General features: G+C 49.3%; 54 protein-coding genes, 1 pseudogene and 1 riboswitch. Of the genes and pseudogenes, 39 read left to right on the top strand and 16 right to left on the bottom strand.

Features of this window, described 5'->3' with window-relative positions; genetic code table 11:
- Positions 1-53 precede the first annotated feature (53 nt).
- Positions 54-683, bottom strand: coding sequence for an HdeD family acid-resistance protein (locus DW769_RS01960; protein WP_022462612.1), 630 nt, complete (start codon positions 681-683; stop codon positions 54-56).
- A 140-nt stretch (positions 684-823) separates the two neighbouring features.
- Between DW769_RS01960 and DW769_RS01955 the strand changes: the two genes are divergently transcribed.
- Both DW769_RS01955 and DW769_RS01950 read left to right on the top strand, forming a co-directional pair.
- The gene (locus DW769_RS01955) at positions 824-1,570 is read left to right on the top strand and encodes an RNA polymerase sigma factor region1.1 domain-containing protein (RefSeq protein WP_147326102.1); all 747 of its coding nucleotides are present in this window, start codon (positions 824-826) and stop codon (positions 1,568-1,570) included.
- Between the two features lie 69 nt (positions 1,571-1,639).
- Positions 1,640-1,942: a Dabb family protein gene (locus DW769_RS01950; RefSeq protein ID WP_022462610.1), complete on the top strand. Its 303-nt coding sequence runs from the start codon at positions 1,640-1,642 to the stop codon at positions 1,940-1,942.
- Between the two features lie 123 nt (positions 1,943-2,065).
- On the opposite strand, the gene DW769_RS01945 is transcribed toward DW769_RS01950, so the two are convergent.
- Entirely contained in the window at positions 2,066-3,700 is a 1,635-nt protein-coding gene (locus DW769_RS01945) for an InlB B-repeat-containing protein (protein WP_117509633.1), read from the bottom strand.
- 241 nt (positions 3,701-3,941) lie between these two features.
- Here DW769_RS01945 and DW769_RS01940 point away from each other — a divergent pair, with 241 nt between their 5' ends.
- From DW769_RS01940 to glpK, 4 genes are all read left to right on the top strand, one after another.
- Complete coding sequence (locus tag DW769_RS01940) at positions 3,942-4,958, top strand: LacI family DNA-binding transcriptional regulator (protein WP_117509632.1); 1,017 nt, start codon at positions 3,942-3,944, stop codon at positions 4,956-4,958.
- A gap of 154 nt (positions 4,959-5,112) precedes the next feature.
- Complete coding sequence (locus DW769_RS01935; protein WP_117509631.1) at positions 5,113-6,783, top strand: glycoside hydrolase family 13 protein; 1,671 nt, start codon at positions 5,113-5,115, stop codon at positions 6,781-6,783.
- Between the two features lie 100 nt (positions 6,784-6,883).
- Positions 6,884-9,271, top strand: a complete 2,388-nt coding sequence (locus DW769_RS01930; RefSeq protein ID WP_117509630.1) for a glycoside hydrolase family 31 protein — start codon at positions 6,884-6,886, stop codon at positions 9,269-9,271.
- A gap of 137 nt (positions 9,272-9,408) precedes the next feature.
- Complete coding sequence (gene glpK / locus DW769_RS01925; RefSeq protein ID WP_117509629.1) at positions 9,409-10,899, top strand: glycerol kinase GlpK; 1,491 nt, start codon at positions 9,409-9,411, stop codon at positions 10,897-10,899.
- Between the two features lie 86 nt (positions 10,900-10,985).
- On the opposite strand, the gene thiC is transcribed toward glpK, so the two are convergent.
- The 6 genes from thiC to DW769_RS01895 all read right to left on the bottom strand — a co-directional run bounded on the left by thiC (position 10,986) and on the right by DW769_RS01895 (position 17,237).
- Entirely contained in the window at positions 10,986-12,293 is a 1,308-nt protein-coding gene (thiC, locus tag DW769_RS01920; RefSeq protein ID WP_022461338.1) for a phosphomethylpyrimidine synthase ThiC, read from the bottom strand.
- A 25-nt stretch (positions 12,294-12,318) separates the two neighbouring features.
- Positions 12,319-13,098 (bottom strand): bifunctional hydroxymethylpyrimidine kinase/phosphomethylpyrimidine kinase, encoded by a 780-nt coding sequence (gene thiD / locus DW769_RS01915; protein WP_117509752.1) that lies wholly within the window; start codon positions 13,096-13,098, stop codon positions 12,319-12,321.
- 115 nt (positions 13,099-13,213) lie between these two features.
- Positions 13,214-13,858 carry a thiamine phosphate synthase gene (thiE, locus tag DW769_RS01910; RefSeq protein WP_055226936.1) on the bottom strand — a complete coding sequence of 215 codons (645 nt, stop codon included), beginning with the start codon at positions 13,856-13,858 and terminating at the stop codon, positions 13,214-13,216.
- Positions 13,845-14,666 (bottom strand): hydroxyethylthiazole kinase, encoded by an 822-nt coding sequence (gene thiM, locus DW769_RS01905; RefSeq protein ID WP_022461341.1) that lies wholly within the window; start codon positions 14,664-14,666, stop codon positions 13,845-13,847. The genes thiE and thiM overlap by 14 nt, the downstream gene beginning before the upstream one ends.
- 126 nt (positions 14,667-14,792) lie before the next feature.
- Positions 14,793-14,904, bottom strand: a riboswitch (TPP riboswitch).
- A gap of 377 nt (positions 14,905-15,281) precedes the next feature.
- Positions 15,282-16,259 carry a Gfo/Idh/MocA family protein gene (locus DW769_RS01900; RefSeq protein WP_055219831.1) on the bottom strand — a complete coding sequence of 326 codons (978 nt, stop codon included), beginning with the start codon at positions 16,257-16,259 and terminating at the stop codon, positions 15,282-15,284.
- Between the two features lie 21 nt (positions 16,260-16,280).
- Positions 16,281-17,237, bottom strand: a complete 957-nt coding sequence (locus tag DW769_RS01895) for a ketopantoate reductase family protein (protein ID WP_117509627.1) — start codon at positions 17,235-17,237, stop codon at positions 16,281-16,283.
- A gap of 322 nt (positions 17,238-17,559) precedes the next feature.
- Here DW769_RS01895 and DW769_RS01890 point away from each other — a divergent pair, with 322 nt between their 5' ends.
- Entirely contained in the window at positions 17,560-18,567 is a 1,008-nt protein-coding gene (locus tag DW769_RS01890) for an ABC transporter substrate-binding protein (protein WP_117509626.1), read from the top strand.
- Positions 18,568-18,778: 211 nt separating this feature from the next.
- On the top strand, positions 18,779-19,576 hold the full coding sequence (proC, locus tag DW769_RS01885; protein ID WP_118749893.1) for a pyrroline-5-carboxylate reductase: 798 nt from the start codon (positions 18,779-18,781) through the stop codon (positions 19,574-19,576).
- A 180-nt stretch (positions 19,577-19,756) separates the two neighbouring features.
- Here proC and DW769_RS01880 read toward each other — a convergent pair whose 3' ends face one another.
- The gene (locus DW769_RS01880) at positions 19,757-20,212 is read right to left on the bottom strand and encodes a CYTH domain-containing protein (protein WP_022461346.1); all 456 of its coding nucleotides are present in this window, start codon (positions 20,210-20,212) and stop codon (positions 19,757-19,759) included.
- Between the two features lie 235 nt (positions 20,213-20,447).
- Between DW769_RS01880 and DW769_RS01875 the strand changes: the two genes are divergently transcribed.
- The 12 genes from DW769_RS01875 to rpsI all read left to right on the top strand — a co-directional run bounded on the left by DW769_RS01875 (position 20,448) and on the right by rpsI (position 31,778).
- Positions 20,448-20,999, top strand: a complete 552-nt coding sequence (locus tag DW769_RS01875; RefSeq protein ID WP_055219893.1) for a DJ-1 family glyoxalase III — start codon at positions 20,448-20,450, stop codon at positions 20,997-20,999.
- 144 nt (positions 21,000-21,143) lie between these two features.
- Positions 21,144-22,430, top strand: coding sequence for a trigger factor (gene tig / locus DW769_RS01870; protein ID WP_022461348.1), 1,287 nt, complete (start codon positions 21,144-21,146; stop codon positions 22,428-22,430).
- 24 nt (positions 22,431-22,454) lie between these two features.
- Entirely contained in the window at positions 22,455-23,036 is a 582-nt protein-coding gene (gene clpP / locus DW769_RS01865) for an ATP-dependent Clp endopeptidase proteolytic subunit ClpP (RefSeq protein ID WP_022461349.1), read from the top strand.
- A 108-nt stretch (positions 23,037-23,144) separates the two neighbouring features.
- A complete protein-coding gene (gene clpX, locus DW769_RS01860; RefSeq protein WP_117509624.1) occupies positions 23,145-24,440 on the top strand; it encodes an ATP-dependent Clp protease ATP-binding subunit ClpX in 1,296 nt (431 codons plus the stop codon).
- 21 nt (positions 24,441-24,461) lie between these two features.
- Positions 24,462-26,789: an endopeptidase La gene (lon, locus tag DW769_RS01855; RefSeq protein ID WP_055265745.1), complete on the top strand. Its 2,328-nt coding sequence runs from the start codon at positions 24,462-24,464 to the stop codon at positions 26,787-26,789.
- 34 nt (positions 26,790-26,823) lie between these two features.
- Entirely contained in the window at positions 26,824-27,429 is a 606-nt protein-coding gene (gene yihA, locus DW769_RS01850) for a ribosome biogenesis GTP-binding protein YihA/YsxC (RefSeq protein ID WP_055219842.1), read from the top strand.
- A gap of 4 nt (positions 27,430-27,433) precedes the next feature.
- Positions 27,434-28,279: an energy-coupling factor transporter ATPase gene (locus DW769_RS01845; protein WP_055219895.1), complete on the top strand. Its 846-nt coding sequence runs from the start codon at positions 27,434-27,436 to the stop codon at positions 28,277-28,279.
- Positions 28,270-29,154 carry an energy-coupling factor transporter ATPase gene (locus DW769_RS01840; protein ID WP_117801969.1) on the top strand — a complete coding sequence of 295 codons (885 nt, stop codon included), beginning with the start codon at positions 28,270-28,272 and terminating at the stop codon, positions 29,152-29,154. The genes DW769_RS01845 and DW769_RS01840 overlap by 10 nt, the downstream gene beginning before the upstream one ends.
- The gene (locus DW769_RS01835; protein ID WP_055265741.1) at positions 29,148-29,948 is read left to right on the top strand and encodes an energy-coupling factor transporter transmembrane component T family protein; all 801 of its coding nucleotides are present in this window, start codon (positions 29,148-29,150) and stop codon (positions 29,946-29,948) included. Before DW769_RS01840 ends, DW769_RS01835 begins: the two co-directional genes overlap by 7 nt.
- A gap of 24 nt (positions 29,949-29,972) precedes the next feature.
- On the top strand, positions 29,973-30,725 hold the full coding sequence (truA, locus tag DW769_RS01830; protein WP_118749892.1) for a tRNA pseudouridine(38-40) synthase TruA: 753 nt from the start codon (positions 29,973-29,975) through the stop codon (positions 30,723-30,725).
- 214 nt (positions 30,726-30,939) lie between these two features.
- Positions 30,940-31,368 (top strand): 50S ribosomal protein L13, encoded by a 429-nt coding sequence (gene rplM, locus DW769_RS01825; RefSeq protein WP_055219851.1) that lies wholly within the window; start codon positions 30,940-30,942, stop codon positions 31,366-31,368.
- 17 nt (positions 31,369-31,385) lie between these two features.
- A complete protein-coding gene (rpsI, locus tag DW769_RS01820; RefSeq protein ID WP_055219853.1) occupies positions 31,386-31,778 on the top strand; it encodes a 30S ribosomal protein S9 in 393 nt (130 codons plus the stop codon).
- A 103-nt stretch (positions 31,779-31,881) separates the two neighbouring features.
- On the opposite strand, the gene DW769_RS01815 is transcribed toward rpsI, so the two are convergent.
- The 6 genes from DW769_RS01815 to DW769_RS01780 form a co-directional block, all read right to left on the bottom strand.
- The gene (locus DW769_RS01815) at positions 31,882-33,528 is read right to left on the bottom strand and encodes a recombinase family protein (protein ID WP_330407241.1); all 1,647 of its coding nucleotides are present in this window, start codon (positions 33,526-33,528) and stop codon (positions 31,882-31,884) included.
- An 80-nt stretch (positions 33,529-33,608) separates the two neighbouring features.
- Positions 33,609-33,911 carry a hypothetical protein gene (locus tag DW769_RS01810; protein ID WP_085531218.1) on the bottom strand — a complete coding sequence of 101 codons (303 nt, stop codon included), beginning with the start codon at positions 33,909-33,911 and terminating at the stop codon, positions 33,609-33,611.
- 18 nt (positions 33,912-33,929) lie between these two features.
- The gene (locus DW769_RS01805) at positions 33,930-35,219 is read right to left on the bottom strand and encodes a plasmid recombination protein (RefSeq protein ID WP_117788320.1); all 1,290 of its coding nucleotides are present in this window, start codon (positions 35,217-35,219) and stop codon (positions 33,930-33,932) included.
- A gap of 326 nt (positions 35,220-35,545) precedes the next feature.
- Complete coding sequence (locus DW769_RS01795) at positions 35,546-35,761, bottom strand: phosphoribosylglycinamide formyltransferase (RefSeq protein ID WP_109258817.1); 216 nt, start codon at positions 35,759-35,761, stop codon at positions 35,546-35,548.
- 399 nt (positions 35,762-36,160) lie between these two features.
- Positions 36,161-37,534: a DNA primase family protein gene (locus DW769_RS01785; protein WP_243105407.1), complete on the bottom strand. Its 1,374-nt coding sequence runs from the start codon at positions 37,532-37,534 to the stop codon at positions 36,161-36,163.
- Positions 37,518-38,129, bottom strand: coding sequence for a CHC2 zinc finger domain-containing protein (locus tag DW769_RS01780; RefSeq protein ID WP_118749890.1), 612 nt, complete (start codon positions 38,127-38,129; stop codon positions 37,518-37,520). The genes DW769_RS01785 and DW769_RS01780 overlap by 17 nt, the downstream gene beginning before the upstream one ends.
- A gap of 220 nt (positions 38,130-38,349) precedes the next feature.
- Between DW769_RS01780 and DW769_RS01775 the strand changes: the two genes are divergently transcribed.
- The 7 genes from DW769_RS01775 to DW769_RS01745 all read left to right on the top strand — a co-directional run bounded on the left by DW769_RS01775 (position 38,350) and on the right by DW769_RS01745 (position 46,602).
- Positions 38,350-39,453 carry a DUF6076 domain-containing protein gene (locus DW769_RS01775; protein WP_117522886.1) on the top strand — a complete coding sequence of 368 codons (1,104 nt, stop codon included), beginning with the start codon at positions 38,350-38,352 and terminating at the stop codon, positions 39,451-39,453.
- A 14-nt stretch (positions 39,454-39,467) separates the two neighbouring features.
- Positions 39,468-40,757 (top strand): protein kinase family protein, encoded by a 1,290-nt coding sequence (locus tag DW769_RS01770; protein WP_117522846.1) that lies wholly within the window; start codon positions 39,468-39,470, stop codon positions 40,755-40,757.
- Positions 40,758-40,788: 31 nt separating this feature from the next.
- Complete coding sequence (locus DW769_RS01765) at positions 40,789-41,976, top strand: hypothetical protein (RefSeq protein WP_118749889.1); 1,188 nt, start codon at positions 40,789-40,791, stop codon at positions 41,974-41,976.
- A 77-nt stretch (positions 41,977-42,053) separates the two neighbouring features.
- Complete coding sequence (locus DW769_RS01760) at positions 42,054-42,821, top strand: ABC transporter ATP-binding protein (RefSeq protein WP_033121505.1); 768 nt, start codon at positions 42,054-42,056, stop codon at positions 42,819-42,821.
- Positions 42,811-44,883: an ABC transporter permease gene (locus DW769_RS01755; RefSeq protein ID WP_055228677.1), complete on the top strand. Its 2,073-nt coding sequence runs from the start codon at positions 42,811-42,813 to the stop codon at positions 44,881-44,883. Before DW769_RS01760 ends, DW769_RS01755 begins: the two co-directional genes overlap by 11 nt.
- Before the next feature lie 19 nt (positions 44,884-44,902).
- Positions 44,903-45,580 carry a response regulator transcription factor gene (locus tag DW769_RS01750; RefSeq protein ID WP_033121503.1) on the top strand — a complete coding sequence of 226 codons (678 nt, stop codon included), beginning with the start codon at positions 44,903-44,905 and terminating at the stop codon, positions 45,578-45,580.
- On the top strand, positions 45,577-46,602 hold the full coding sequence (locus DW769_RS01745; RefSeq protein WP_118749888.1) for a sensor histidine kinase: 1,026 nt from the start codon (positions 45,577-45,579) through the stop codon (positions 46,600-46,602). Before DW769_RS01750 ends, DW769_RS01745 begins: the two co-directional genes overlap by 4 nt.
- 52 nt (positions 46,603-46,654) lie before the next feature.
- Here the strand turns inward: DW769_RS01745 and DW769_RS01740 are convergent, their stop codons facing one another.
- A complete protein-coding gene (locus tag DW769_RS01740) occupies positions 46,655-46,903 on the bottom strand; it encodes a DUF6061 family protein (RefSeq protein ID WP_085531192.1) in 249 nt (82 codons plus the stop codon).
- A 560-nt stretch (positions 46,904-47,463) separates the two neighbouring features.
- Here DW769_RS01740 and DW769_RS01730 point away from each other — a divergent pair.
- The 12 genes and pseudogenes from DW769_RS01730 to DW769_RS01670 form a co-directional block, all read left to right on the top strand.
- A complete protein-coding gene (locus tag DW769_RS01730; protein ID WP_118479759.1) occupies positions 47,464-48,285 on the top strand; it encodes a ParA family protein in 822 nt (273 codons plus the stop codon).
- A complete protein-coding gene (locus DW769_RS01725; protein WP_118749887.1) occupies positions 48,242-49,177 on the top strand; it encodes a ParB/RepB/Spo0J family partition protein in 936 nt (311 codons plus the stop codon). The genes DW769_RS01730 and DW769_RS01725 overlap by 44 nt, the downstream gene beginning before the upstream one ends.
- Before the next feature lie 12 nt (positions 49,178-49,189).
- The gene (locus tag DW769_RS01720; protein ID WP_118749886.1) at positions 49,190-49,465 is read left to right on the top strand and encodes a DUF5720 family protein; all 276 of its coding nucleotides are present in this window, start codon (positions 49,190-49,192) and stop codon (positions 49,463-49,465) included.
- Positions 49,466-49,488: 23 nt separating this feature from the next.
- Positions 49,489-49,680 carry a hypothetical protein gene (locus DW769_RS01715; protein WP_007886609.1) on the top strand — a complete coding sequence of 64 codons (192 nt, stop codon included), beginning with the start codon at positions 49,489-49,491 and terminating at the stop codon, positions 49,678-49,680.
- Between the two features lie 189 nt (positions 49,681-49,869).
- On the top strand, positions 49,870-51,720 hold the full coding sequence (locus tag DW769_RS01705) for a recombinase family protein (protein ID WP_330425645.1): 1,851 nt from the start codon (positions 49,870-49,872) through the stop codon (positions 51,718-51,720).
- A gap of 79 nt (positions 51,721-51,799) precedes the next feature.
- Positions 51,800-51,991, top strand: coding sequence for a transposon-encoded TnpW family protein (locus DW769_RS01700; RefSeq protein WP_112091126.1), 192 nt, complete (start codon positions 51,800-51,802; stop codon positions 51,989-51,991).
- 133 nt (positions 51,992-52,124) lie between these two features.
- Positions 52,125-52,421 (top strand): hypothetical protein, encoded by a 297-nt coding sequence (locus DW769_RS01695; RefSeq protein ID WP_118749884.1) that lies wholly within the window; start codon positions 52,125-52,127, stop codon positions 52,419-52,421.
- A gap of 79 nt (positions 52,422-52,500) precedes the next feature.
- Positions 52,501-53,037 carry a VanZ family protein gene (locus tag DW769_RS01690; protein ID WP_158579784.1) on the top strand — a complete coding sequence of 179 codons (537 nt, stop codon included), beginning with the start codon at positions 52,501-52,503 and terminating at the stop codon, positions 53,035-53,037.
- Between the two features lie 125 nt (positions 53,038-53,162).
- Positions 53,163-53,456, top strand: a complete 294-nt coding sequence (locus DW769_RS01685) for a DUF3847 domain-containing protein (RefSeq protein ID WP_118749882.1) — start codon at positions 53,163-53,165, stop codon at positions 53,454-53,456.
- Between the two features lie 134 nt (positions 53,457-53,590).
- Positions 53,591-55,204, top strand: a complete 1,614-nt coding sequence (gene mobQ / locus DW769_RS01680) for a MobQ family relaxase (protein WP_330425644.1) — start codon at positions 53,591-53,593, stop codon at positions 55,202-55,204.
- 37 nt (positions 55,205-55,241) lie between these two features.
- Positions 55,242-57,122, top strand: a complete 1,881-nt coding sequence (locus DW769_RS01675) for an AAA family ATPase (RefSeq protein ID WP_118749881.1) — start codon at positions 55,242-55,244, stop codon at positions 57,120-57,122.
- Between the two features lie 85 nt (positions 57,123-57,207).
- Positions 57,208-57,630, top strand: a pseudogene (locus tag DW769_RS01670) (type IV secretory system conjugative DNA transfer family protein); the annotation flags it as partial.
- Between the last annotated feature and the right edge of the window lie 41 nt (positions 57,631-57,671).

Here is a 57,671-nt window from a genome sequence, read left to right as displayed (position 1 = left end):
GCCGGGTTCCGGTTTTTCGTATGAAAGAAGATTTTTATGGAAGAAGCTGTTTTTTAGTGAAGCTCGTCCTCATCCACATCAATCACATTGTCATCGTGCAGGATTTTCTGCTGGTTGATCTCGGTCTGGATGACGTTTTTGATCCGGCGTTTTGCGCGGCCCATGTAGTAGGTGGTGACAAGATCGGAAATGCCGCTGTAGACAAGGCAGATACCGATGAAAATGTTTGTGGTTGCAACGGCATCAAACGGATTGGTACAGATGATGATGCCGAGAACGCTGGTTAAAAGAGCCAGCAGGAACTCAAGCCACCATTTTTCCAGCCCTGTTTTTTTGAGGTTGAACGCCTTCTGAATGCTGAGCAGTCCGTTTGCCAGAAGGATGATACCGATGACAACCGGGATGAATGCGATTACAAGGTCACTTTCAAAGATAACGAAGCAGCCGAACAGAATCAGTACCAGGGCAACGAACAGATCGTAGCGGAAGAAAAACGGCTCGCCGCGGCTTGCAATGTAGCGGATCAACGCAACAACGCCGCCAAACAGGAGCAGTGCTCCGGCGATATAACAGATCAGCAAACTCGTTTTTACGGGGTAGACGATCAGCACGATACCTAGTATAATAGAGACAGCGGCTGAAAGCAGGAAACTGTTTTTCACATCCTGAAAAAATTGTTTCATAAGGATTCTCCTTTCCACTTGAATGTGGTTTTTCGTTTGCTTTTATAGTAGCTTTTCAAAGCAGAAAAAGCAATGGACAAATTGAAAAAAATGTACGAAGAAATGGAATCGTGAAACGGAAGAAAGAGAGGGTAAAAAAGATGCAGGACGAACAGAAAAAGTTCCAGGAGAAGCTCTCCGAATTGCTGTCCTACGCCAGAGACCATGAAAATAAAGTAACGATGAAAGAAGTCAGAGACTTTTTTGAAGACTTTGCACTGGATGAGCAGAAAGTCACCTTTGTCTGCGAATATCTGACGATGGAGCAGGTCGATGTGGCAGATTATGAGCCGGGCGTCGTGCCGGAGGAGACCGAAAAAGAAAAGAAAAAACCGGAGTTTTCCGAGGAGGAGCTGCGTGCCTTACAGCAGTATCTTGACGAACTGCCGGAGACAGGAACACCGTCGGAGGAAGAAACGGCAGAGCTTTACCGGAAAGCGGCAGAGGGCGATTCCCTTGCAAAGAGCATGCTCGTGCAGCTCTGGCTTCCGAAAGTTATTGAGACCGCAAAAGAAATGCACACCCGCGATTTCTTCCTGATGGATCTGGTGCAGGAGGGAAATGTCGGACTTTTAGTAGCGCTGGAGTCCGTTGTAAAAGCTGAGACGGCGGAGCAGGCGATTGATGCGGCTGTGCGTGAGACGATCAGCGATTTCATGGAAGAACACAGAGTTCAGAAACATAAGGACAATACTGTAGTCAATAAAGTAAACCGCTTAAAAGACGCCATCGAGGAACTCTCCGACGGCGATGACATGGATTTCAGTGTGGCAGAGCTTTCCGCGTATCTTGACATGTCCGTGGAAGAGATTGAGGATATTCTGCGGATTGCAGGCGAAGAGCCGTAACAAAAGGCTGGTATTTGCACAGAAACTGTGTGAATTGGCAATAAAACAAAAGCAAAGGAGAAAAATACAATGGTACATCATATTGTTATGTGGAAATTCAAACCGGAAGTAGAGGATGCAAAGAAACCGGAGCTGAAAAAAGCGATGGCAGAGAACCTGAAAAGCCTGGTCGGCAAAGTGCCGGGACTGTTGACGGTTGACTTTGTAGAAGCACCGCTTGCATCTTCCACCCATGATATGGCACTTGTCACAACACTGGAAAAAGCAGAGGATGTAGCTGTATATGCAAAACATCCGGAGCACGTAAAAGTAGCAGACACCTATGTACGTCCGTACACAACGGAGCGTGCGGCACTCGATTACGAAGAGTAAAAACAAATACGGACTTTAGCTCGTTGCCCGTGTAAATAAAAAAGTATCCCGCTTCCCCAAAAGGAACGGGATACTTTTTTTGTGCCGAGAAGATCAATTCCTGATCTGGTGAATACGTTTCATTTAAGTGTTTTTCTGTTCTTCCTTCTGCAGTTCGTCAATTGTAAGCAGCAGCTCATCGATGGAAACCTCTTCGTCCTTCGGATCTTCCGTAATTTCTCTGACCAGTTCTTCGTACGTTCTTCTTCTGCGTTCCAGCGCTTTCCGCGACCGCTCCCGCCGGATGCGGCGGACATACCGCAGGCGGAGGACAAAGAGCAGAATCAGAACGAGAAGGACAAACGGCATCGCCAGAAAAACAGGATCTGCCTTCCGGATACGGGCAAAAAGGGATGCACCGGCCGAGGCAAGATGGCGGAACCAGGAAGCGGCATGCACAGTGCTTTTCCAGAACGCTGCGAAATGGGAAGCCACAGATGAGAAGGAAACCGTGGATGATGCCGGTGCTTTGGAAACGGCCGGTTCCGGTGTCTGGGTTATGGCCGGTGTTTCGGTCGGCGTCGCAGTCGGCGTCGGTGTCGCCGTCGGAACCGGTTCAAACGTTACGGCAAGGGTATGATCCTTCTGGATATCGGAAAATGTGTAGCTGTCCGGATATTCCGTCACCGGCAGATACAAGCCGTCCACCGAGAGTTTCGCGAGCCGGAAGCCTTCGTCTGCCGTGTAGGAAACGGTTTTTTCCTCTCCGCGGGAAACTTCCCCGCCCTCGGACACCGAGCCATGCTCCGCCGCGGAAGTGGAAACCGTGAACAGATACGGCACCCGGGTGCGGTAGAACTGCACATACCGTCCACCATCTGCCTTTTTTACGTTTACAATCGCAATAAATTCCCCAGGATTTGTCTCGCAGAGGTCCTCTGGTTCATCGATGGTGATATCGTCGGAAAAGCCAAAATCAACCGTGTCGTCCGCAAGCAGTGTTTTCTGCGAGAGTGAGTATGTCTGGATAAAGTTTCCGATTCCGAGATGCATCGTCAGTGGAAAAATAAAAAAGAGATCGCCGGAAACACAGAGATCCTGAAAATTTTCCATGTAAAAATCGAAGGGATACGTGCCCCAGTCATCCACCACCTGAAGTGAGGCATCGAGAAGTTTAAAGCCGTAGCCGCCGTCCGCATCGGTCTGGATCAGATAGCCGCCCGTAGAGGGAAGATAATCGATGCCGAGAATATTGTAGCTCGTCGAGAGCTGAATCCGCTCTTTTTGCTCCAGGGTATCCGGGTCGAGGCGGAAGATACATCCGTAATTGGAAGCATCCGGGCTGCTGTAGCCGCTCACGAGGATTTCATGTGTGACGGGATTGTATGCCATACCGTTTGCGTGAGCAAAGTCTGCGTCCCTTACCTGATGCGCGAGGGAATACTGCGTAACGGGATTTCCGTCTGCGTCTGTATCATTTTTATAGTAGGCAGAGACTACGTCCGGCTCTGTCGTCAGATCATTAAAATTTTCGATGCAGATGATATAATCTTCCGTCGCACAGACGGACTGCACCGCGCCGTTGCTGCCGAGAATCGGATATTCCCCGACCAATTCCCAGGAGGCGCCGGTAAACGGCGTACTGGAGGCAAAACCAGCCTGACAGAGCATGGGATGAGCGAGGAAGAGAAAAATGCCCAGAAAAAGGGCAAGAAAAAACCGGCCGGATTTCTTGCCGGTGGGAGATTTTATCGAAAAATTTGTAAATGCAAGCCGCATATGATGTGTAGGTCCTTTCTTACAGAAAAAAGGTGAACTTTTTCTGTCATCCTATCTTACCACGGAACCGGCGGAAAGTAAATGAAGGAGGGATGGAGATTTTCTTACATATCGTTTAAGAAAATGTAATAATTTTGTAGTGTTTGCCGATGCAAAGTAGTTGTAAACATTTTACCGTCCTGGTAAAATAAACATAACAGAATTCAGAAAATTGTGAAGAAAAAGGAAAGGCAGAGAACCGATGATTAGAATCAAAGATATTGCAGACCGCGCAGGAGTCAGCCCGACGACGGTTTCGAATGTAATACACGGAAAGACAGGGCGCGTCTCAAAGGCGACGGTCGAGAAAATCAACCGGATTTTAAAGGAGATGGAGTACGTGCCGAGTATCAGCGCGCGCATGCTGGCGAACAACAGCTCCGGTCTTATTGGTGTGGCGCTTGGTTTCATGAAGAAAGGAAATGCATCGTCCTTTGAGGATCCCTTTGTGTCGGCAATGCTTGGAAACCTGGAATATCAGATCCGGGAACACGGCTATTATATGATGCTGGTTGCGCGCCATGAGCAGGACGATCTTATGCAGCAGGCGCTCGGCTGGAATTTTGATGGCATGATTGCAATGGCTCTGAAGGAAAAGGAGATTGCAGAACTCTCGGAACGTCTCGGAAAACCGCTGGTAACCATTGATCAGTATCTCCCGCCGGAACTTGGAGTCCGCTCCATTACGATGGATGACCGCGGCGGTGCGTACCAGATGAGTCAGTACCTGATTGGAAAGGGACATAAAAAATTTCTCTTTTTATCCGACTGCGATCTCGGGGTTGACCACTATCGGTGGCTCGGTGTGCGTCAGGCGATGGAGGAGGCGGGAATTGAGGACATTGAGAGCCGCCATATTGTGATCCCGTGGAATCCGGAGCAGAGAGAGAAGGCATATGAGGAGATGCTTCCGTTCTTCAAAAAACAGACAGCGCTCTTTTTTTCATCGGATTACTATGCACTTGAAGCATCCAACTTTCTGCAGAACAGGGGAATAAAGGTTCCAGAGGAAATTTCAATTGCGGGCTTTGATGATGTTACCTATGCGACACTTGCGCGGCCGAAGCTGACTACCGTACATCAGATGGTGGATGGAAAAGCACGCCGTGCCGTAGAGGTACTGATGCACCTGATCCAGGATGAACCGGTACAAAAAGATATTCCGCCATTGCCGACAACACTGGTGGAACGGGAGTCGGTAAGAGATCTGACGAAGTAAATAGTTACCAAAATCACAGAAAAACTCTTGTAGAAACTGCTGGTTTTACGCAAAACTATTGAAAAATCACCGTGAAGTATGGTAAACTGTGCTTGCAAACGACAGAATCAAAGAACCAGACACGTTCTGGGGATGAAATAAAGGAGGTAAAAAAATGGACAAAAAATGGTGGAAAGAAGCCGTAGTGTATCAGATTTATCCACGCAGCTTCATGGACAGCAACGGAGACGGTATCGGCGATTTAAATGGTATCACATCCCGTCTGGATTATCTGAAGGATCTTGGCGTGGATGTTATCTGGCTGTCTCCGGTGTACCAGTCACCAAACGATGACAATGGATACGATATCAGCGATTACCAGGCAATCATGCAGGAATTCGGAACAATGGAGGATTTTGACCGCATGCTTTCGGAGATGCATAAAAGAGGCATCAAGCTGGTCATGGACCTTGTTGTCAATCATACTTCAGATGAACACAAATGGTTCGTGGAGAGCCGCAAATCGAAAGACAATCCATACCGCGATTATTATATCTGGCGTGATGCAAAAGAGGGAAAAGAGCCAAACAACTGGGGAAGCTGCTTCTCCGGCTCCGCATGGAAATACGATCCGCAGACCGAGATGTATTACCTGCATCTGTTTTCCACGAAGCAGCCTGACCTGAACTGGGAAAACCCGACCGTAAGAAAAGAAGTTTTCGATATGATGAACTGGTGGTGCGAGAAAGGCATCGACGGCTTCCGTATGGATGTCATCAGCATGATCTCCAAACCGGAAGGACTGCCGGATGGAAAGATTCCGGAAGGCGGACTCTACGGTGACTCCGGCTGCGTAAACGGACCGCATGTTCATGAGTATCTGCAGGAGATGAACAAGGAAGTCCTTTCCAAATATGATCTGATGACGGTCGGTGAGTGTGCCGGTGTCACGATCGAGGAGGCAGAAAAATATGCATCCGCAGACGGCAAAGAGCTCAGCATGGTATTCCAGTTCGAGCTGGTTGAGCTGGCAAGCGGAAAATACGGCAAATGGACGGACAAACGCGTACCGCTCAAAGATTTCAAACGCGTCATGACAGCATGGCAGACGGAGCTTGAGGGCAAGGCATGGAACAGCCTCTTCCTTGGAAACCACGACCAGCCGCGCTGCCTGTCCCGTTTCGGCGATGATTCACCGGAATACCGTGTGGTAAGCGCCAAAATGCTGGCTACCTGCCTTCATATGATGCAGGGTACCCCGTACGTATACCAGGGCGATGAGCTCGGCATGAAGAACGTTCCGTTCCACGATCTGTCCGAATTCCGCGATATTGAGAGCATCAACGCGTTTCACGAGCTGACCGGAGCCGGAAAAGTAGCGCCGGACGATATGATGCGCTACCTGAACCTGCGCGGAAGAGACAATGCAAGAACTCCGATGCAGTGGGATGATACCGCTTCGGCAGGATTTACCACAGGAACCCCGTGGATCAAAGTCGGACCGGATTACGAGACCGTCAATGCAAAAAATGAGATGGCGGATCCGGATTCTGTATACAATTATTACAAGAAACTGATTCATCTCCGGAAAGAGAAGGATATCATGGTTTACGGAACGTACGAGCTGCTCGATCCGGAAGACGAGGCACTGTATGTATATACCAGAACCTTAGGCGATCAGAAACTCCTCGTGATGTGCAATTTTACAAAAGAGGAGCAGGAGTACACGGTTCCGGAAACCTTTGCAGGAGCAGAGGTACTGATCAGCAACTATCCGCAGGACGGCGCGGCAGCAGGGACACGAAAACTGCGTGCGTATGAGGCAGTTGTTCTGGAAACCAAATAAAAAATGCAGAGGAACCTGTGGCAGAACGGATTTTTGCCACAGGTTCCCGTTCTCAAAATACGGCAAAAACCGGTAAGAGTAAGAAAGGGGAAAATAAAACATGAAATCATATCTGAAAATGGAGACACATCCGCTTGCAGATCCGAAGAATGTAGTAAAGGGCGATAAATATCGTATCACGGTGCTGACGGAGCATCTTCTTCGGCTGGAATACAGTGAGGACGGTGAATTTATCGATGCGGCATCCCAGACGGTTGTAAACCGTGATTTTCCAGCAGTGGAATTTTCCGTCAAAGACACAGGCGATGAGCTGGAGCTGCGTACAAAGTATCTGCAGCTGAATTACAACAAAAAGGCATTCTCTGCAAACGGACTTTCCTGCAAAACAACGGCAGTCGGCATCAGTTCTGTACCGGCATGGCATTACGGAGATCCGACACAGGATCTTGGAGGAACGGCCCGTACGCTTGATCAGGTCAACGGAGCATGCGAACTGGAACCTGGTATCATGTCCTGGTTTGGTTCCGCTGTTCTGGATGATTCGAAGTCGCTTCTGATGACAGAGGACGGTTGGGTGACCCCGAGAAAGAAAGGAGTGCAGGATCTGTACTTCTTCGGCTATGGCTGGAATTTCCGTTTGGCATTAAAGGATTTCTACCACCTTTGTGGCAAGACACCGATGCTTCCGAGGTTTGCGCTTGGAAACTGGTGGAGCCGTTACTGGCGTTACAGTGAAACATCCTATATGAAACTGATGGAAGACTTTGACAAAGAGAACGTTCCCTTCTCGGTTGCTGTTATCGATATGGACTGGCACCGTGTAGACGATGTGGATCCGAAATACGGCAGCGGCTGGACCGGCTACAGCTGGAATAAAAAACTCTTCCCGGATCCGGAGCGTTTTCTTGGAAAACTCCATGCACGCGGCATGAAGACAACACTGAATGTCCATCCGGCAGACGGAATTCGTGCGTATGAGGACTGCTATCCGGAAGTAGCAGAGGCTATGGGAGTGGATGCAAAAAAAGAAGAGCCGGTCAATTTTGACATTGCGGATCCGAAATTTGTTGATGTATATTTTGAAAAAGTTCATCATCCGATGGAAAAAGAGGGCGTCGATTTCTGGTGGATTGACTGGCAGCAGGGACAAAGTACCAAGATCGAGGGTCTTGATCCGCTGTGGATGCTGAATCACTATCATTTTCTTGACAGTGGAAGAGACGGAAAACGTCCGATGACCTTCTCCCGCTATGCAGGACCGGGCTCCCACCGCTATCCGGTCGGATTTTCCGGAGACACCCACATCACCTGGGAATCCCTGGATTTCCAGCCATACTTTACCAGCACAGCCTCCAACATCGGCTACGGATGGTGGAGTCATGATATCGGCGGCCATATGCTTGGCTACCGTGACGATGAGCTTGAAGCAAGATGGTATCAGTACGGAGTCTTTTCTCCGATCAACCGTCTGCACAGCTCTAACAGTGCCTTCAGTGGAAAAGAGCCTTGGAACTTCAGTATGGAAGTGCGCAGCACAATGGATGATTTCCTCCGTCTGCGTCATAAACTGGTGCCGTATCTGTATACGATGAACTACCGTGCATGGAAAGAGGACACACCGATCGTTGTTCCGATGTATTATGATTACCCGGAGACGGTTTTCTGGGGCAAAAATCAGGCACCGAATCAGTACTTCTTCGGAAGCGAGCTGATGGTAACACCGGTGACAACGAAATGCATTCCGGAGCTGAAGCGTGCAAAAACAAAGGTGTGGCTGCCGGAAGGTACGTGGTTTGATTTCTTCAACGGAATGATTTACGAGGGCGGCAGAAGTATGGATCTGTACCGTACGCTCGAGGAGATCCCGGTTCTTGCGAAAGCAGGTGCGATTATCCCGATGACAGAGAAGATCAGTGCGCTGGATGTAGAATCCAACCCGGATGAGCTGACGGTACGCGTTTACGCGGGCGCGGACAATACATTTGTCCTGTACGAGGATGACAATACTACCATGGCATATGAGAAGGATGACTGTGCAAAAACATCGATGACGCTCGACTGGGGTGCGCGGAAATTTACGATTGCACCGGTTGAAGGCAATCAGAGCTTCGTTCCGGAAAGCAGAATGTACTGCGTAGAATTCGGCGGAAGTACGGCAAAAGAAGCGAAGGTCTTTGTAAACGGCGTGGAAGCGGATGCAGAAGTCAAAGAGAAAGACGGACTTCTTACGATCGCGGTAACAGATGTAAAACCGCAGGATACCGTGACAATCTGTCTGCCGGAAGATACGGAGATTGCAAAGAACGATGTCATGACACGTGCGATGGATCTGCTGCTGCACGCCGAAATCAGCTACATCACCAAAGAGCAGATCGCAAATCTTCTTCGCAAAGCAGACGGAAAGGTAGCAATTCTGGCTGCAGAGCTGCAGAGCATGGAACTTTCAAATGATCTGCGCGGTGCGCTGCTGGAGATCATTACGGCATAAATTGCTGCAGAAAAACACGATTTGATTTACAGAAAAAGAATTCTGTGATACGATACATACAAAGAAAAGGAAGAGAGCGTGGCAGTGGATTCTGTCAGGCTCTCTTCTTGAAATGTGAGACAGGAGGATTTTTAAACGTGGGAAAATACATCATGGCACTTGATGCCGGCACAACGAGCAACCGCTGTATTCTGTTTGATCAGAAAGGACAGATCGTAAGCCTTGCGCAGAAGGAGTTTACCCAGCGTTTCCCGAAACCGGGCTGGGTGGAGCACGATGCCAATGAAATCTGGTCCACGATGCTCGGTGTAGCCGTGGAGGCAATGCAGAAAGCGGGCGCGTCCTACGAGGATATCGCGGCAATCGGCATTACAAACCAGAGAGAGACGACGATCGTCTGGGACAAAAAGACGGGAGAGCCGGTCTACAATGCAATTGTATGGCAGTGCCGCAGAACATCGGAATACTGCGATTCCCTGATGGAGCGCGGACTGGTTGACCGTTTCCGGGAGAAAACAGGTCTTGTGATCGATGCGTATTTTTCAGCCACGAAGCTGAAATGGATTCTAGATGAAGTTCCGGGCGTGCGCGAGCGGGCGGAGCGAGGCGATCTCTATTTCGGAACAGTGGAGACGTGGCTGATCTGGAAGATGACAAAGGGAAAGATACATGTCACCGATTACACCAACGCGTCCCGTACAATGCTGTTCAATATCCATACCCTGAAATGGGATGAGGATATCTTAAAAGAGCTGAACATTCCGCTCTGTATGCTGCCGGAAGTCCGCCCGTCGAGCTGTGTCTACGGGGAGACGGCATCCACATATTTCGGCGGCCCGATTCCGATTGCGGGAGCAGCGGGAGACCAGCAGGCGGCGCTGTTCGGCCAGACCTGCTATGCGCCGGGCGAAGCGAAAAATACATACGGAACAGGCTGCTTCCTGCTGATGAACACGGGAGAAAAGCCGGTTTCTTCGACACACGGTCTTGTTACCACGATTGCATGGGGCATCGGGGACAAGATTACGTATGCGCTCGAGGGATCCATTTTCGTCGGCGGAGCCGCAATCCAGTGGCTGCGCGATGAGATGAAGCTGATCGAGTCCTCGGCGGATTCCGAGTACATGGCGCAGAAGGTGAACGACACGAACGGCTGCTACGTCGTGCCGGCGTTTACCGGCCTTGGCGCACCGTACTGGGATCAGTATGCGAGAGGAACCATTCTCGGCCTGACCCGCGGCGTCAACAAATACCATGTGATCCGCGCAACGCTGGAGTCGATCACGTATCAGGTGGATGATGTCTTAAAAGCGATGGAGGCAGATTCCGGCATGAAGCTCTCTGCGCTGCGTGTGGACGGCGGAGCAAGCGCCAACAACTTCCTGATGCAGTGCCAGGCGGACATCAGCCAGGCGCCGGTGGAGCGGCCGTACTGCATCGAGACGACCGCGATGGGAGCAGCTTATCTTGCGGGACTCGCCGTCGGCTACTGGCCGGATCAGGAGACGGTAAAACAGAACGGAGCCATTGACCGTACGTTTGAGCCGGAGCTCTCGAAAGAGGAGCGCGATGAGAAGATGAACGGATGGCACAAAGCAGTCCGTTACGCCGAAGGATGGGCAAAATAGAAAAAGATTTTGGAAATGCAGAAAAGGAACGGTTTCGTAATGAAAACCGTTCCTTTTCGCGTACTGTGACTTCTTGTCTACTGACGTTAAAGAATGTCGATATGTTCGCCGTTTAAAGCTTTGTTCATGCTTCGCACGGCACAGAATTTACCGCACATCGAGCAGGTATCTTCCTGTTCCGGCGAGCGGTCGGCGCGGATGGCTTTTGCGGTCTCCGGGTCCAGTGCACAGTCCCACTGTGCTTCCCAGTCGAGCACGCGGCGGGCGTCTCCCATCTTGTCGTCAATATCACGCGCATGCGGCACGCCTTTGGCAATGTCGGCAGCGTGTGCGGCGATTTTGCTTGCGATGATGCCCTGTTTTACATCATCCAGGTTCGGAAGAGCCAGATGCTCTGCCGGCGTTACGTAGCACAGGAAAGCAGCGCCGTTCATGGCCGCAATCGCGCCTCCGATGGCAGCGGTGATGTGGTCGTAGCCCGGTGCAATATCGGTCACAAGAGGGCCGAGGACATAGAACGGAGCGCCCATGCAGATGGTCTGCTGTACTTTCATATTGGCCGCAATCTGATCCATCGGAACGTGGCCCGGTCCCTCAACCATAACCTGAACGTCTTTTTCCCAGGCACGTTTGGTGAGTTCGCCGAGGCGCACCAGCTCCTCAATCTGGCAGACATCCGTTGCGTCGGCAAGGCAGCCAGGACGGCAGGCGTCGCCGAGAGAAATGGTCACATCGTATTCACGGCAGATATCGAGAATCTCATCGTAATACTCGTAGAACGGATTCTCCTCGCCGGTCATGCACATCCAGGCGAACACGAGGGAGCCGCCGCGGGAAACGATATTCATTTTCCGTTTGTGTTTGCGGATCTGATCGATGGTTTTTCTGGTGATGCCGCAGTGCAGGGTGACGAAATCGACACCGTCCTCGGCATGGAGGCGGATGACGTCAATAAAATCTTTGGCGGTCAGCGTATCCAGGTCTCTCTGGTAATGGATCACACTGTCATATACCGGCACGGTGCCGATCATGGCCGGACATTCGGAGGTCAGTTTCCGCCGGAACGGCTGCGTATTGCCGTGGCTCGACAGGTCCATGATGGCTTCTGCGCCCATATTGACCGCGGAGAGTACCTTCTGCATCTCCACATCGTAATCTTTACAGTCTTTCGAAACACCGAGATTTACATTGATTTTCGTGCGCAGCATCGAGCCGATGCCCTCCGGATCGATGCAGGTGTGCAGCTTATTGGCCGGAATGGCAACCTTTCCGCTGGCAACGAGCGGCATCAGGTCTTCCACGGCCATATACTCTTTTTCTGCGACTTTTTTCAGCTCCGGTGTTACAATGCCGCGGCGTGCGGCGTCCATCTGTGTTGCGTAATTGCGTTCCATCTGTTGTTCTCCTTTATTTTCAAAATCAGATCCGGTAAGCGTGGTTCAGCGGTCCCGAGGCGTGGCCGAGATCCATCATGCTCGCGAGTGCGCCCGAAATATACTCTTTTGCGGCGGAAATGGCATCCGGAAGGGAAAGCCCCTTTGCGAGCCCCGATGCGATGGCGCTGGAGAGTGTACAGCCGGTGCCGTGTGTGTTCGGATTGTCGATGCGTTTTCCGGTGAACCAGGTAAATGTGCCGTTGTGATATAAAAGATCGTTGGCATCATTGATACTGTGGCCGCCCTTTAACAGAACGGCACAGCCGCAGGAATCCCCGATCTCTTTTGCGGCGCGTTCCATATCACTTTCCGACTGGATTTTGATGCCGGAGAGAACTTCTCCCTCTGGGATATTCGGTGTGATGACTTCGGCCAGAGGAAAGAGCAGTTTTTTCATCAGGTCAGGCACGCCGCCCGAAGCGAGCGCGGAGCCGCTTGTAGCGACGAGGACCGGGTCCACAACGATGTGTTTGGCCTGGTAGAAGCGAAGCCGTTCGGAGATGACTTCGATCAGTGCCGGGGAGGATACCATACCGATTTTGACGGCGTCCGGGAAGATGTCCGTAAAGACGGCGTCAAGCTGTGCGGCCAGAAACTCCGGTGTTACATCGAAAATACCGGAAACTCCGGTGGTGTTCTGGGCGGTGAGTGCGGTAATTGCCGACATGGCGTAAACTCCGTTTGTGATCATGGTTTTGATGTCTGCCTGAATGCCGGCGCCTCCGCTGGAATCACTTCCCGCGATTGTTAATGCTGTTTTCATGTTTTTCGCGTCCATGAGAATTACTCCTTTGCATTACTTTTCTTTTTGGACAGGCGACAAAGAAAGTGGTGCCCCCAGTCTGCCGCCTGGTGTGAGGATGAATGGTTACGTAAAATTATTTGTTTTCCAGCATGCGCAGAGTCTGTTCTTTCAGATCCTTCGTTGCGGAAACAATGTCTTTCTGTGCAAAAATGGCACTGATGACGGCGATGCCGCAGATGCCGCTGCCGGAAAGCTCCGTCACGTTATCGCGTGTGATGCCGCCGATGGCGATGACAGGGATTTTAACGGCATTGCAGATAGCAGTCAGCGTTTCGTGGCTGACATCCTCCGCATCCGCCTTGGAACCGGTGTGGAAGACCGCGCCGACGCCGAGGTAATCTGCCCCGCGCTGCTCGGCGAGAATGGCCTGTTCCACGGTCTGTGCCGAAACGCCGATGATCTTGTCCGGGCCAAGCTTTGCACGGACATCGCCGGCCTCCATATCGCTCTGGCCGACATGAACGCCGTCCGCATCCATCTTAGCTGCGATTTCCACGTTATCGTTGATGACGAAAGGAACATGGTATGCGGCACAGAGTTTTTTCAGTTCCAGTGCCTCTTCCATAAAGTGATCCTGGTCAAGATTTTTTTCGCGGAGCTGGATAAACGTTGCGCCGCCCTGCAGAGCCTTTTCCACCTGGCTGTACAGTGTCTCGCCGTTCAGCCAGCTGCGGTCTGTCACAGCATATAAAAGCAGGCCTTTTTTATCGCACTTCATACTTTGCACCTTTCTCCAGCGTCTCGCCGTCCATGTGGTAGATGGCGTCGATGATGCGGTTCCGGTAGGTGGAGTTGCCGTCTTCCGGTTTCATATGGCTCCAGCCGATCTCGCCGGCAAGTCCCATCGCGCAGACAGCGGCAGCAGCGGCTTTTAACGGCTCGTCCGGGTTGGCAACGAGGTAAGCGGTCATCATGCCGGAGAGCTGGCAGCCTGTTCCGGTGATGCTTCCCATCTCGGCGCGTCCGTTGCGGATCACGTAGCAGGTGTCAGCATCGGCAACGAGGTCGATCGCTCCTGTGATGGCGACAACACAGTTGTGGTCTTTCGCAAAGTTTTTTGCAAAAGCAACGGCGCTGTCGAGGTTTTCGTCTGTTACTTTATCGGCAACGTCTGCGTCAACACCCTTTGTCGTTCCGCTTCCAAGTGCCAGTGTTTTGATTTCGGAAATATTTCCGCGGATGACGGTGAACGGGATTTTTTCCATCAGTCCGACTGCGGTCGAAGTACGTAAGTGGCTTGCGCCTGCGCCGACTGGATCGAGCAGGATTTTGTGGCCGAGCGAAGCTGCTTTTGCACCGGCACGGTACATGCCGTCGATGCTCGTTCTGTGCAGCGTTCCAATGTTGATGTTCAGACCGCCGCAGATGGAGGTGATATCCTCGACATCCTCCGGTTCATCGGACATGATCGGGCTTGCGCCGCATGCCAGCAGAATATTGGCGACATCGTTTACCGTAACGTAATTTGTGATGTTGTGTACGAGAGGGGTTGTTTTTCTGACATTGTCAAGACAAGTGCCTAACATAATTTTTTGTTCCTCCTGTGTGAGTATTTTTGCAGAAGCAAATTCCCTTGTGGTACTGGAAGAACCTGTTGATGATGTGTTCATAGAGATTAAAAAAGCAGATATACGTGGAGGTATATCTGCAGAAAATGTGCATATCGTATCTCCCTACGTTGGCATTACCCAAATCAGGTTCAGGGTCTAGGAGATGCATCCTACTCTCAGCCCGCTTCGCACGCGAGCTCCCCTTTGCTTTCTGCAGACAATTATATACGCATAAAAACAATTGTGCAAGAGAAAAACGGAAAATTTAAAAAAATTTCAGAAAAATAAAAAAGACATGCAAAATATTGGAAATGTAATGTTATTTGGGTTGAAAGAGAAAATAATATCAGCGTAAAATGAAGTATAAAATATGCGTGGAAGACGGGTGAAACGATGGAAGAACAAAGAAGCTTGAACTCTACCAGGACAGCCCGGAATACACCTTCGACCTGATCCTCGTGGACGTGCATATCGCAAAGCCGATTGATGCGGAATTACTGAAAAAGAAAATTGCAGAGTATTGCAGGTGAAAAGAAGTGCCCCTGCCCGGCATCTGATGTGTGCCGGGCAGGGGCTTTTGATGTGCGAATCTTATTTTTCTTCCTCCGGGTACGTATAGCCCCAGGTTCTGCGGAAGGAGGTCATCAGATCCATGACGTCCTTCGTGTAGTCGAGGTGCATGGCAGATGCATCTCCATTGATGGCGCGTTCCATGTCGGCGAGCTCATAGGCGAGTGCATCGGCGTTGTCACCGGCTTTGATGATTTCGGATTCGCCGGTGGAAGCGTCTGTGATTTTTGCTTCCCAGGCACGCGGGTACTCCATGATCTCGATAAATCCGTTCTCACAGGAAACCATGCCGCGTTTCGGCTGTTTGGAGTGGAGAGAGAGCATCACACTTGCCATCTGTCCTTCCTGATTGGTGAGAAGGAGGCCGGCCTGCTCGTCCACACCGGTCGGAGCGGGCTTTACCTGGGAAAGGAGCTGATCCGGCTTGGAGTCGAAGAACCAGCGGAGGAAGGAGAGTGCGTATACGCCGATATCAAGCATCGCGCCGCCTGCGAGATTCCGGTTGAAGAAGCGGTTCTTCATGTTGTACTCTTTGAAACTGCCGAAGTTCATCGTGATCAGATTGACTCTGCCGAGACGGCCGGAGTCGAGAATTTTTTTCAGCTCTTTGTAGATCGGCATATGGTAAATCGTCATTGCCTCTCCGATGATGACACCTTTTTCTTTTGCAAGCGCTATGGCCTCGTCGAGCTCGTCGCTGTTCAGCGTAATCGATTTCTCAACGAGAATGTGTTTTCCATTGGCAATCGCCTCTTTCATAAAGCCAAGATGCGTGTTGTGCGGCGTCGTGATATAAATGACATCGACCTCCGGATCGGTAAACATCTCATGGAAATCATCGTAAACTTTTCCAATTCCATATTTCTCCGCAAAAGCAGCCGCCTTCTCATGGGTCCGGTTGCCGACCGCGTAAATATTCTTTCCGTTTTTCTGCAGTGCGACCGCCATTTCATTTGCAATCACACCGCATCCGAGTACAGCCCATTTGATTTCTTTCATCGTGAGATTCTCCTATCGTATCTATTTCGCCCAGAGCGGTTCTTCGCTTCCGCTGTAGTCAAACCGTCCGTCGTTTTTCTCTTCCAGTGCTTTGATCATATGGTACGTAAATTCATTGTAAGGCGTTGGAATTCCAAGCTCTTTTCCCATGCGGATCAGCGCACCCGAGAACATATCAATTTCCGTATGGCGTCCCGCATCGAGATCCTGGAGCGTCGAGTAGCGCGCCGTCGGCGGAACCGCACTTCCGCGTCCCGAGGAGACATCCGCCTTGCTGATATCAATTCCCTTTGCCTCCGCAATCGCTATCAGTTCTGCGCGGAGTCCGTCGCTGATCGCCTTCATATGCACACTGTCGCGGTAGCAGCCGACCCCGGCACCGAGAATAGCCTGCGGCAGGTTATTGCAGACATTCAGCCGGAATTTGCTCCATATTTCCTCTAAAATACAATCGGTTGCCCGGTAATGCAGCCCTGTGCCGGAGAACAGATCCAGAACAGCCTGCACACGCTCACTGTCGTACGGAGCCGAAACTTCGCCGAAAATGATGCCGAGCGTCGCCTCAGGGTTGAAAACGTAGCCGTCATTCTCTTTATGAGAAGCTACTTTGATAACAGCATGAAGCAGATGCTCCGCACCGACTTTTTGCGCGATGATCTCCTCACTGTCCACGCCGTTCATCAGACTCATGATCACAGTATTCTCGCCGGTAACGGCAGTAATATTGTCAAGAGCCCCCGGCAGTGCGCCGTATTTGAGCGAGACGATCAGAAAATCCACGCCGTGTGCCTCTTCCGGTGTCCATACCTCCGGGTGATAAACCGTATCGTTAATTTTGCATCCTTTGTTTTTCAGACGCTTCGCCCGTTCCCCGGACGCGATAACGCCAAGCCGGATGTCCTTTTTCTCCGAAAGCCCCCAGATCACATAAGACCCAACCGCTCCGGCGCCCAGAACAGCAACTGATTTTATTTTCATAATAGCCTCCTTTGTAACTGTTTGAATTACCCTTACTATAACAAATTTTGCGGAGATCCTCAATTTGTTTTTCAAAATAGAAAATTTCGGAAAAGGAAGCCTAAATGTGTTGATGGAGCGATAAGGTAGATTGTAGAATGAAAAGAAAATGTACGAAGACAAAATCCGGACGAAAGAAGAACAGAAGGCAAAAGAAAAACAAGAGAAGAAATAAGAAACGAAGGAGAAACGAAATTCGAACATTTCTCCTTCGTTTTTTGCACGCATTTTTACCGGGAAATCATATTCTAAGGTTAGAATGAAAAAACAGGAGAATCTGTTGATGAAAGGAAAATGGCTGACAGGTGCGCTTGTACTGGCAATGGCGGCAGTGACGCTGGCGGGATGCGGGGCAAAAGATGAGACAAAAGAAAAAGTGGAGCAGGTGACATTAAATGAGGTTGCCCACTCCATTTTTTACGCCCCGCAGTATGTGGCAATTGAGGAGGGGTATTTCGCGGATGAGGGCATTGATCTGACGCTGATGACAGGATTTGGTGCAGATAAAGTGCTGACGGCGATGATTTCCGGCGAGGCGGATATCGGGTTTATGGGGGCGGAGGCAACCGTCTACGCGTACCTCGAGGGAACCGCAGACCCGGTTGTGAACTTCGCGCAGCTGACGCAGCGGGCGGGAAACTTTGTTGTGGGAAGAGAGAAAGACAATTCGTTTACCTGGGAGAAATTGAAAAACAAAGAGGTATTAGGGGGAAGAAAAGGCGGTATGCCGGAAATGGTCTTTGAGTATGTTCTGGCGCAGAAAGGGATTGATAAAAAAGACGTAAACATCAACCAGAGCATCGATTTTGGTTCCACAGCTGCCGCGTTCTCCGGCGGGCAGGGGGATTATACGATTGAATTTGAACCGTCCGCGACACTGCTCGAGCAGAAGGGCGACGGCTATGTCGTGGCATCGGTCGGAACGGAATCCGGGTATGTGCCATATACGTCGTACAGTGTCAAACAGAGTTATCTGAAAACGCACGGCGCAACCGTAGAAAAATTCACGAAGGCGCTGCAGAAGGGAATGGACTTCGTGCAGACGCACACACCGGAGGAGATTGCAGAAGTGATTGCGCCGCAGTTTGCAGAAACCGAGCTGGAAACCATCACCGCGATCGTGCGCCGCTACTATGAGCAGGATACGTGGAAAGAAAATCTGATCTTTGAGGAAGAAAGTTTTGATCTTCTGCAGGAGATTCTGGAGCAGGCGGGAGAGCTGGAGAAAAAGGCATCGTACAAGACACTCGTGACAACAAAATACGCCGAAGAGGCCGCCGCCAAAGGCTGATTCCGGCGGAATAGAAAAGCGAAAAAAGACAGAAAAAGACACTTTTCGACATTCGTCGATAAACAGCGACATTTTATTCGAAAAAAATAAAGAAAATTGTAAAAGAAAAGCAGAAAAATAGAGAAAAAGTATTGCAAAAAAGTAAATTTTGTTGCATACTATGGGTGTCGCATATGTTTTTTACAACACAGGTATACGGAGGCGAACAGACATGAAAGTAGGTTTTATAGGCGGCGGCAACATGGCGAGTGCCATGATTGGCGGAATGATCCAAAAAGGAGTTGTATCTGCAGATGACATTCTGGTATCGGTCCGCACGGAGAAAAGTGTGGAACGCTTGACCAACCAGTTTGGAGTCCAGGCGACTATGGAGAACGAAGCGGTCGTAGCCGGATCCGATCTTGTATTCCTGGCAGTAAAGCCAAACCAAATAAAAAATATAATAAACCTCGTCAAAAACTTCATCTCACCCGAGAAGATTATCGTATCGATTCTTCCCGGTAAGTCTTTACAATGGCTGGGTACAGAAATCGGAAAACCAACAAAGTTAATTCGCACCATGCCAAACACACCAGCACTCGTCGGAGAAGGAATGACCGGCGTCTGTGCCAATGATCTCGTGACGGAGGAAGAGCTGCAGCTCGTTTTAACCCTCCTGAAAAGCTTTGGCCGCGCAGAAGTTGTTCCGGAGTATCTGATGGATACCGTCACAGGTGTCAGCGGAAGCTCGCCGGCGTACGTATTTCTTTTCCTGGAGGCTCTTGCAGATGCGGCCGTAGCTGAAGGAATGCCGAGAAAACAGGCATATGAATTTGCTGCACAGTCTGTCCTTGGAAGCGCCAAAATGCTTCTCGAGACAGGAATGCACCCGGGAGAATTAAAAGACATGGTCTGCTCGCCAGGCGGAACCACCATCGAAGCGGTTGCCGTACTGGAGCGGGAGAAACTGAGAAGTGCTGTTATTGATGCAACACGAGCCTGCATCCGGAAATCAAAGGGAGTGGATTAGAAGGAGCAGCACCGCCGCTTTGACAGAATGACGCTAATGTGAAAGCAGCAAAATAAAGAATGTATGCACAAAAAAACAAACCAAAACAAGCAAAAAGCAAGCACAAAAAAGAGTAAAAAAACAAACGAGCGGAAAAATCCCGGCAGCCGTGGAAAAGGCACCGGGATTTTTTCTGGTAATTTATAGTTTTTTTCCTTTACTGAGCGTACTGTTGTGATAATCGGAAGAATAGGTTACATCCTTTCCAAACCATACCGGAGGAACAAAGGCGTTTGCGGATGCTTCGTCCGGAAACTCCACCTCTGCGAGGTAAAGGCCTTCATACGGCGCATCAAAGACATCGAGCTCGATCGTCAGATCCGTTCCGGTAAGCGGCAGCAGATAGCGTGTTTTTGAGATGAGAACGCCGTCTGCCTTTTCCCGCAGATGCAGGTAGGATTCCTTTGTGAGCGGAAGATTATACTCTTCACGCACCATCAGCCCTTTTGACTTGTAGGTCAGATAATATTCGTCGTCAGAGCGGCGGATGCGGACAACCGGTTCGGTGGAAAGATAGCCCTGCTCGATTTTTTTACATGGATAGCTTGTAAGATTTTCCGGAAGCTGATCCAGAAGGTATTTGCGTTCGATTTCCATAAAAGAGACTCCTTCTCGTGATTGCATCACTGCTTTTTTCAAGAGTTTACCATGCTTTTCCCGTGATGTTAAGCGAAATCCGGCTTTTTGCGAAAAAAGTCCTGAAATTTTTATGAAATGCAAGCATTCTGCGGAAAAATGTGGTATAATAGCGGCGGTTTGTTACAAAGAAAAGCAGAGAATATCACGTGACAAAACACACGAGACTGATCATACAACACAGGAGGACAAAACCATGGCAAAGATTTATGTATTTCTGGCAGACGGATGTGAAGAGATTGAGGCACTGACCCCGGTGGATCTGCTGCGCAGAGCCGGAGAAGACGTATGCACCGTTTCTATTATGGGAAGAAAAGAAGTAACAGGATCCCACAAAATCACCATTCTTGCAGATGAAACCATCGAAGAGGGAGAGTTTGATGACGGAGACATGCTGGTACTTCCGGGCGGAATGCCGGGTACATTAAATCTGGCCGGAAACGAGACGCTCGCAGCGCTGATCCGTTCCTATGACGATCAGGGAAAGAAACTGGCAGCCATCTGCGCAGCGCCGAGCATCCTTGGTGTGATGGGCATCTTAAAAGATAAAAACGCTGTCTGCTTCCCGGGATTTGAAGAAAAGCTGGCAGGCGCAAACGTACTCGATGTACCGGCAGTCACCGACAAAAATGTGACCACCGGCCGCGGCATGGGAGCAGCCACTGACTTCGCACTGGAGCTGATCCGTGTTCTGCAGGGAGAGGACAAAGCAAAAGAAATGGCGGAAAAAATCGTATTTCATTGCTAAAAAAAAGCCTAAAAACCACAGAAATATAAAAAAATCACTGGCGTTTTTGAAAAGAGTATGCTATACTCGATAAATGACTGTAGAATGGAGAGGTGTGCAGGTTTTCTGCCGCTTTTCAGATAAATCAAGGAGGAAATTGATAAAATGAGTGTACAGGTCGAAAATTTAGAAAAGAATATGGCCAAACTTACCATTGAGGTTCCGGCTGAAGAATTAGAGAAAGCACTGGAGAAAGCTTACCAGAAACAGAAAAAGAACATCAGCGTTCCGGGCTTCCGTAAAGGAAAAGTTCCGAGAGCTATGGTAGAAAAAATGTATGGCCCGGCAGTATTCTATGAGGATGCTGTAAACAGCCTTGTTCCGGAAGAGTATTCCAAAGCAGCAGAAGAGAGCAAACTGGACATCGTATCCCGTCCGGAGATCAACGTAGAGCAGATCGAAAAAGGCAAAGCTTTCATCTTTACCGCAACTGTAGCAGTAAAACCGGAAGTTACCCTTGGCGAGTACAAAGGTCTGGAAGTAGCAAAAGCTGACACAACCGTTACAGATGAAGAAGTAGAAGCTGAGCTGAAAAAAGAGCAGGAGAAAAATGCAAGAACCATCAATGTAGAGGATCGTCCGGCAGCAGACGGAGATACCGTTACACTTGACTTCGAAGGTTCTGTAGACGGCGTTCCGTTCGACGGCGGCGCTGGAAAAGATTATCCGCTGACCCTTGGCTCCCATTCCTTCATTCCGGGATTCGAAGAGCAGCTCGTTGGCGCAGCTCTGGAAGAGGAGAAGGAAGTAAACGTTACTTTCCCAGAGGATTATCAGGCAGAAGAGCTTGCTGGAAAAGCAGCAGTATTCAAATGCACCATCCACAAAATCGAAGCAAAAGAGCTTCCGGCACTTGATGACGACTTCGCAAAAGACGTTTCCGAGTTCGATACTCTGGATGAGTACAAAAAAGAAATCAAAGACAACCTGACCAAGAAAAAAGAAGAGCAGGCTAAGACAGAAAAAGAGAACGCTGTCGTAGATAAAGCAGTAGAGAACGCAACAATGGAGATTCCGGAAGCTATGATCGATACGCAGGTAGAGAACATGGTTGACGATTTCGCAAGAAGAATCCAGTCCCAGGGTCTGTCCATGGAGCAGTACATGCAGTTTACAGGCGCTACCGTTGATTCCTTAAAAGAGCAGATGAAACCGCAGGCTGTTAAGAGAATCGAGAGCAGACTGGTACTTGAGAAAGTTGCAGAAGCAGAGAACATCCAGATCAGCGATGAGAAGCTGGACGAAGAGCTGGCTAAAATGGCTGAAATGTACAAAATGGAGCTGGATAAATTCAAAGAGCTCGTTGGCGAATATGAGAAAGAGCAGATGAAGAAAGATCTCGCTGTTCAGGAAGCAGTAACTCTCATGGCCGACAGCGCAAAAGAGGCGTAAGACCTCGGAAAGAGAGGCAATTGAATGAGTTTTGTACCTTATGTCATCGAGCAGACAAGCAGGGGAGAGAGAAGTTACGATATTTATTCAAGACTGCTGAACGACCGTATTATTTTTCTGGGAGAGGAAGTCACTGACGTATCGGCAAACCTGATCGTTGCACAGCTTCTGTTCCTGGAGTCTGAAGATCCGGGAAAAGATATCCACATGTATATCAACAGCCCGGGAGGTTCTGTAAGCGCAGGACTTGCTATCTATGATACGATGCAGTACATCAAATGTGATGTATCCACGATCTGTATCGGTATGGCTGCCAGCATGGGAGCATTCCTTCTTGCCGGCGGTACCAAAGGAAAGAGAATGGCTCTGCCAAACTCTGAAATCATGATTCATCAGCCATCCGGCGGTGCACAGGGTCAGGCAACCGAGATCAAAATCGTTGCAGAACAGATTCTGAAAACCAAACGGAAATTAAATGAAATTCTGGCGGCAAATACAGGAAAACCGCTGGAACAGATTGAGATCGATACCGAGCGTGACAACTATATGTCCGCAGAGGAAGCAAAAGCATACGGTCTGATTGATAATGTAATTACGAACCGATAAGAGAGGAAAGGTGTCCAAAAGCGTAGTTCCGGCAATGAGGCTTTTGTGGCACCTTTTGCCTTATCCGGCGATAAGGTTTAGTTGTAATATGTTGAAAGGAAGAAAACGATGGCTATAAAAGGGAATGATACCAAGATCCGCTGCTCTTTCTGCGGAAAGACAGAAGACCAGGTACGCAAGCTGATCGCAGGCCCGGACGGGGCATACATCTGTGATGACTGCGTGGCAATCTGCTCGGAGATCATTCAGGAGGAATTTGAGGATCTGTACGGCGAGCAGGATACCGACGAGATCAACCTGATCAAACCAAAGGAAATCAAAGCATTTCTGGATGACTACGTAATCGGACAGGATGAGGCGAAAAAAGTGCTCTCCGTTGCTGTTTACAATCATTACAAACGAGTGCTTTCCGGTGCATCCTCCGACATCGAACTGCAGAAGAGCAACATTCTGATGCTCGGACCGACCGGTTCCGGAAAAACGTATCTGGCACAGACACTGGCCAAACTGATCAACGTTCCGTTTGCAATTGCAGACGCAACGGCACTCACCGAGGCAGGTTATGTCGGCGAGGACGTAGAAAACATTCTGCTCCGCCTCATTCAGGCAGCAGACTATGATATCGAGCGCGCTGAGCACGGCATCATCTACATCGATGAGATCGATAAAATCACAAGAAAATCCGAAAACGCTTCGATCACACGAGATGTTTCCGGCGAGGGTGTACAGCAGGCACTGCTGAAAATCCTGGAGGGAACTGTAGCTTCCGTTCCGCCGCAGGGCGGAAGAAAGCATCCGCATCAGGAGTTTATTCAGATTGATACGACGAATATCCTCTTTATCTGCGGCGGTGCATTCGAAGGACTCGAGAAGATCATCGAGACGAGACAGGATACGAAATCCATCGGATTCAACAATCCGATCGGCCATGCAAAAGATGAGAATGTCGGAGATCTGCTCCGTCAGGTCATGCCGCAGGATCTGACCAAGTTCGGCCTGATTCCGGAGTTTGTCGGACGTGTGCCGATTGTCGTTACGTTAAATTCTCTGGATGAGACGGCCCTGATGAAGATTCTGGTTGAGCCGAAGAATTCTCTGGTCAAACAGTACAAGAAGCTGTTTGAGCTGGACGGCGTACAGCTTGACTTTAAAGAAGATGCACTCGAAGCGATTGCAAAGAAATCCCTGGAGCGGAAAACAGGCGCCAGAGGTCTCCGCGCAATCATGGAAGATACGATGATGGATCTGATGTATGAGATCCCGTCGGACAATACGACAAAAGAATGCGTCATCACCAAGGACGCTGTAGAAAAGAAGGCGGAGCCGGAGATTATTCACGGCGAACCGGCCCCTGTTCCACGGCGGAATATGGGAAGAAGATCCGGAAGACCGGAAACCGCCTGAAAAACGCAGGAGGAAACTTAAATGGAAGAAGTGACAAAAGTATTACCGGCGATTGCGCTGCGTGGAACAACGATTTTGCCGGATATGATTGTACATTTTGATATCAGCAGACCTAAATCGGTTCGTGCGGTCGAGGAGGCGATGCTGGGAGACCAGAAAATTTTCCTGATTACACAGAAAGACCCGGATACGGAAGTACCGGGTCTGCTTGATGTGTATAAAATTGGAACAATTGCGGTCATCAAACAGGTTGTGAGAATGCCAAAGGATGTTCTTCGGATTCTCGTAGAAGCAGAAAGACGCGCAGAACTGCTGAACTTCGAGGAAGAGGAGAGCGAGTATCTCCGCGCCGAGGTGGCGCTGTTTACCGGCTCGGACGAAATGCAGTTTTCCGATATCGAGCAGGAGGCAATGCTGCGCAACTTAAAAGAGCTGTTTGCCGTCTACTGCGAGCAGACGCAGAAAGTCAGCAAGGAACTGGCAGGCCAGATCCTCGGAACCGAAGAAGTCGGAAAGCTGGTGGACCAGATCTGCATGAATCTGCCCCTCGACTACGTAAACCGCCAGAAACTGCTGGAGGCTGTGGAGCTTTCCGAGCGGTATGATACGCTCTGCGTCATGATCGCCAACGAGATTCAGATTCAGGAGATCCGTTCGGAGATTCAGGGAAAAATCAAAGAGCGGATCGATAAGAACCAGCGTGATTATATTCTGCGCGAGCAGCTTAAAGTCATCCGCGAGGAACTCGGCGAGGACAATTCCCGGACCGAGATTGAAAATTATAAGAAGCAGCTTGAGAAGCTCAAAGCCTCCAAAGAGGTAAAAGAGCGGATTTCCGAGGAGATTCACCGTCTGGAAAATTCGGCCAACAATCCGTCCGAGGCAGGCGTGATTCGCGGCTATATCGAGACACTGCTGGGGCTTCCGTGGGATAAGGCATCCCGTGACAATCAAGATCTGGCAAGAGCACGCGAGATTCTGGAGGAAGATCACTACGGTCTTTCGAAAGTAAAAGAGAGAATCCTCGAATTCCTGGCCGTACGCACCCTGACGAAGAAAGGCGAGAGCCCGATTCTCTGCCTGGCAGGCCCTCCGGGAACCGGTAAGACCTCGATTGCGAGAAGCGTGGCGCGAGCCCTGAATAAAAAATACGTCCGCATCTGTCTCGGCGGTGTGCGGGATGAGGCGGAGATCCGCGGCCACAGAAGAACCTACATCGGCGCGATGCCGGGACGCATTGCGGCGGGACTCCATCAGGCGAAGGTGAAAAATCCGTTGATGCTGCTCGACGAGATCGACAAAGTAAGTGCAGATTACAAGGGAGATACCTCTTCCGCACTTCTTGAGGTCCTCGATTCCGAGCAGAATAATAAATTTGCCGATCATTACGTAGAGCTTCCGATCGACCTTTCGGAGGTGCTCTTTATTGCAACCGCAAATGATATTCAGAACATTCCGCGTCCGTTGCTGGACCGTATGGAAGTGATTGAAATTTCAAGCTATACGGAAAACGAGAAGTTCCATATCGCAAAAGAACATCTCGTTCCGAAGCAGAAGAAGGCGAACGGTCTGAAAGAAGCACAGCTTGTGATCGAGGATGAGGCGCTGATGGAAGTGATCAGCGGCTACACCAGAGAGGCCGGTGTCCGCTCCCTGGAGCGCCAGATCGGCAGAATCTGCAGAAAGAGTGCGAGAAAGATTCTCGAGGAACAGGTAAAAGAGGTTGTTGTGACGAAAGAAAACCTGGAAGAGTTCCTCGGAAAAGAGAGGTATGAGTTCCAGCCGGCCAACGAAAAACCGGAGATTGGTATTGTGCGCGGTCTTGCCTGGACGGCAGTCGGCGGCGATACGCTGCAGATCGAGGTCAATGTGATGCCGGGAAAAGGAGAGTTTCTGCTGACCGGCCAGCTCGGCGATGTGATGAAGGAGTCTGCGCAGGCGGGCATCAGCTTTATTCGTTCCGTGGCAGAGCAGTATAAGATTCCGAAAGAATTTTTCGAGAAACACGACATCCACATTCATATTCCGGAGGGAGCCGTTCCAAAAGATGGCCCGTCTGCCGGTATTACGATGGCGACGGCGATGGTTTCCGCGATCACAAAGGTTCCGGTAAAAGCAGACGTTGCGATGACCGGAGAGATTACGCTCCGCGGCCGTGTGCTTCCGATCGGCGGCTTAAAAGAGAAGCTGCTGGCGGCAAAGAAAGCCGGTATCCATATGGTTCTCGTTCCGGAGAAAAATGAGCCGGATGTAAGAGAACTGGATGCGGAGATCACAGACGGACTGCAGATCGAATTTGTCGGCAGCATGGAACAGGTATTAAAACTGGCACTTGTGGAAAAGAAGTAAGGCCAGAAGATGCAAAAAACAGGAGAAGAAAAGTATGGTAATTAAACAGGTAGAGCTGCAGCATGTCTGCGGAATCACCAGTAAACTGCCGGATACCGGTCAGGTGGAAGTGGCATTTGCGGGAAAATCCAATGTTGGAAAATCTTCTCTCATCAATGCCCTGATGAATCGGAAATCACTGGCGCGTACCAGTGCGCAGCCGGGAAAAACACAGACGATCAACTACTACCACATCAATGAGGAAATGTATCTGGTGGATTTGCCGGGATACGGTTTTGCGAGAGCCTCCGAGGAGGTTAAAGCAAAATGGGGCAAGCTGATCGAGGATTATCTGCATCAGTCAAAAATGCTGCACGCAGTATTTCTTCTGATTGATATCCGTCATGCACCGTCCAACAACGATCGCATCATGTACAACTGGATTCTTCGAAACGGCTATCAGCCGATCATCATTGCGACGAAGCTGGACAAGATCAAGCGCAGCCAGCTTCAGAAGCAGATCAAGCTGATCCGCGAGACGCTGGAGGTTGAGAAAGATACGATTGTGATTCCGTTTTCTGCAGAGACAAAACAGGGACGCGAGGAGATCTGGAATCTGATTGATGAAATCCGCTCGGATGCAGAAGAAAGCGGGGAATAATGTCATGGGTATGATACGTGCGGCAGGCCTTGGGTATGAATACCTCCGTTATGAGGAGGAAGGACAGGAGCCGGAAGTAACAAAAGCGATCGAGGACGTCAGTCTGGAAATCCAGAAGGGACAGTTTATCGCGGTGCTCGGGCATAACGGAAGCGGAAAATCAACGCTTGCGAAACATATCAACGCTCTGCTGGTGCCTACAGAAGGCACCATGTGGGTGGACGATATGAAGACGACAGATGAGGAGGATGTCTGGAAGATCCGCCAGAAAGCCGGTATGGTATTCCAGAACCCGGATAACCAGATCATCGGAAATGTGGTGGAAGAGGATGTCGGCTTTGGACCGGAAAATCTGGGTGTCCCGACCGATGAAATCTGGAAACGGGTGGAGGAGAGCCTTACGGCGACCGGGATGATTTCATACCGGGCCCACTCTCCGAATAAGCTCTCGGGAGGTCAGAAACAGAGGGTTGCAATTGCAGGAGTGATGGCCATGCAGCCGGAATGTATTGTTCTTGATGAACCAACCGCGATGCTGGATCCGAACGGACGAAAAGAGGTTCTTCGCGCTGTGCGTAAGCTGAATGAAGAAAAGGGCGTTACGGTTATTCTGATTACGCATTACATGGAAGAGGTTGTTTTTGCGGACCGTGTGTTCGTTATGGACAACGGTAAGCTGGTAATGCAGGGGACGCCAAGGGAGATTTTTTCCGAAGTTGAGAAATTAAAAGAACTCCGTCTTGATGTACCCCAAGTGACACTGTTGGCTTATGAATTGAGAAAAAATGGTGTAGATCTCCCGGAGGGAATTTTGACCATTGAAGAACTGGTGAATGCATTATGTCATTGAAACTTGAAGATGTAACGTACACATACAGCCCGGGAACGGCATATGAAATGCACGCCCTGGAGCATATCAATCTTGAAATTCCGAATGGCCAGTTTGTTGGGATTATCGGCCATACGGGAAGCGGAAAATCGACGCTTGTGCAGCATTTGAACGGTCTGATCCGACCGACTGCCGGACGGGTGCTGTATAACGGAGAGGATATCTGGAAAGAAGGATATCCGCTAAGAGAGCTTCGAAGCCATGTGGGACTGGTTTTCCAGTACCCGGAGCATCAGCTTTTTGAGACGGATGTGATCACAGATGTCTGCTTCGGACCGAAAAACCAGGGACTTTCACCGGAGGAATGCAGAAAACGGGCGGAAGAGGCACTGGATCATGTCGGATTTCCAAAGGAAATGTATGAAAAATCGCCGTTTGAACTCTCCGGAGGTCAGAAACGTCGTGTTGCGATTGCCGGTGTGCTTGCCATGAACCCGGATTTTCTGGTGCTTGACGAGCCGACTGCAGGCCTTGATCCGAAGGGACGCGATGAAATCCTCGATCAGCTTGCATTGCTGCATAAGACGCGCGGCATTTCGGTCGTGCTCGTATCGCACAGCATGGAGGATATTGCAAAATATGTAGAGCGGATTATTGTCATGAACCACGGTCATGTGGCGTTTGACGATACACCGAAGAAAGTCTTCGCTCACTATAAAGAGCTCGAGAAAATCGGTCTTGCGGCGCCGCAGATGACGTATATTATGCATGCGCTAAAGGAACACGGCATGGACGTGGATGTAACGGCGACGACGGTTGAGGAGGCACGCGATACGATTCTTGCGGCACTGGAAAGTCAGAAGAAAAACGGGAAAAAAGGAGCAGAAGTATGTTAAGAGATATTACTCTGGGACAGTATTACCCGGCAGATTCTATTCTGCACCGGCTTGACCCGCGTGTGAAATTTGTAGGAACGATCGTTTATGTCGTTTCCCTCTTTTTGTTCCACAACTGGGGCTACCTGCTTGGAACCGTATTCCTTGCGGTGATGATTAAATTGTCGAAGGTACCGTTCAAATTTATCACGAAGGGTCTGAAATCAATTTTTGTGCTGCTTGCGATTACGATGGTGTTTAACATCTTATTTACGCCGGGTGAGGTGCTCGTCCGTATCTGGAAAATTACGATCACCCGTGAGGGTGTGGCTATGGCATGCCGTATGTCGGTGCGTCTGATTTTCCTGATGATCGGCTCTTCGCTGATGACGCTGACGACAACACCGAACCAGCTGACGGATGCACTCGAAAGCCTGCTCGGACCATTGAAAAAAATCCATGTGCCGGTGCATGAGATTTCCATGATGATGTCAATCGCGCTCCGTTTTATCCCGATTCTCCTGGAAGAGACAGACAAGATTATGAAAGCGCAGATGGCGCGCGGCGCGGATTTTGAGAGCGGAAATATTATCCAGAGAGTAAAGAACATGGTGCCGCTTCTGGTGCCGCTGTTTATTTCAGCCTTCCGCCGTGCAAATGATCTGGCGCTGGCGATGGAAGCACGCTGCTACCATGGAGGAGAGGGAAGAACACAGATGAAACCGCTTCGGTATCAGACGCGCGATTATGCAGCGTATGGCGTTCTTATGGCATACCTTGTGTGCAGTATCGGCCTTCGCGTGTGCGGACTCTGACTTTGACGAAAACGGAGGAGAAGAATGCGCAGAATTAAGCTGATTGTAGCGTATGACGGCACAAATTACTGTGGATGGCAGGTGCAGCCAAACGGCATTACAGTACAGGAAGTATTAAATCAGGCTCTTTCCGATCTTTTTGCGAAGAAAACGGCCTGCATCGGCGCAAGCCGCACCGACGCCGGGGTACATGCTCTCGGCAATGTTGCGGTATTTGATACGGATGCGAGAATGCCGGCGGACCGTATCGCATTTGCACTCAACACACGGCTTCCGGCAGATATCCGTATTCAGGGATCATCCGAAGTGCCGCCGGACTTTCACCCGCGTTTTACCGCAACAGTTAAAACGTATGAATATCGGATTTTGAACCGCACCTTTGCAGATCCGACGCGGAGACTGAATTCCTATTTCTGGTACGGCCCGCTGGATGTGGATGCGATGCGGCAGGCAGCATCGTATCTGGTTGGCATGCATGATTTTAAAAGCTTTGCAACAGCAAAACCGGAGGTGACCGACACGGTCCGTACCATCTATGAAACGAGTTTGGAAAAAGAAGACGATCTGATCCGCTTCCGGATCACCGGAAACGGTTTTCTCTACAATATGGTGCGGATTATCACCGGAACACTGCTTGAGGTTGGAAAGGGCGATTATCCGCCGGAGAAAGTAAAAGAAATCCTTGCGGCGAAGGATCGAAAAATGGCGGGAGCAACGGCCAGACCGGAGGGCCTGACACTGGTGCGGATCCAGTATCCGGAATGGAATTTCGAGTAAAGACATAAGTGGTCTGTATTTTCCGCAAAACGGGACTCGCAGTTTGCGAAAAAATGCAAAATATGGGTAAAAAACAGTTGACATTCCAAAATCCGTATAATATAATTACTAAATGTGTGACGTAGTTTGAAAACGCCGATGCCATAAGCCCCGGTAAGGCGGTTTCCTATATACATGAAACAGTAAATTGAATTTTTCACAGGAGGTTATATCCATGAACACCTTTATGGCAAATCCAGATAAGATTGAAAGAAAATGGTATGTTGTTGATGCAGAAGGATGTACATTAGGACGTCTGGCATCTGAAGTAGCAAAAGTATTACGTGGAAAAAACAAACCGGAGTACACTCCGCACGTAGATACTGGTGATTACGTAATCGTAATCAACGCTGATAAAGTAGCAGTAACCGGTAAAAAACTGGATCAGAAGATCTATTACAGCCACTCCGATTATGTAGGCGGAATGAAAGAAGCTACTCTTCGTGAGATGATGGCTAAGAAACCGGAGAAGGTTGTTGAACTTGCAGTGAAAGGCATGCTTCCAAAAGGACCTCTTGGAAGACAGATGTTCACAAAACTTCACGTATACGCTGGTGCAGAGCACGCTCATGCAGCTCAGAAACCAGAAGTATTAACATTTTAATAGGGAGGTAAAGAACATTGGCTAGCGCAAAATATTACGGAACCGGAAGAAGAAAAAAATCTATCGCAAGAGTATATCTTGTACCGGGAACTGGTAAAGTTACCATCAATAAAAGAGACATCGATGAGTATTTTGGTCTGGAGACCCTGAAAGTTATCGTTCGTCAGCCTCTGGCAGCTACAGAGACCGCTGATAAATTTGACGTGATCGTAAACGTTCACGGCGGCGGATACACAGGACAGGCAGGAGCAATCCGTCACGGTGTTGCACGCGCCCTTCTGACTGTAGACAACGACTACAGACCAGTTCTGAAAAAAGCAGGATTCCTGACTCGTGATCCTAGAATGAAAGAGCGTAAGAAATACGGTCTCAAAGCAGCACGTCGCGCTCCGCAGTTCAGCAAGCGATAATCGACTGCTCAGACTATATCAAAATGGTTCAAAAACCCCGGAAAATCAAGGCTTAATAGTGACAAGTAACTATTTTGTCGCAGAGAACGGTGTGACCCGAAGGTCACGCCGTTTTTCTGCGTTCATAGGTTGTTTGTGTGACAATAGGCTCGGAAATAACGGGAATATCCACATCGTCCACAAAGTTGAAAAAAATCTTCACTTTCTGCTTGCGCTTGCCGCTGGACTTGTCCGGGGCATAGACAACGATCTTCTTGATATACTCGTTCACGATGGTCTGTGTCAGTTCCTCCACATCCACATATTTCTGTGTCAGGGCGATAAAGGCATCCAGACCGTCATTCATTTCTTCCCGCTGTTCCACCCATTCTTCGATAACTTCAATTTCGAGCTTTAACCGTTCCTGTTCGGCTTCATAGTCCGCAGACATCTTTCTGTATCTGTCCTGATTGAGATTTCCAAGAACATAGTCCTCGTACAGCCGGGAGATGATGACATCCAGATCGGCAAGGCGTTTCTTTGCCTGTTCCAGCTTCTTTTTGTCATCCCGGATGCTGCGCTCCTGGTCAGTCCTGCGGCATTGCAGCCATTCCTCCTGAAAACCGTCCACATCGCTTCGGATATACTCATTGACTGCCCGGATGCGTTCCAGAACGATTTCACGAAGCACATCTTCCCGGATATAGTGGGCAGTACAAGTACCACGGTTGCTCTTGTAGTTGTTGCAGACGTAGTGATCCTGCTTGCCCTCAAAGCTTTTGCTTGTGGCAAAGTGGAGCTTGCCGCCGCAATCGGCACAAAACAGAAGCCCTGAGAACAATCCCTGCCGTTCCGCTTTTGCGGGGCGGCGTTTGTTTTTCCTCAGTTCCTGCACCCTGTCAAACTGTGCCTGAGATACAATCGCTTCCTGTGTGTCCGGCAGATAAAACATATTCTCCGGCTCATTGGGAATCCGCTTTTTCAGCTTGTAGGACTTGGAATAAGTCTTGAAGTTGCAGGTACAGCCTGTGTACTCCTGCCGTTCCAAAATCCCTACAATGGACTGGTTGCTCCAGTGGTACGGTCTTTCCGGCATCGGCTTTTTCTTTCGCTTGGCATACAGAGCTTTTGCGGTCAGAATCTGCTTTTCTTCCAGAATCCTTGCAATCTGCTCCGGGCCTTTGCCGTCAATGCAAAGGTCGAAGATGAGCTTGACTACCGGAGCCGCTTCTTCATCCAGAATCCAGTGATCCTTGTCCTCCGGGTCACAGCGGTATCCGTAGGGCGGTTTGCCCATGTGCTTCCCACTGGTTCCTCTCTGCCGCAAACTGACACGGACTTTCTTGCTGGTATCACGGGGATACCACTCGTTGAACAGATTACGGATTGCGGCGAAGCCCTCGCTGTCTCCCCGGTTGCTGTCCACACCGTCATTTACGGCGATAAAGCGGACATCGTAGCTCGGAAAGATAATATCCGTATATTGTCCAACAGTCAGATAGTCACGACCAAATCGGCTGAGGTCTTTGACCAGCCAGCAGCCTACAAGCCCCTGCTTGACAAGCTCAAAGCCCTCCTGCACACCGGGACGATTGAAGTTCGTCCCCGTATAACCGTCATCCACCAGAATTTTCAGGTTTGTATACCCGTGGTCACGGGCATATCGGGTTAAATACTCTCGCTGATTTGCGATACTGTTACTCTCTCCATCTTGGGCATCCTCATTGCTCAAACGACAGTAGAGAATGGTAATTTTCTGCTGATCCAACATAATATCCTCCTTCGGTTGTTGGTCAGCCGACAGTACCGTTGTGCATACTGGAATTATATCATGCTTTTGTGTCGCAGTCATTAACAAATCACCCCCTTGTCAGAAAAAATGAGCCGTTTTACCTTGTCGGCAAGCGGCTCATTCCCGTCACATTCTGTTTCAATCACATACCATGTGTTCCCGATCTTACGCTCAATGGTTTTGCGGAAAGAAGACTGCGCTGTTTCCCAATGCTTGCGGCATTCTTCCAAAAAATCAATGGGCGGCTCAAAAATCGGGTCGAAGCAGGAGTAAATATCAATATAGCCGATGGCATCATTGATTTCTTCCATCGGGGCATCTTCCATAATCATCTTGTTAATTTCCTCTACGGTTTTATTCATAGGCAAATAGTTCCTTTCTTAAATTTCCATATCCTGCCTACGCTTACGGGCAGGGTGCTTATGTTCCTGTGTTTCCTTTCCTCTGGCGAGAATGGCATGAACAAAAGCCCAAACCCTTTCAGACGCAATCTCTATCGCATCCAAGAAAGGCTGGGCTTTCTGTTTCAGTTCCATATATTTTTCGTTTACTGCTTCATACCGCTGTTTCCAGATGGAAATTGTTTTTTCAGCAGAAGCCAGTTTCTCTTTCAAACGCTTATTGTCAGCATTGGCAATAATGCCGTTGACCGCATAGCGTTTGAGTGTATCGCACTGATCCGGCGTGAGCGAGACATTTCCGGTGAGGGCATTTTTCTTGCCCATTTCCTCAATATCCTGCACCGTCAGCGCAATGGTCTTTGCTGCCTTGGTTTCCTTTTGCAGAGCTTCCAGTTTCTTTTTCTGCTTCTCCGTAGCAGCCTTGGCATCCGCCAAACTCTGCTCGGCCTGTTCCACCTGTCCGGTCACAGTTTCCAGGCGGTGCTGTTCGGCCTGTACCTTGAACTGTGTCACCGTCAGATGTTCCTCGGTACTGCCACGCTCTCCACGCTCCACATCGGTATATCCGGCGGCTCGCATGAAATTAAAAAAGTCATCCTGCAGCACACTGTAGGACGACTTCAAAATCTTTTTCCCTTTTGCGTTCAACATCGGATTGCCATCTTCATTGAGAACGGGTTTGGATTCCCATTTCTTACTGCGGCTGACCTGTGTGATCGTTTCTTTTACCGTTCCCCGGAGGAATTCATCCTTGCACCGCTTCGACCACAGGATTTGCTTTTCCACCACCGGGATATAAACCACATGGAGGTGGTAGTGATACACATCCTCGCCCAGGGCTTCGGACATTGCCCGGTTGCGCTCATCGGCGTGCATCACAGCGGAGAGGATATACTGCTCGCCGCCCACAATCTCCACGGCGGCTTTGTAGGCATCGGCATAGAACTGTTTGGCATATTCATAGCCGCCGTGGTTGTGGAAGTAGGCAGAGTTTACATCAAACAGCAGCTCCCCATATTTCACCGCATCGGCTTTCAGACCACGGGTGGAGATAACACCATCTGCAATCATCTGATCGAACATGGCGGCATAGCTGTCGGTAGGTTTCTTGAAGTGGACATTGCGGTGGGTCTGGGTGGTATCAATATCTTGATTGGAGTAGCTGTCTTTTTCTCGCTCGTTATGCTCCTGAACTTTCGCCACATCGTCGAGGGTGGGCAAGTCCTGGTTACGGGCAAAGGTACGGTCAATTCCATCGTTTCTTGCCATAGGTTTTTTCCTTTCTTTCGAGAGTAGCAGACGGGCGGGGCTGCGGGGATGCACTTCTGCGGAAGTGTAATAACCCACTATAACACTTTCATCCATTCTGGCTGCAAAGTGCCGTGGGCTCTCCCGAGGGGGTGTGCGGTCACTGCGGTGACCTCTGCTGACCAAGGCAAAATGTCTGCAACTTTTCCCATGGTCAGCCCGTCTGCATGAAGCTGTTCTGCGTAACGTTTCTTGCAGACGTTGGCAGCGTCTTTCACTGCCATCCATAGGCAGCACTGCGGTGTGCCTATGGGGACGGGAGATGCGAGGGGCTGTTGCCGGGGGCATCACTTCTCCCGTCTTTGCTGCCATACAATGTCGCATCCCAGCACATCGGCAAGCTCCAATACTTCCTTGTATCGGATGCTTTCCCGCTGTAATTTTGCGGACAGGTTGGAAACGCTGTCGCTCCATCCGTACTCGTCCGAGAGCAGGTCAACAACTTCCTGCATGGTCATCCCAGCACGGATGATCTGTGCCTTGATTTCATTGCGTACATTCATATTGAAAAATCCTCCATAATTCTGTTTGTGGTTCGGTACAATCTCTGCACCCCAAAATGGAGCAGATACACCGAACAGTGAAAAATCTGCAATCTCTGAAATCCGTTCAGAATTTTGCTTGTGATGTCCTGTCCATATATGACCATATCCCGCTTTACTGTTTCGTGTGATTTGGTCTGGAAAAATGAAAACATCTATTGTTCCGTGAACAGGGTACACGGTTCAGAGAAGCACGATTTCGTGAAATAGCTTCGTCCTACGGTCAAAAACTTTGCTGTTTCCATTGCCATTGATTTTCAATACCCGAAAACAGGTTGTCTCTGAAAGCCGTTGTTTCCTATAATGGGAGAAAACAGGGGTAAATGCTGCGTACATACGTACAGAGCATGACTGGCAAAATCAATCCCGCCATTCCTCCGGTACGTACGTACATGACGAAACATCGTAAAACCCATTTATATGAGGTCTTGCCACAGCTTCCACACCCATAAATCCCCACACCCGCCGTCCGGCAGAGTTGGTGATGTTGTTGCAATGTTCCAGATTGAATCTCCCGGCATTGGCAATCATGGCGTCGCTGAAGCTGCGGGTTTTCAGCGGTGCAAGGGAATTTTCTTCGCACCACATCCGGTAGATTTCATAGAAATCCTTGGAGCTGATGGACGCATCCGCTTTGCACCGGATGTATCCCTCCGATTCCATGAAATCAAAGATATTATTATTGTCACGCTTGACCGCTTCCCGGTTTTCCCGGATACGGTTACTCTCTGTGAATTTGAAGTTGTTGGCAACAAGCCGCTGCAATCCCTCCAATGCCCACAGGAAGATGCCCTCGGCTTCGGCTTTCATCTTCTCCGCAAGGTCAGGATCATCAGCTCTATCCACAGGCTTTTCCTTGGTGGTCAGCACAAGCTGTCTGCGATAAAATCCGTCACTGCGATCATAAAGAGCTTGCAAATCGCCGTTGCTGAACGCAAGCAGCCGGGCGAACATCCAGCCCTGATAACTCTGCTTGCCCTTGCGTTCCAAATCCATCTTGCCCTGTGCTGTCACGATGGATTTCACATAGTTGGTCTGGCGCAGAGCTTCCATCCGCATATCATCATCCACGCACAAGAGGATATGTTCCAGATCGGCACGGGCAAAGCGGTTTTCGGAAATCTTTCCGATGCTGCCGTCTTTCATATTCATGCCAAAGATTGCCGAAAGCACCGCACCGATTTGGGATTTACCCTCGCCGCCGTTGCCCTTAATCACCATCATGCGCTGTCCTTTGTTGGAGGGAATCAGGCAGTAGCCGATAAACTCCTGCAAAGTGGGAATGTCCTCTGTATGAAGCAGGTCATCCAGAAAGTTCAGCCAGACCACAGGAGCAGGAGCATCGGGATTGTAGGCAACAGGCAGACGGCTCCGCACGATAGCAGGTCTGCCCTCAGTGAATGTTCCGTTCTGCAGCAGCGTACCGTTGGCAACATGAATCCGATCCTGCTCCGGAGGAAAGTCAGGCACTTGTGCTTCCAGTTTCAGCACCTCCAGAATATTGGTGATCTTCCGGGGGATGTTGTTCACGGCACAGAATTTCAGCTTGTCGTAAATCTCACCCCGGAGAGGGAGATCGTCTGTTACCCGACCATCGGGCGTAAAAAAAGCTCCGTTTGCGAAGATGATTCTGCGCTCACGCAGAAATTCTTCACAGAACAGAGCTTCATTGATGTTCTGCCCGTCAAACCAGATCGGCAGATTCATATCCGGCATTTTACCTTTCTTCCCCATGGGACAACCCCTCCTTTCGTTTCCGTGCCACATAGTTCTGAAGGAAAGCAATCTTGCTCTCCTTCATTAGCTCGTCCACCACGGCAACCCGTTCTTCTAAATCACCGACTGTCAAAATATCTGCCAGATATTCGATATAATCAATCATCTGGCAGGCTTCCACAAAACGGTCATCCAGATCATCATCCGGTGTTTTCGGTGCATATCGCACTTTCCAATCTTCCAGCAGATGCAGATAATCCATCAGCACCCGGAAGCACAGCATTTCGTCCTCCCGAAACTGACGGATATAGGGACGTTTGGGCTTGAGCATAGCTGCGGAAGTGGGCGGTTTCGGGTCAAGCCCAAAATCCGAAGCCAGCTTTTGTGCTGCTTCATAGCTGCTCAGATCGAACGACCTTGCCACGAAGTCGATCACATCCCCCTTGACTCCGCAACCAAAGCAGAAGAAATAATCCTCATTCAGCTTCATGCTCGGATGCCTGTCATTGTGGAACGGGCAGCAAGCCATGCCGTTTCGGTTGACTTTCAGCCCGTAGTGTTCGGCGGCTTGCTTTACGCTGATTGCCACCTTGATGGTTTCATAGATTGTCATAGAAAACCTCCGTTCATAGTATTCAGAAAGCACGAAACACTCGCCGTGATTGGCAGGTGCTTCGCTCCGTCTACTATTGTTATGCCGGATTTTTCAAAAAACAGGCTAATCGGTGGACAACCCCATTTCAAAAAACAGGACAGCTTTTCGGAGGATGTAGATTTCTTCACATTTGCATGATATAATGAAAGAAATGAAAAAACAGGACAGGAGAGCAAGCATGAATCAAGAATTGATGACATTGGATTTTTGGCAGGATACAATCATATATGAGGACAAAGCACTTCCTATCGGCACTCTTGCCTGTGATGCGCTGAATGTTTCGGCGGATACTCTTGCCAAAATGAATGAACAATGCCAGAAAATTAATCTACTGCTTGGAATGCTGAACGCCGGACAGGACGCTTCTGCACTCTTTCCTATGGCAAGGGAAGCTGCATTGACAATGTTAGAGATTCTCAGCAAAACGCCGCCGTTCTCCTATATGGATATACCAAAGCACCGGGAACGGATAGAAAAGGTTTTTACTGCGGACAGCGCACAAAAATATGTGGAGTTTGCTACAAAAGCTGCAACCAATTCTTTACCGTTTGAAGAAGTTCCGAAATATGCTGATGCGGCGATGCTCCAACGTTATACCGCTGTATTCGGACATTTGGCATATTCTCTTAGGGAATACCAAACCGCAGTGCTTGATTTTGCGGAAAAATCAGACAGCAACGAAGCAGACCGTACCGCAGAGGGCTTTGCAAAAATGTTCGGCAGCTATTTCCCGCCGGAGTTTTCTATCACGGAGGGCAATGCCTGGATGTCTGTTGCGAACAACTCTATTCAGTATGTGACAACTGTCCGTCCCGGCGAGGATGTGGCGAAGCTCGTCAAACGGATGCACTATGTATCCTTTGTGGGAATGTTCCGTTCTGATCTCTTTGAGGGCTTGTGTGTTGGTCATGCACCGAAAAAATGCCGGATCTGCGGCAAATGGTTTCTGACCACCAACGCAAGGCACACCAAATACTGCGGCGGTTATGCACCGGGAGATAAGCTGCACCGCACTTGCCGGCAGATCGGCAATCTGAAAGGCAGAGAACAGCGGGAGCTTGCGGACGATCATCCGCTGAAACAGATTTATGAGAAGCGGCTGAACACCATAAACCGCTATGTGAAGCGTGGTACTCTGGACGCTGATCTTGCAGAGGTTATGAAGAAACTGGCGAAAGATAAAATGCTCCGGGCCTTGAGCAATGTTGCTTATGCCAAGGGCGATTATGAAAAGGAAATGGGACAGGCTGCCTTGAAAAAGGAAGCTTACAACAAAAAATGACAAGGAGATAATACATGGCACGAAAAGCTGATGTTAAAGGCGGTAATGGTGATGTGGTATTCGATACTGAAACCGGAACTGCGAGAAAATACCTTCGAAATACGTCTACCGTTGAAAAAGTCGCACGCTTCAAACGAGAACTTGCTGTATTTCAGGAATTATGCAAGAATCCAATTCCCAATGTTGTTGAGGTGACGGATGTTTATATTAACGAGGATAAAATTGCTGAATCTTATGTTGAAATGAAAAAATATGACGGTTCGGTATACGATATACTCGAAGTTACCAAAGGGAATGTTAAATTAGCATTTGAACTGCTTTTGCCGGTCATCAAAGCACTCTATACACTTTCAACCGGAAATCCGCCCTTGTATCACAGAGATATAAAGCCGGATAATATCTTGTTTTTGAAAAAAGGTGATGAATACACACTGTATCTTACAGATTTTGGAACGTGTTTTCTTAACGATGGGAGCGAACGACTGACACCGGAAACTATGGCAGTTGGTCCCAGGATGTATATTGCCCCAGAATACGAAACAGGTCGTGTAGAGGAAGTAACTGAAAAAGGAGATATATTTTCTTTGGGTAAAGTTCTTTGGTGTATGATCAATGGTGAGCCGGAGGACTTTATGCCTTCAAACTTCTGGTTTGTTGATGAATATGATTTGACCAAGCGTTTTCCCGGAAATGCTGATATGATTGTTGCTAATACAATTATTGCATCATGTTTGAATATTGCTCCTGATGAGCGCTGCGCATATTCAAGTTTGATTGGACAGATTGAGAACTTCATTGCAGAGGGCAATATGACGCCAGGGGAAGAAGAACAGTATCGAGTACGAGTATATCAAGAGAAACGGAATTTAGAACTCTTGGAGATAAAAGAAAAGAATCGGCTAATTGTAAATTCCTTTAGTCAGTATTATATAAAGGCGTTAGAAGAATTACTGAATACATACCCTGATTTTGAGCTGATTCAAAAACTCTACGATGAATACCGTAAAAATTCAAAGGATGGCATTGATTATACATCCGTAAATGTTGAAAACAATGCCAGCCATTATCTCTATAGCGGAACTTATGACCGAATCTATTTTTCAATTAATTATGAACCCGCTCGTGGAACTGATAGGTATTGCAGCATCACGATAAAATACACAATAGATAGTTGGAAGACGATACGGTTCTATTATTCCGAAGATGGTACGATTTTAAGTGACCATAACGGCGTAGTAAAGCTGATGTGCGTAGAATCATTGTATAATATTTTGAACTCCATAATCATGGAATACATTTCATAAAACAGAATGGCATACAGAAGGGAGGTGCGCTATGCTGAATGATTTTACATGGAATATGACCGGATACATACCAAAATACCAAGTCAATCCGCACGGTGACGGCATCATTCCCTATGTGGCAGAGCGCATCTTCCAACTGGAACCGGAGCCGCCATCAGTGGGCAATCTGAACGAATATATCCTGTCTGCTTTGCATGAAAAGAATTTGCTACATTTTTCGTTCTTTCTACATCACTACGAGCCGCAGCTTAATAAGCGCATCAAGAGCTTTCTTGGTGTGGATGGCGGCGATTTGTACGATACAGACCGTTTTCTGGATATAAAACTGTCCTGCCGGGAGCAAATGCTCCAAAAGCTGATGGACTATACTCCTGCCAAGGGTGCGGAGTATGCTACATACATCTATCCGTTCATCTGGGATTCTATGCTCCGTTTCCGCATGGGCGAAGAAAAATGGTCGGTATCCTCTCTGACCAATTACAAAATGGTGCGATCAATGGCGTGGCTGTACCATAACACCAAAGATGCGGTCAACCAGTTTTCCAAGAAGTATAACTGCGACCTTGCTCTTGCGGAAGAATATCTGAAAGTTGTCCGTGGAATCCGCAACCAGCAGCCGTTCTATATAACGGACGAGGACGGCGAGGAAACAGGCGAGGATATAGCCCTTGACGATAGCTGGAACTATACCGACATCCTCTGGAACGGCATACAAGCAGAAAAGGTACAGCGGGCATTTGAGAAGCTGAATTACCGGGAACAGACCTTGCTCGAAAAACGGTTAGCAATCTGTATGATCTGCGGGCGAGTTGGCTCATGGAAGAACCGCCCCACTTTTGAAGAATTGGCGATTATGTTTGAGGGCAGCACAGCCAGCGGTGCAGAGCGAGCCTACCGGAAAGCGGTGGACAAACTGACAGAACTGCTGGTTGCCGAAGGTGCGCTCCATGCTGTCCGACTGAAACAGAAATCCAAAACCAAGCGCAAAAAGAAAATCGCCGCCGCAATCTACGAATACCAAGCAGACTGCGACGGCGAATGGGGCGAGATTTCATTTGATTTTGAGAACGGTACAGCAGAAATAGTCCGGCTTGCCGATTGGGATACAATTAAAACGAACTGGTTTGCCAATGAGGCGATCCGGTATACTTTATCATTGTCGCCTGATGCTCTTACAAAATATATGCTCGTCCCCCTTGAGCCGCCACTTATATCTTGAATCCTTACAACCACTGTAAGTGGTATTTGCTGTGTTCCCATGCTATCATTTTATTACAAATGATAGGAGGTATTCACATGAAACCCATTTTGAATATTGAAAATTTAACAAAAATCTATGGCAATGTGCCAAGTCAAACAAAGGCACTGAATGGGATCACCTTCCAGGTGATGCCGGGAGAGTTTCTCGGCATTATGGGAAGCAGCGGTTCCGGTAAATCCACACTGCTCAATTGTATTGCGACTGTGATTCAACCCACAGGTGGAAGCATTCAGGTGGAAGGCGATACTCTGCAATCCCTCAAGGGAAAGGCTCTTGCAGAGTACCGTGGCAAAAAAGTTGGTTATCTATTCCAGAACTTTGAATTGCTGGACAACCTGACTGGCAGGGAAAACATCCTGCTCCCGACTTCCTTGCATGGGGTATCCGAAGCAGAAAGCAGCCAGCGGCTGAAGCAGTTGGCTGACTATCTGGAAATCACTGATGTTCTGGATAAGTTTCCGTCCAAGATGTCCGGCGGCCAGCGTCAGCGTGTTGCGGCAGCAAGGGCTCTGATCTTACATCCCCAAATGATCCTTGCCGATGAACCGACGGGTGCGCTGGATTCTAAGAACGCAAGAAGTCTTATGGAGAAGCTGTCCGGCCTGAATCGTGACGAACAAGCTACGATCCTGATGGTAACCCATGATTCCAATGCCGCCAGCTTTTGCAAGCGCATTCTGTTCATCCAGGACGGCGTGATCTTTCATGAGCTTCGGCGTGGAGACGAAAGCCAGCAGGAGTTCTACGGGCGCATCCTGAAGGTGATGGCGCAACTGGGAGGGGGCAGCGCAAATGTTCTCTAATCTCATTCTTCGGAACAGCCACCGCAGCCGAAAGGAAAACGGTCTGTTTTTCAGCTCCCTGGTGATTTCTATTGTTGCCTTTTACATGATTCTTTCCATCTCCACTCAAGATGTGATGCTCTTTTTGCAGAAAATGGAGAGTGACGCAGTTGACAAACTCCTGCTTCTGATTCCTGCGTTTTATGGGATGACCCTCGGTATTCTGTTCTTTTTGATCTATTTTGCCTGCAAGTATCAGTTCGAGCGCAGACGGCATGAGTTTGGTGTTTATCTAATGTTGGGGATGCGTAGAAGTAAACTGTTTGGTATGCTTCTGGCGGAAGATTTCCTGACCAGTATTCTTGCCATGCTCATAGGCTTACCTGTGGCTGTGGTGCTTTCAGAAATTGTCAGTCTTGTCACCGCCAAGCTGGTAGGCATGGGGATCATCGGTCATCAGTTTTCTTTATCCTGGTCTGCAATTGAATGGACGCTGGCAGGATTTCTGGCAATTAAGCTGACGGCACTTCTGATTTTGAGTGGACGAATCAGCCGCCAGGAGATCGGTACTTTGCTATCCCAGCCAACGAACCGCCCCAAAAAGCAAATGCCATCTGTTATCTATGGACTGGCTGCTATATGCGGAAGTGTGATGTTGGCAGTGGCTTACTACATGGCGATTCAGGGAATTGCATGGACAAAGGTAAGTATGATGGGACTGACTTTGCTGTTGGGCATAGTTGGTACGATGCTGCTTTTCTATGGGATGCGTGCGCTGATTGCTTTGATTGTTAAGAAAGGAAAAGGAAATAAGCAGCTTCATGTATTTACCTTCCGGCAGATTCAGGAGAATGTTATTCATCAGTCAACCTCCATGGCCATCAGCTCCCTGCTGATTCTGGCGGCGCTGTGTTGTTTTGGTGCGGGCGTAGGAATTGCAGGAACGAATAGCCTGTCTTCTGGCCATGTAATCGACTATACTTTTGAAGATCATACTGCAGAAGATTCATCGCAGGTTCTTCCGAATATAAAGGCAGCCCTGAAAGAAAACGGTTTGGAAAATCAATTTTCAGAGCTTTTTGAAATGAGGGTTGGGCGTATTCGCACCACAGAAGATTATGATAATGCCTACAGCATGGACGCTGTTATGGACTCTCTTCGGAGCCTGCCCCAGTCGGAAGACCGGGATGTCCTTCTGAACAATCTTGGTTATGCCACATACCCATATTTGATTTGTTTATCGGACTATAATCGTTTGTTGGAATTGTCCGGCAAACCGGCTCTCCAATTAGGCGAAAAGGAGGCCGCTGTCTATATTGATACAGAGTTTACTACGGTAAGTCGTACCGCAATGCTGAACCAAGTATTGGCCGGACAGCCCAAGGTGGAACTGGATGGTAGTCCGATTCATCTTACAGGAGAGGTTCAGTCTGTGAATTTGGTCACGGACCGTTCTATAACCTTGTCCTTTGCATTGATTCTTCCGGATGAAGCATTCCTATATTATAGCCAGGGAATGTATGATACCTATGTCAATGCGGTGCTCAGTGAGCAGGCTCTGGATGGAAATAGCCTTATGACTGCATATTTGGATTTGAACGAGAAGCTGGACGAAACTGGCATTGAATATGAAAGCTATCTTCAGAATATAGGTCGTCAGCTTTTCTACACCATAGCATCCAGTTATATTACCCTCTATCTTGCGATTGTTTTCCTGGTAGTTGCCAACACCATCGTGGGTGTTCAGTTCCTGATGAGTCAGCAGAAAACCGGGCGCAGATACCAGACCCTGATCCGCCTGGGAGCTACTTACGAAACCCTTTGCCAGTCTGCTGGAAAGCAAATTACCTGGTTTATGGGACTTCCTGTATTGGTTGCGGCTGTCAGCAGTCTGTTTGGAGTCAGGGCGTTATTTACAGGGATACTCTCGTCCCGAACCCGTGGGACAGTGTCTGAAATGCTGCTTGTATCTGCTGCTATGATTTTACTACTTTGCGTGATAGAATATATTTATATGAGAGTGGTCAAGCGCTCCAGTGATCGGTATTTGCTGACACTGATGCAGCCGCAGAGAGAAGAATAATTTGGAAGGAGGTGCTGTCGTGAAAAGAATTGCTGTTGTGGAAGATGAAGTCTATATGCGGGAAGAACTCTGCAATATGCTCCAAAAGGACGGGTATCTTGCGGAGGCAATCACCGAGTTTGAAGATGCCGCTCGGCTCCTGGCAGCCCTCCGTCCTGACCTTGTGATCTTAGACCTGAATTTGCCGGAGATCAGTGGCTTTCAAATCTGCCAGGAACTAAAGAATAAAACCGCTATCCCCGTCCTGGTACTAACTTCCAGAGATCAGGTAAAGGATGAACTGCAAGCGTTCCACTTGGGTGCCGATGAATATTTGACGAAGCCGTGCAGAAAAGACCGGCTTCTTGCCAGGGTATCCAATATTCTCAAAAGGTATGAAGGCCGTACCAATCTCATAGAGGGACCAGATTTCCTGTTAGACCAGCAGACCTACACGCTTTATATTCATAATACCTCTGTCGTGCTTCCAAAAAATCAGGGAAAACTGTTGGTTGCTCTTTTGTCCGGCGGCGATGCTCTGGTCACGACGGAGCAACTTTGCATAGCACTATGGGGAACCACGGAATACATAGACGAAAATGCCTTGCAGGTTAATCTGACCAGGCTGAAAAAGACGATGTCCGGTCTTGAGATGAAGCAGCGAATCGTTGCGGTTCGTGGGATGGGCTATCGTCTGGAAACGGGGGTGGCTCCATGAAGCAGCTTTGGCGCATAACAGAGCGATACTACCCCTGGCTATTGTTGCTGTTGGGCGTGGATTGCTTTTGTGCTATCATTCTTTGGATTTCTGACATTCAGGCATTTCAACCCTTGATTGGGTTAGTAGTTCTGACAAGCCTCCTTTTGTTTTCAGCGATTCTGTTTGTACTAAACAAGCGGGAGACTACCCGCCGAGAACTGTTCCGGGATTTCCTCAGTGATCCTACCATCTGCAACGAGGAACGGCTGCTCAGTGCCATCAGCCGGGAAGAAGGAGAATCTATCCGGCTTCTGGCATCAGTTTTACAGGAACACAAAACTGAGAGTAACAGTATGGCAGATGCCCTACAGGACTATGAAGAATATGTGGAGGGCTGGGCACATGAAGCGAAAACGCCCCTATCGTTGTTGACCATGCTCCTGGATAATCGGAGCGACGAAATATCTCCTCCCCTGCAAGCAAAGCTGGATTATGTCCGCAGTCAGCTTCAGGAGGATGTCACTCAAATGTTATACTATGCCCGGTTAAAGAGCAGTACAAAGGATTATCAGTTTGAGGATATCAATTTGAATCAGTGCTTGGGGGAAGTTCTGGAGGACTATGCCCCACTTCTGGAAGAAAAGCAGTTTGTAATTCTCAATAAACTGCAATCTGAAACAGTCTATACAGACCGTAGAGGGCTTCAGTTTATGTTGGGACAGATCGTGAGCAATGCCATAAAATATAGCAGCGATAGTCCCATGCTAACGATCTCTATGATACATTCGGAGACCGCAGATGTCCTTTCAGTTGAGGATAACGGCATCGGTGTAAAAAAATATGATCTGCCGTATATTTTTCAAAAGGGCTTTACCGGGGATTCTACTGACAGCAGAAAGAAAGCTACCGGTATAGGGCTTTACCTGGTTAAGAAGATGGCTGACGATCTAAACCTTCGTCTGGAAGCTGCTTCCCAGTGGGGAAAGGGCTTTAAGATAGTCATCTTCTTTCCAAAATTGAGATCCAACGGAGGAAAATAAATAAATAAACAGAAAAACGCCCGCAGGATTTTCTCCTGCGGGCAGCGTGTTGTCAGCTATCCAAAGGCTTGTATTCTGTTACAGTTTTCAGATAGGTTTCGGGATCGCCATTCAATATCAAGTCAGCATATGCTATCGGGTCATTGTAGATCAAATAATCCAACTCTGACCGCTGATACATATTGTCTGCAATCTCGTTCTCAACAGCGATAGTGTCAATCGCAATCATTCTGCCGTCCCTGAATTTCAGTTCCACACAGCAATTATCCATAGTGTAAGCACAAGATATTAAGGTTTTCATGGTATGTCTTCCATAATTCGAAATATAAAGCGAAAATCCCGTCTGACTTCCTGTTAGAAATCAGACGGGATTTGTCCGTATGCACCCCGGAAACCGTCAGCTAACAGTTGATAAGTAAATTAGTTCCTTATCACTGTTAAGCCAAGGTTTTCCGGGGTTTTACTATATCTAAACGGGCTGATATGGTTTGAACAAATTTGGCAAAACGAGAGCCGTTTTCACCCAATTTTTAGTGGTCCGCAAGTGGTTAACTGGCCAAAAAGAGGGCGAAAAGAGGGGTAAGTGGTTCCCAAAGTGGTTAACCGAGAGCCGATTTTTGGAGTGCTTTTCAGCCCTCCTTCCCCTCGTTTTTTGGCTGTGGCAGTTTGGCATAGTTTGAGCTAATTTGAATAATTGAATATGAATTTGATGTAGCACACAGTATAAATGCTGGGTGCTTTTTTCATTTCAGGAACTCGTATTCCGGCGATAGAAAGAGCCGTCACTTCACTGTTAATTTTGAAGTGGCGGCTTTTTCTATTTCCAGAAACAACAGCAACAATCAGAAATGAGGTGAAGTCATGAACACACAAATCATCGCCATCGCCAACCAGAAAGGCGGCGTTGGCAAAACAACAACCTGTGCGAACTTGGGAATAGGTCTGGCACAGGCCGGAAAGAAAGTGCTTCTGATCGACGGGGACCCGCAAGGAAGCCTGACAATCAGCTTGGGAAATCCGCAACCAGACAAGCTGCCATTTACACTGTCGGATGCAATGGGCAAAATTCTGATGGATCAGCCTATACGCCCCGGAGAAGGTATTCTGCATCATGCAGAAGGCGTTGACCTGATGCCTGCAGATATTCAGCTTTCCGGTATGGAGGTTTCTCTGGTAAACGCCATGAGCCGTGAAACGGTTTTACGGCAATATCTGGACACACTGAAGGGACAATATTCCCATATCCTGATTGACTGTCAGCCCTCGTTGGGGATGCTTACGGTCAATGCGCTGGCGGCTGCGAACAGGATCATAATTCCCGTTCAGGCAGAGTATCTGCCCGCCAAAGGACTGGAACAGCTTTTATCTACGGTCAGCAAGGTAAAACGGCAGATCAATCCAAAGCTCCAGATTGACGGTATCCTGCTGACGATGGTGGATAACCGCACCAACTTTGCCAAAGAGATTGCTGCTTTGCTGCGGGACACCTATGGAAGTAAAATCAAAGTCTTTGGAACGGAGATTCCACACTCTGTCCGTGCAAAGGAAATTAGCGCAGAGGGAAAAAGCATTTTCGCCCATGACCCTGGCGGTAAGGTGGCAGAGGGGTATCGAAATCTGACGAAGGAGGTGTTGAAACTTGAAAAGCAGCGCGAAAAAAGTAGAGCTGGCATCGGTAGATGATCTGTTTTCTACGGAGGAGAGCCGTGCCGATGCTCAGAGAGAAAAAGTAGTAGAAATCCCGCTGTCGGAACTGCACCCGTTCAAAGGGCATCCATTCAAAGTCAAGGATGACGAAGCAATGATGGAAACCGCAGACAGTATCAAGCAGTATGGTGTGCTGGTTCCTGCGATTGCCCGTCCTGACCCGGAGGGCGGTTATGAACTGGTGGCCGGACACAGACGGCACAGGGCAAGTGAACTGGCAGAAAAAGAGACCATGCCGGTAATTGTCCGTGATCTGGATGATGATGCAGCCACAATTATTATGGTTGACAGCAATCTGCAACGAGAAAGTCTCCTCCCCAGTGAAAGAGCATTTGCTTATAAAATGAAACTGGATGCTATGAAACATCAGGGAGAGCGAGTTGATTTAACTTGTTCCCAAGTTGGGAACAAGTTAGAGGGCAAGAAGTCCAGTGAGATTTTGGCAGAGCAAGTAGGTCAGAGTAAAAACCAGATTTTTCGCTATATCCGTCTGACAGAGCTGATTTCTGAATTGATGGATATGGTGGATGAAAAGAAGATTGCCCTGAACCCTGCCTATGAGCTGTCCTTTCTCAAAAAGGAGGAACAGGTAGACCTGTTGGACGCGATGGACAGCGAACAGGCTACCCCTTCTCTTTCTCAAGCCCAGCGGCTCAAAAAATACAGTCAGGAGGGGCATCTGACCCTCGATATGATGCGTGTCATCATGGGTGAGGAAAAGAAAAGCGATCTGGACCGAGTGACATTTACCTCTGACACCTTGCGGAAGTATTTTCCTAAAAGCTATACGCCCCAGCGGATGCAGGAAACCATCATCAAGCTGCTGGAGGCATGGCAGAAAAAGCGTCAGAGAGACCAGGAACGATGAAAGGAGCCGCCTATGATGGATATTTCAGCCCGTGAGCTGAAAGGACACAACATTCTCGCCGTGGAGAGGTTTTGGGATAACACACGCTGGATGATTGAGTTTTCCGTCCTGCGTCCCAGCACAGCTTACGGCAGCCCCGGAGAGAAAATGCGGCTGTTTTTGACCGAGGACGGGTATCAGGCCGCCCTGCAAAGCCAGCAGTGCCGGGAGATCAAGATCAAGCGTTATGCTCGTGTGATTGAGGGACATATCCTCGATTTCAAACCGGGAAAACGCCGCCGCTCATAAACCCATACAACGAAAGGAAAGGAATGACTATGTGTACGGTAAAGGAAATTCAAGAAGCAATCCGGGAAGATTGCAAATCTCAGCATGACATGGAATCAACGGATATTGACCGAGTGATGCAAACACTTCCTTTCGCCCAGGAGGAGCCATTTACAGAGGCGCGTCCTCGAAAGCCGCTGTTTTGGTTCTATGCAAGAAAATTTGAAAAGTGTTGAACACCGCAATTCTTTGGAATGAGGATTGTTGGTAGGGCTGTGTTGTGGAGGCTGTCTGAGGCTGGCGGTGTATCTTAAAAGCAAGAACGCCAAGAAATATCGACATGGTTTGGAATATAGTTCGGCCCGCTGGAGTGCATAATTTTAAGTGTAAATGACACATACATGGACGCACAGGAGGTTATGCACATGACTGATTATAGCAAAATTACAGCCCTTTACTCCCGCCTTTCCGTGGGCGACGAGGACAGGGACGGCGGCGAGAGCAACAGCATACAGAACCAAAAAATATTTTTGGAGAACTATGCCAGAGGGCAGCACCTAACCAATATCCGGCACTACATCGACGATGACGAAAGCGGCAGGTTTTTTGACCGTTCCGCCTACTCCCGCATGATGGACGATGTGGAAAACGGGAAAATCGGTGTCTGCATTATGAAAGACCTTACCCGCTGGGGGCGCGACTATCTCCAAGTCGGCAACGCCATGGAGATATTCAGACGGAACAACGTGCGCTTTATCGCGGTCAACAACGGCATAGACAGCGAGAAGCCCGACACATTGGAGTTTGCGCCCTTTATCAACATCATGTCGGAGTGGTACGCAAAGGACATCAGCAAGAAAGTGAAAACGGGCATTAAGACCAAAGGCATGAGTGGAAAGCCGATTGTCACCGAAGCCCCTTACGGCTATGTCAAAGACCCGGACAACAAGGATTTTTGGATAATCGACGAGGAAGCCGCCGAGGTTGTCCGTTTGATTTTCCGCCTGTTTCTGGACGGGAAAAACCGAAACCAAATCGCCGGATATCTGACACAGGAGCAAATCCCTACCCCCACTTTCTATATGAAAGACCGGGGGCGGGGAACCTGTAAAAATAAGACGCTCAACGAGGATAGCCGCTGCAAGTGGAACAAAGCCACCTTGACCAATATCCTCACGCGGCAGGAGTATTGCGGCGATGTGGTCAACTTCAAGACTACAAAGCATTTCCGGGATAAACATAACCACTATGTAGACCGGAGCCAGTGGCACATCACAGAAAATGTGCATGAGCCGATTATCAGCCGCAGCGATTTTGAAACCGTACAGCGGATTTTGGAAAACGCACCCATCAAACGCCCCAACGGGGATGGGGAAATCCACCCTCTGTCCGGCTTGCTTTTCTGTAAAGACTGCGGCGCAAAAATGCACATTCGCATAGATTACAGGAACGGCGGCAAGCGCCATGTTGCCTATTGCAGCGAGTACCACAAGGGAAAAGCAAAAAATCCCAAGTGCAGCTCCCCGCACATCATGGACGCGGACTTGCTTATGCAGACCGTCGCGGAAGTGCTGAAGAAAATCGAGGACTATTCTATCAGCAACCGGGCAGAGTTTGAAGCCTTAGTGAAAAAGAACCTTGCCATGCAGCAGACCGACCAGACCAAAAAGCAGCAGAAGCGTATCCCGCAAATCACGACGCGCCTTGAACAGATTGACAAGGTGCTGAACAAGCTCTACGAGGACAACGCCCTCGGCACGATCCCGCAAGATCGTTATGAGCAGATGTCGCAGAAGTATTCGGAAGAATACTATGTGTTGAAAGCGGAGCTTGCCACGCTCCAAGAGCAGCTGTCCGCTTATGAGAACGCGGGAGGACGGGCGCAGAAGTTTTTGAAGCTGACGGAACGCCATGCTGCCTTTACCGACCTTACACCCGCCATTCTCAACGAGTTTATCAGCAGGATTGAAGTGTATGAGCGCGACCAGAAAAGGGCGAGATACGCAATCCAGCACATCAGCATATATTTCAATTATATCGGCAAGTTTGAGAATGAAGTGACACAGCTTGCGGAACCGACCGAGCAGGAAATCCGGCAAATGCGGGAGGAAATCGAAGAAGCCAAAAAGGAAAAGAGCCGCGCATACCACCGGCAGTATTCAAGGGAGTACCGGGCGCGAAACCTTGAAAAGCAGCGGGAGTATGACCGTATCAAGGCGCGGGAATACCGGGCGAAGAAAAAGGCGCAGGCAGCCGCCGCACAGCCCACACAGTAAAACAGAATAACCGTCAACCAAGAGGGATTTTCCGAGTTACGGGAAATCCCTCTTTTGCACCCGGAGAAAGGAGCCGCCTATGGCAGAACAGACCCCCGACAATATCATCACGACCCAGAGGAACGGGCAGACCATTGTTGCGGAGTTATTTTTCAATCACAGCAGCACAGAAACATTCCGCGACAAGCTGCTCAAACTGGTGCTTGCCGACAGTACGCGTTTATCCGCGTCTGACGGTCAAGAGCCGGAAAAAACAGAAATCTTGCGATAACAGCCGCCCTGACGAACCATTCCCTGTCCGGGCGGTTTCTATTTGAAAATCCTCATTTTCCCCAAGTCAAGAGCCGGGAAAAACACCCGAAAAATGCCCCTATTGCGTAACAGGGGCGCAGAAAGGAGAGTTTATGAGAACAGGGCTTACGAAGCAGGAAAAGACCACCGATATTTGGTTTGACGAGAAAGACCCCCTTATCCATATCCGCACCCACAACACCGACTTAAAGAAGCGTCTTGCCGCCTATGCCGGACAGCACCCGGAACAGTGCCGCCAGACCGACGCAGACCTCGAAACGGGCTGCATGGAGTTTGAAATCCGCAAGGGGCGGTTCTCTTTCCGTCTGACCGCCCCATACAGCGAGGAACGGCGGGAAGCTGCGCGGAGATATGCCAGAGAGAACAACGCCGCTGACAGGTTAAAATGATGTAGATTTGTTCATAGCTTTATGCTATAATTTTCTTGAAGTAATCAAGTTACAAATTTGAATTTATGGAGGAATGATAGTGAGTTATATTACAATGGAAATATGGACTGGAATATGGATATTAGTGAGGTTCCTTCCAACGGCACTTATTATTTTCGCAGGCGTTATGATTATCGAACTGGGTATTGAATTTATCCAGAAGAAGAAAATTGAAGTTAAGATTTTAAATTGGTTATGTCAATTCTTATGGATTCTAATAGTTGTATCAATATTAAAAATTACAGGAATTATTGGTGGTAGTTTTGGAATATCCTCACCACTTGATAGTTATATTAGTTTTAAATTATTTGAGGATGGATTTAATGCGGCAACTATTTTGAATATATGTCTATTCGTTCCATATGGATTTTTGCCAGTATTTATTTTTAAAAATATCCACAAGCATTGGTGGAATGGCGTTATACTTGGAGCAGTATTTTCGATTGGCATAGAATTTTTGCAAACATTTATTGGAAGGTTTGCACAGTTAGATGATGTGATTATGAATACTTGTGGGACTCTCATTGGATTTTTGATGGGATGCTTGTTACTTCGCATAACCACAAGTAAAAAATAAATTCCAGTTTGTCGAGCAGACGTTCTCACCTAAACAACTGAATACATCAAACAAGAGCAGTTATTTTCAATTACGAAAACGGCTGCTCTTTTCGTTTGCCTATGATCAGAAAGGAGCGACCAACTATGACAAAACCGAGAGAGAAAACCCGCGAGGAATTGACCGCCGAGATTGAGGAAAGCAAGAAGAAAATCCGGCAGTATGAAAACCGGGAAAAGGTGCTGCGGCAAAAGCTGTCACAGGAAGAACGCCGGACACGCAGCCACCGCCTTATCGTCCGGGGCGCAGTCTTTGAAAGCATTGTGCCGGAAGCCAAGACCATGACTGACGAGGAAGCCGCCGCGCTTCTCCGGCTTGCCTTGACGAGTGAACCAGCGCGGGAGTTTTTGAGAAAACGAGCCGAGGAAACGACAAGCTAAATAATCCCTTGGCAACAAGGGCGCACTTATACACCCTTACGGGCGTGTGCGCTCTGCCGAGGGCTTATCTCCGCACAGGGATTTTACCCCGCGCTCCGATATGGCGGCTTTGCCGCAACAAGGGGCTGCACCCCTTGCGCCGCTTCGCGGCTATCCCTGCACACCCACAAAAACAGTACACCCGCCGTTGGCGTCTGTACCATTTTTTCGGGTTTTATTATCCTATCCGGGAGGTGATACCCATAGCCATTTACCATTGGAACATCGGCATTGTGAGCCGAGGAAAAGGCAAATCAGCCGTTGCCGCAGCCGCCTACCGAAGCGGCGAAAAGCTGACAAACGAATGGGACAGAATGACCCATGACTACACTCGCAAAGGCGGCGTTGTCCATACAGAAATCATGCTGCCGCCCCATGCCCCGCCCTCATTTTCTGACCGTTCAACATTATGGAACAGCGTGGAACTTTATGAGAAAGCCGGGAACGCCCAGCTTGCGCGTGAGATTGACGCGGCGCTCCCCATAGAATTGTCCAGAGAGGAACAGATCCGGCTTGTCCGGGAATACTGTTCCTCTCAATTTGTTTCCAGAGGAATGTGCGTTGATTATGCCATTCACGACACCGACAGCGGCAATCCCCATTGTCATATCATGCTGACTATGCGCCCCCTTGACGGGCGCGGCGCGTGGGCAGCGAAATCCAAAAAGGAATATGACCTTGACGAAAACGGCGAGCGTATCCGCTTGCCAAGCGGCAGATACAAAACCCACAAGGTTGACCTTACAGGCTGGAACGACAAGGACAACACCCTCTTGTGGCGCAAGGCGTGGGCTGACTATACCAACGACTTTTTGGAGAGGAACGGAAGCCCAGAGCGCATCGACCACCGCAGCAACGCCGAGCGCGGCATTGACGAGATACCCACCGTCCACATGGGCGTGGCGGCTTGCCAGATGGAGAAGAAAGGCATTGTAACCGAGAAAGGCGAGCTTAACCGGAATATCCAGAAAGCAAACCGCCTTATCCGGGAAATCCGGGCGCAGATCGGCAAGCTCAAAGAATGGCTTGCCGACCTGTTCAAAGCGCGGGAAACCGCCCCAGAACAGCCGCCGCAATCTCCCAACCTCACAAATCTGTTGATGAAGTATTTGAGCGTTCAGAGAGAAAAGAGCCGGAAGTATTCGCAGCGTTGGCAACAACAGCACACAGCCGATGAACTGAAAACCATAGCGGCGGCGGTCAATTATCTTTCCGAGCATGGTATCTCTAATCTTGACGAGCTGGACGCTTCTCTTTCCTCTGTCAGTGATAAAGCCTATTCAATCCGGGAGGGAATGAAAACCGCCGAGCAGCGCATGAAAGAACTGCAAAAGCTGATAGAGTACGGGAAGAATTACACCAAGTACAAACCCGTCCACGACCAACTGAAAAATCTGAAAAACGGTTGGACGAGCAAGCGCGATAAGTACGAGGAAGCCCACCGCGCCGAGCTGACACTATGGAACGCAGCAAGCCGCTATCTCCATGCAAATCTGCCGAAAGGAACAAAGACCTTGCCTATTGCGGAATGGGAACAGGAATATGCTGACCTCAAAACACAGAGGGACAGCGATTATACCAAACTGAAAGATACCCGCACCAATGTTTCAGAGCTTCAAAAAATCCGCAAATGCGTGGATATTGCACTCCGCGCCGACCAACCGGAGCAGACGCAGAGCCGCACCAAACGGCATGATATAGACCGCTGAAAGGAGTTGAACTTTTACGTATTACACCCAAGAACAGATAGACCGCGCCAAACAAGCCGACCTTGTTTCTTTCCTGCAATCACAGGGCGAGCAGCTTACCCGTGCCGGAAATGAATACCGCTGGAAGCGGCACGACAGCCTGACCGTCCGGGGAAACAAATGGTACAGGCACAGCCAGAGTAAGGGCGGTGCACCCATTGATTTTGTCATGGAGTTTTTCGGCAAGAGCTTCACCGAAGCCGTTGAACTGCTGACAGGCGAAAAAGGAGCCGCCCCGCCGCCGGACAGACCAAGCCCCGCGCCCCTATCCGACTTCCGACTGCCACCCCGCAGCACCGACAACCGCATAGCGAGGAACTACCTCACAGCAGCCCGCCGTATTGATGAAGATGTGACGGGCTTTTTCTTTTCCACCGGGGATATTTACGAGGAAGCCGCCCACCATAACGCCGTATTCGTCGGCAGAGATGAAAGCGGCATACCGCGATACGCCCATCAGCGCGGCATAGCCGGGAGTTTTCGGCTTGATGTGAAAGGCAGCGACAAAGCCTTTAACTTCTGCTACCGTGGCGAGGGCGAAAGGTTGTTTGTCTTTGAAGCCCCGATAGACCTCTTATCTTCCCTCTGCCTGTTCAAAAAGGACTGGCAGAAGCAAAGCTATCTGGCGTTGGGCGGCGTGGGAGAAAAAGCCCTGTTGCGCTTTCTCTCTGACCGTCCGAACATCAAGACCGTTTTTCTCTGCCTTGACAGCGACGAAGCCGGAAACGACGCTTGTAGCCGCCTTGCAGAGCTTGTGCCGGAGGGCTTGACCGTCCATCGGCTTATCCCTCTTTTCAAGGACTGGAACGAGGTATTGCAGCACCGGGCAGAAATCACAGACGGGAAATATCTGCGGGAAGCTGTCTATGGCTTGAAAGAGCCGCCGCAGGAAGAAACCGTTGAGATTATCTGCATGAGCGAGGTTGACACACAGACCGTTGAATGGCCATGGGAGCCGTATATCCCCTTTGAGAAAGTAACCATTGTGCAAGGCAATCCCGGCGAGGGCAAGACCACCTTTGCCCTACGCCTTGCCGCCGCCTGCACCACCGGGGGAACGCTGCCGGGAATGAAGCCCTTGCCGCCATTCCAAGTGATTTACCAGACCGCCGAGGACGGGCTGGGCGATACCGTCAAGCCCCGCTTGATAGAAGCCGAAGCCGACCTTGACCGGGTGCTTGTGATTGATGAAGCCAAGCGGGAGCTTACCCTGTCCGATGAGCGCATAGAAAAGGCAATCACGCAGAACGGGGCGCGGCTGATTATCCTTGACCCCATACAGGCGTACATGGGCGAAAAAACCGACATGAACCGGGCAAACGAAGTGCGCCCCATGTTCCGCCGCCTTGCCGATGTTGCCGAGCGTACCGGGTGCGCCGTTATCCTTATCGGACATCTCAACAAAGCTGCCGGAGGGCAGAGCGCATACCGGGGCTTAGGTTCTATCGACTTCCGCGCCGCAGCAAGGAGCGTCCTGCTGATCGGGCGCGTGAAGCGAGAACCGAATGTGCGCGTTATCGTCCATGACAAATCTTCCCTTGCGCCGGAGGGCAAGCCCGTTGCCTTTTGCCTTGACCCGGAAACGGGCTTTTCGTGGATAGGCGAATACGACATCACCGCTGATGAGCTGCTGTCCGGCGCGGCCGGCAACACCGCCACCAAGACCGAGCAAGCCGAAAGGCTGATACTTGACCTGCTTGCAGACGGGAAAGAGCTTGCCAGCGAGGACATTGTAAAAGCCGCAGCCGAAGCCGGAATATCCGAAAGGACGGTACAGAACGCCAAGCGCAACATGGGCGGCATTTTAGGCGCAAGGCGTGTCGGCGGTCAATGGTACAACTTCATCAAGAAGAAGCAGCCACCCGAACCCGCAAGCTGAAAGTGCAAAACGCAGACCCTTTGCACTTTGCACTTTCGCACTTTCACGATAATTTGCGTCAATAACTCAAAAAAGCACTTGACAAAACGCTTCATGGGGAACCCGTGAGGATATTGCACCTTACGTTGATCCTGTATTTCAGAACAATGTGATTCTGACGAAAACGGAGAGCCTGACCATGAACAGTCGCCCCAAGGACCCCAAGACTGCCAGAAACAAAAATGTACTGGTGATTGGCGGCTCCGGTTCCGGTAAGACCCGATTCTGGCTGAAACCCAACCTGATGCAGATGCACAGCTCCTATGTTGTGACGGACCCGAAAGGAACAATTCTGGTGGAGTGTGGAAAAATGCTCCAAAGGGGCGCACCCAAGCTGGAGAAGGACGGAAAGCCCATGAAGGATAAGCGCGGCAAGGTCATTTATGAGCCGTACCGAATCAAGGTCCTAAATACCATCAACTTCAAGAAGTCCATGCACTATAACCCCTTTGCATACGCGCGACACGAGGTCGCGTAATTAAACTGTTCGGCGCTGACCGAACCTGTTAT

The sequence above is a fragment of the Blautia sp. AM29-29 genome, from assembly GCF_003480555.1.
In the GTDB taxonomy this organism is placed as follows: domain Bacteria; phylum Bacillota; class Clostridia; order Lachnospirales; family Lachnospiraceae; genus Fusicatenibacter; species Fusicatenibacter saccharivorans.
The sequence above is the reverse complement of the archived record's forward strand: the minus strand, read 5'-3'. Positions and strand labels throughout refer to the sequence as shown.

Excerpts from the sequence above, each read along its gene's own strand:
- DW769_RS01960 (WP_022462612.1), bottom strand. The coding sequence starts at position 683 with ATGAAACAATTTTTTCAGGATGTGAAAAACAGTTTCCTGCTTTCAGCC.
- DW769_RS01955 (WP_147326102.1), top strand. The coding sequence starts at position 824 with ATGCAGGACGAACAGAAAAAGTTCCAGGAGAAGCTCTCCGAATTGCTG.
- DW769_RS01950 (WP_022462610.1), top strand. The coding sequence starts at position 1,640 with ATGGTACATCATATTGTTATGTGGAAATTCAAACCGGAAGTAGAGGAT.
- DW769_RS01945 (WP_117509633.1), bottom strand. The coding sequence starts at position 3,700 with ATGCGGCTTGCATTTACAAATTTTTCGATAAAATCTCCCACCGGCAAG.
- DW769_RS01940 (WP_117509632.1), top strand. The coding sequence starts at position 3,942 with ATGATTAGAATCAAAGATATTGCAGACCGCGCAGGAGTCAGCCCGACG.
- DW769_RS01935 (WP_117509631.1), top strand. The coding sequence starts at position 5,113 with ATGGACAAAAAATGGTGGAAAGAAGCCGTAGTGTATCAGATTTATCCA.
- DW769_RS01930 (WP_117509630.1), top strand. The coding sequence starts at position 6,884 with ATGAAATCATATCTGAAAATGGAGACACATCCGCTTGCAGATCCGAAG.
- thiC (WP_022461338.1), bottom strand. The coding sequence starts at position 12,293 with ATGGAACGCAATTACGCAACACAGATGGACGCCGCACGCCGCGGCATT.
- thiD (WP_117509752.1), bottom strand. The coding sequence starts at position 13,098 with ATGAAAACAGCATTAACAATCGCGGGAAGTGATTCCAGCGGAGGCGCC.
- thiE (WP_055226936.1), bottom strand. The coding sequence starts at position 13,858 with ATGAAGTGCGATAAAAAAGGCCTGCTTTTATATGCTGTGACAGACCGC.
- thiM (WP_022461341.1), bottom strand. The coding sequence starts at position 14,666 with ATGTTAGGCACTTGTCTTGACAATGTCAGAAAAACAACCCCTCTCGTA.
- DW769_RS01900 (WP_055219831.1), bottom strand. The coding sequence starts at position 16,259 with ATGAAAGAAATCAAATGGGCTGTACTCGGATGCGGTGTGATTGCAAAT.
- DW769_RS01895 (WP_117509627.1), bottom strand. The coding sequence starts at position 17,237 with ATGAAAATAAAATCAGTTGCTGTTCTGGGCGCCGGAGCGGTTGGGTCT.
- DW769_RS01890 (WP_117509626.1), top strand. The coding sequence starts at position 17,560 with ATGAAAGGAAAATGGCTGACAGGTGCGCTTGTACTGGCAATGGCGGCA.
- proC (WP_118749893.1), top strand. The coding sequence starts at position 18,779 with ATGAAAGTAGGTTTTATAGGCGGCGGCAACATGGCGAGTGCCATGATT.
- DW769_RS01880 (WP_022461346.1), bottom strand. The coding sequence starts at position 20,212 with ATGGAAATCGAACGCAAATACCTTCTGGATCAGCTTCCGGAAAATCTT.
- DW769_RS01875 (WP_055219893.1), top strand. The coding sequence starts at position 20,448 with ATGGCAAAGATTTATGTATTTCTGGCAGACGGATGTGAAGAGATTGAG.
- tig (WP_022461348.1), top strand. The coding sequence starts at position 21,144 with ATGAGTGTACAGGTCGAAAATTTAGAAAAGAATATGGCCAAACTTACC.
- clpP (WP_022461349.1), top strand. The coding sequence starts at position 22,455 with ATGAGTTTTGTACCTTATGTCATCGAGCAGACAAGCAGGGGAGAGAGA.
- clpX (WP_117509624.1), top strand. The coding sequence starts at position 23,145 with ATGGCTATAAAAGGGAATGATACCAAGATCCGCTGCTCTTTCTGCGGA.
- lon (WP_055265745.1), top strand. The coding sequence starts at position 24,462 with ATGGAAGAAGTGACAAAAGTATTACCGGCGATTGCGCTGCGTGGAACA.
- yihA (WP_055219842.1), top strand. The coding sequence starts at position 26,824 with ATGGTAATTAAACAGGTAGAGCTGCAGCATGTCTGCGGAATCACCAGT.
- DW769_RS01845 (WP_055219895.1), top strand. The coding sequence starts at position 27,434 with ATGGGTATGATACGTGCGGCAGGCCTTGGGTATGAATACCTCCGTTAT.
- DW769_RS01840 (WP_117801969.1), top strand. The coding sequence starts at position 28,270 with ATGTCATTGAAACTTGAAGATGTAACGTACACATACAGCCCGGGAACG.
- DW769_RS01835 (WP_055265741.1), top strand. The coding sequence starts at position 29,148 with ATGTTAAGAGATATTACTCTGGGACAGTATTACCCGGCAGATTCTATT.
- truA (WP_118749892.1), top strand. The coding sequence starts at position 29,973 with ATGCGCAGAATTAAGCTGATTGTAGCGTATGACGGCACAAATTACTGT.
- rplM (WP_055219851.1), top strand. The coding sequence starts at position 30,940 with ATGAACACCTTTATGGCAAATCCAGATAAGATTGAAAGAAAATGGTAT.
- DW769_RS01815 (WP_330407241.1), bottom strand. The coding sequence starts at position 33,528 with ATGTTGGATCAGCAGAAAATTACCATTCTCTACTGTCGTTTGAGCAAT.
- DW769_RS01810 (WP_085531218.1), bottom strand. The coding sequence starts at position 33,911 with ATGAATAAAACCGTAGAGGAAATTAACAAGATGATTATGGAAGATGCC.
- DW769_RS01805 (WP_117788320.1), bottom strand. The coding sequence starts at position 35,219 with ATGGCAAGAAACGATGGAATTGACCGTACCTTTGCCCGTAACCAGGAC.
- DW769_RS01795 (WP_109258817.1), bottom strand. The coding sequence starts at position 35,761 with ATGAATGTACGCAATGAAATCAAGGCACAGATCATCCGTGCTGGGATG.
- DW769_RS01785 (WP_243105407.1), bottom strand. The coding sequence starts at position 37,534 with ATGGGGAAGAAAGGTAAAATGCCGGATATGAATCTGCCGATCTGGTTT.
- DW769_RS01780 (WP_118749890.1), bottom strand. The coding sequence starts at position 38,129 with ATGACAATCTATGAAACCATCAAGGTGGCAATCAGCGTAAAGCAAGCC.
- DW769_RS01775 (WP_117522886.1), top strand. The coding sequence starts at position 38,350 with ATGAATCAAGAATTGATGACATTGGATTTTTGGCAGGATACAATCATA.
- DW769_RS01770 (WP_117522846.1), top strand. The coding sequence starts at position 39,468 with ATGGCACGAAAAGCTGATGTTAAAGGCGGTAATGGTGATGTGGTATTC.
- DW769_RS01765 (WP_118749889.1), top strand. The coding sequence starts at position 40,789 with ATGCTGAATGATTTTACATGGAATATGACCGGATACATACCAAAATAC.
- DW769_RS01760 (WP_033121505.1), top strand. The coding sequence starts at position 42,054 with ATGAAACCCATTTTGAATATTGAAAATTTAACAAAAATCTATGGCAAT.
- DW769_RS01755 (WP_055228677.1), top strand. The coding sequence starts at position 42,811 with ATGTTCTCTAATCTCATTCTTCGGAACAGCCACCGCAGCCGAAAGGAA.
- DW769_RS01745 (WP_118749888.1), top strand. The coding sequence starts at position 45,577 with ATGAAGCAGCTTTGGCGCATAACAGAGCGATACTACCCCTGGCTATTG.
- DW769_RS01740 (WP_085531192.1), bottom strand. The coding sequence starts at position 46,903 with ATGAAAACCTTAATATCTTGTGCTTACACTATGGATAATTGCTGTGTG.
- DW769_RS01730 (WP_118479759.1), top strand. The coding sequence starts at position 47,464 with ATGAACACACAAATCATCGCCATCGCCAACCAGAAAGGCGGCGTTGGC.
- DW769_RS01720 (WP_118749886.1), top strand. The coding sequence starts at position 49,190 with ATGATGGATATTTCAGCCCGTGAGCTGAAAGGACACAACATTCTCGCC.
- DW769_RS01715 (WP_007886609.1), top strand. The coding sequence starts at position 49,489 with ATGACTATGTGTACGGTAAAGGAAATTCAAGAAGCAATCCGGGAAGAT.
- DW769_RS01705 (WP_330425645.1), top strand. The coding sequence starts at position 49,870 with ATGACTGATTATAGCAAAATTACAGCCCTTTACTCCCGCCTTTCCGTG.
- DW769_RS01700 (WP_112091126.1), top strand. The coding sequence starts at position 51,800 with ATGGCAGAACAGACCCCCGACAATATCATCACGACCCAGAGGAACGGG.
- DW769_RS01695 (WP_118749884.1), top strand. The coding sequence starts at position 52,125 with ATGAGAACAGGGCTTACGAAGCAGGAAAAGACCACCGATATTTGGTTT.
- DW769_RS01685 (WP_118749882.1), top strand. The coding sequence starts at position 53,163 with ATGACAAAACCGAGAGAGAAAACCCGCGAGGAATTGACCGCCGAGATT.